Annotated in this window: 47 protein-coding genes and 10 pseudogenes (1 of these 57 cut by a window edge); 17 read left to right on the top strand and 40 right to left on the bottom strand. The window is 60.2% G+C overall.

Translation table 11 applies throughout. From position 1 onward, the window contains the following. Together nolL and CN311_RS15870 are read right to left on the bottom strand one after the other, a co-directional pair. Positions 1–4, bottom strand: partial view of a nodulation factor fucose acetyltransferase NolL gene (gene nolL / locus CN311_RS15875; protein ID WP_097574721.1) — the start only. The gene continues 1,118 nt to the left of window position 1, outside the view; 4 of the gene's 1,122 nt are visible here — the first part of the coding sequence; it begins with the start codon at positions 2–4; its stop codon lies off the left edge, out of view. 75 nt (positions 5–79) lie between these two features. Continuing rightward, positions 80–508 (bottom strand): annotated as a pseudogene (locus CN311_RS15870) (GNAT family protein); the annotation flags it as partial. A gap of 206 nt (positions 509–714) precedes the next feature. Between CN311_RS15870 and CN311_RS15865 the strand changes: the two are divergent. Then, positions 715–1,659 carry a LysR family transcriptional regulator gene (locus tag CN311_RS15865; RefSeq protein ID WP_097574720.1) on the top strand — a complete coding sequence of 315 codons (945 nt, stop codon included), beginning with the start codon at positions 715–717 and terminating at the stop codon, positions 1,657–1,659. Positions 1,660–1,673: 14 nt separating this feature from the next. Here the strand turns inward: CN311_RS15865 and CN311_RS15860 are convergent, their stop codons facing one another. From CN311_RS15860 to nodB, 4 genes are all read right to left on the bottom strand, one after another. Next, the gene (locus CN311_RS15860; RefSeq protein WP_097574719.1) at positions 1,674–2,519 is read right to left on the bottom strand and encodes a TIM barrel protein; all 846 of its coding nucleotides are present in this window, start codon (positions 2,517–2,519) and stop codon (positions 1,674–1,676) included. 262 nt (positions 2,520–2,781) lie between these two features. Continuing rightward, positions 2,782–3,432 carry a LysE family translocator gene (locus CN311_RS15855; protein ID WP_097574718.1) on the bottom strand — a complete coding sequence of 217 codons (651 nt, stop codon included), beginning with the start codon at positions 3,430–3,432 and terminating at the stop codon, positions 2,782–2,784. A gap of 21 nt (positions 3,433–3,453) precedes the next feature. Then, the gene (locus CN311_RS15850) at positions 3,454–4,077 is read right to left on the bottom strand and encodes an FMN-binding negative transcriptional regulator (protein ID WP_006328898.1); all 624 of its coding nucleotides are present in this window, start codon (positions 4,075–4,077) and stop codon (positions 3,454–3,456) included. Positions 4,078–4,573: 496 nt separating this feature from the next. After that, positions 4,574–5,233, bottom strand: a complete 660-nt coding sequence (gene nodB / locus CN311_RS15845; RefSeq protein WP_097574726.1) for a chitooligosaccharide deacetylase NodB — start codon at positions 5,231–5,233, stop codon at positions 4,574–4,576. Positions 5,234–5,585: 352 nt separating this feature from the next. Here nodB and CN311_RS31980 point away from each other — a divergent pair. Continuing rightward, positions 5,586–5,723: pseudogene (locus CN311_RS31980) on the top strand (LysR family transcriptional regulator); the annotation flags it as partial. A 22-nt stretch (positions 5,724–5,745) separates the two neighbouring features. Here the strand turns inward: CN311_RS31980 and pdxR are convergent. From pdxR to CN311_RS15795, 8 genes and pseudogenes are all read right to left on the bottom strand, one after another. Then, positions 5,746–7,215 carry a MocR-like pyridoxine biosynthesis transcription factor PdxR gene (gene pdxR, locus CN311_RS15835; RefSeq protein WP_097574716.1) on the bottom strand — a complete coding sequence of 490 codons (1,470 nt, stop codon included), beginning with the start codon at positions 7,213–7,215 and terminating at the stop codon, positions 5,746–5,748. A 637-nt stretch (positions 7,216–7,852) separates the two neighbouring features. After that, positions 7,853–7,963: a nodulation protein NodZ gene (locus CN311_RS15825; protein ID WP_115504252.1), complete on the bottom strand. Its 111-nt coding sequence runs from the start codon at positions 7,961–7,963 to the stop codon at positions 7,853–7,855. A gap of 167 nt (positions 7,964–8,130) precedes the next feature. After that, a complete protein-coding gene (locus CN311_RS15820; RefSeq protein WP_097574725.1) occupies positions 8,131–10,152 on the bottom strand; it encodes a carbamoyltransferase family protein in 2,022 nt (673 codons plus the stop codon). A gap of 304 nt (positions 10,153–10,456) precedes the next feature. After that, complete coding sequence (locus CN311_RS15815) at positions 10,457–11,245, bottom strand: ABC transporter permease (protein ID WP_097574715.1); 789 nt, start codon at positions 11,243–11,245, stop codon at positions 10,457–10,459. A 3-nt stretch (positions 11,246–11,248) separates the two neighbouring features. Beyond that, positions 11,249–12,271 carry a nodulation factor ABC transporter ATP-binding protein NodI gene (gene nodI, locus CN311_RS15810; protein ID WP_097574714.1) on the bottom strand — a complete coding sequence of 341 codons (1,023 nt, stop codon included), beginning with the start codon at positions 12,269–12,271 and terminating at the stop codon, positions 11,249–11,251. A 49-nt stretch (positions 12,272–12,320) separates the two neighbouring features. Continuing rightward, the gene (gene nodC, locus CN311_RS15805) at positions 12,321–13,595 is read right to left on the bottom strand and encodes a chitooligosaccharide synthase NodC (protein ID WP_097574713.1); all 1,275 of its coding nucleotides are present in this window, start codon (positions 13,593–13,595) and stop codon (positions 12,321–12,323) included. A 56-nt stretch (positions 13,596–13,651) separates the two neighbouring features. Then, a complete protein-coding gene (locus CN311_RS15800) occupies positions 13,652–14,248 on the bottom strand; it encodes a NodA family N-acyltransferase (RefSeq protein ID WP_097574712.1) in 597 nt (198 codons plus the stop codon). Positions 14,249–15,102: 854 nt separating this feature from the next. After that, positions 15,103–15,933: pseudogene (locus CN311_RS15795) on the bottom strand (reverse transcriptase domain-containing protein); the annotation flags it as partial. A 342-nt stretch (positions 15,934–16,275) separates the two neighbouring features. Between CN311_RS15795 and CN311_RS32585 the strand changes: the two are divergent. Then, on the top strand, positions 16,276–16,434 hold the full coding sequence (locus CN311_RS32585; protein WP_165779718.1) for a hypothetical protein: 159 nt from the start codon (positions 16,276–16,278) through the stop codon (positions 16,432–16,434). Continuing rightward, positions 16,427–18,652: a recombinase family protein gene (locus tag CN311_RS15785; RefSeq protein ID WP_097574709.1), complete on the top strand. Its 2,226-nt coding sequence runs from the start codon at positions 16,427–16,429 to the stop codon at positions 18,650–18,652. Before CN311_RS32585 ends, CN311_RS15785 begins: the two co-directional genes overlap by 8 nt. 61 nt (positions 18,653–18,713) lie before the next feature. Here the strand turns inward: CN311_RS15785 and CN311_RS15780 are convergent, their stop codons facing one another. Continuing rightward, positions 18,714–19,316: a reverse transcriptase family protein gene (locus CN311_RS15780; RefSeq protein ID WP_245440839.1), complete on the bottom strand. Its 603-nt coding sequence runs from the start codon at positions 19,314–19,316 to the stop codon at positions 18,714–18,716. A gap of 580 nt (positions 19,317–19,896) precedes the next feature. Between CN311_RS15780 and CN311_RS15770 the strand changes: the two genes are divergently transcribed. Next, positions 19,897–20,532: a Fic family protein gene (locus CN311_RS15770; protein WP_097574708.1), complete on the top strand. Its 636-nt coding sequence runs from the start codon at positions 19,897–19,899 to the stop codon at positions 20,530–20,532. On the opposite strand, the gene nodS is transcribed toward CN311_RS15770, so the two are convergent. The 6 genes from nodS to CN311_RS15740 form a co-directional block, all read right to left on the bottom strand. After that, positions 20,480–21,049 carry a nodulation methyltransferase NodS gene (nodS, locus tag CN311_RS15765; protein ID WP_081709737.1) on the bottom strand — a complete coding sequence of 190 codons (570 nt, stop codon included), beginning with the start codon at positions 21,047–21,049 and terminating at the stop codon, positions 20,480–20,482. The two genes, CN311_RS15770 and nodS, sit on opposite strands and share 53 nt — an antisense overlap. Before the next feature lie 386 nt (positions 21,050–21,435). Further along, positions 21,436–22,617 carry a 5-demethoxyubiquinol-8 5-hydroxylase UbiM gene (ubiM, locus tag CN311_RS15760; RefSeq protein ID WP_097574706.1) on the bottom strand — a complete coding sequence of 394 codons (1,182 nt, stop codon included), beginning with the start codon at positions 22,615–22,617 and terminating at the stop codon, positions 21,436–21,438. Between the two features lie 415 nt (positions 22,618–23,032). After that, positions 23,033–24,007 carry a hypothetical protein gene (locus CN311_RS15755; RefSeq protein WP_097574705.1) on the bottom strand — a complete coding sequence of 325 codons (975 nt, stop codon included), beginning with the start codon at positions 24,005–24,007 and terminating at the stop codon, positions 23,033–23,035. A gap of 242 nt (positions 24,008–24,249) precedes the next feature. Beyond that, on the bottom strand, positions 24,250–25,980 hold the full coding sequence (locus tag CN311_RS15750; RefSeq protein WP_097574704.1) for a ParB/RepB/Spo0J family partition protein: 1,731 nt from the start codon (positions 25,978–25,980) through the stop codon (positions 24,250–24,252). 79 nt (positions 25,981–26,059) lie between these two features. Further along, entirely contained in the window at positions 26,060–26,479 is a 420-nt protein-coding gene (locus CN311_RS15745; protein WP_097574703.1) for a DUF2958 domain-containing protein, read from the bottom strand. 211 nt (positions 26,480–26,690) lie between these two features. Continuing rightward, positions 26,691–27,653: an ArdC family protein gene (locus CN311_RS15740; RefSeq protein WP_097574702.1), complete on the bottom strand. Its 963-nt coding sequence runs from the start codon at positions 27,651–27,653 to the stop codon at positions 26,691–26,693. Between the two features lie 648 nt (positions 27,654–28,301). Between CN311_RS15740 and CN311_RS15735 the strand changes: the two are divergent. The 4 genes and pseudogenes from CN311_RS15735 to CN311_RS15720 all read left to right on the top strand — a co-directional run. Beyond that, positions 28,302–28,970 (top strand): annotated as a pseudogene (locus tag CN311_RS15735) (aldehyde dehydrogenase family protein); the annotation flags it as partial. A gap of 140 nt (positions 28,971–29,110) precedes the next feature. Continuing rightward, positions 29,111–29,545, top strand: coding sequence for a transposase (locus CN311_RS33420; protein ID WP_097574701.1), 435 nt, complete (start codon positions 29,111–29,113; stop codon positions 29,543–29,545). Between the two features lie 292 nt (positions 29,546–29,837). After that, on the top strand, positions 29,838–30,794 hold the full coding sequence (locus CN311_RS32250) for a glycosyltransferase family 10 domain-containing protein (RefSeq protein ID WP_133117186.1): 957 nt from the start codon (positions 29,838–29,840) through the stop codon (positions 30,792–30,794). A gap of 173 nt (positions 30,795–30,967) precedes the next feature. Beyond that, positions 30,968–31,911, top strand: a pseudogene (locus CN311_RS15720) (IS630 family transposase). Between the two features lie 74 nt (positions 31,912–31,985). Here CN311_RS15720 and CN311_RS15715 read toward each other — a convergent pair. From CN311_RS15715 to CN311_RS33925, 3 genes and pseudogenes are all read right to left on the bottom strand, one after another. Then, positions 31,986–32,357: a hypothetical protein gene (locus tag CN311_RS15715; RefSeq protein WP_097574699.1), complete on the bottom strand. Its 372-nt coding sequence runs from the start codon at positions 32,355–32,357 to the stop codon at positions 31,986–31,988. An 80-nt stretch (positions 32,358–32,437) separates the two neighbouring features. Next, positions 32,438–33,724 (bottom strand): acyltransferase family protein, encoded by a 1,287-nt coding sequence (locus CN311_RS15710; protein WP_165779717.1) that lies wholly within the window; start codon positions 33,722–33,724, stop codon positions 32,438–32,440. Between the two features lie 98 nt (positions 33,725–33,822). Continuing rightward, positions 33,823–34,047, bottom strand: a pseudogene (locus CN311_RS33925) (transposase); the annotation flags it as partial. A gap of 140 nt (positions 34,048–34,187) precedes the next feature. Here CN311_RS33925 and CN311_RS33855 point away from each other — a divergent pair. Further along, positions 34,188–34,804 (top strand): annotated as a pseudogene (locus CN311_RS33855) (aldehyde dehydrogenase family protein); the annotation flags it as partial. A gap of 203 nt (positions 34,805–35,007) precedes the next feature. On the opposite strand, the gene CN311_RS32245 reads toward CN311_RS33855, so the two are convergent. Then, entirely contained in the window at positions 35,008–35,271 is a 264-nt protein-coding gene (locus CN311_RS32245; protein ID WP_208866504.1) for a hypothetical protein, read from the bottom strand. 49 nt (positions 35,272–35,320) lie between these two features. Between CN311_RS32245 and CN311_RS15695 the strand changes: the two genes are divergently transcribed. The 3 genes and pseudogenes from CN311_RS15695 to CN311_RS15685 all read left to right on the top strand — a co-directional run bounded on the left by CN311_RS15695 (position 35,321) and on the right by CN311_RS15685 (position 38,316). Then, complete coding sequence (locus tag CN311_RS15695; RefSeq protein ID WP_097574695.1) at positions 35,321–36,424, top strand: IS5 family transposase; 1,104 nt, start codon at positions 35,321–35,323, stop codon at positions 36,422–36,424. A 1-nt stretch (position 36,425) separates the two neighbouring features. Next, positions 36,426–36,769: pseudogene (locus CN311_RS15690) on the top strand (hypothetical protein). 110 nt (positions 36,770–36,879) lie between these two features. After that, positions 36,880–38,316 (top strand): IS701 family transposase, encoded by a 1,437-nt coding sequence (locus CN311_RS15685; RefSeq protein WP_245440838.1) that lies wholly within the window; start codon positions 36,880–36,882, stop codon positions 38,314–38,316. Here the strand turns inward: CN311_RS15685 and CN311_RS15680 are convergent. The 6 genes and pseudogenes from CN311_RS15680 to CN311_RS15660 all read right to left on the bottom strand — a co-directional run bounded on the left by CN311_RS15680 (position 38,290) and on the right by CN311_RS15660 (position 44,508). Next, the gene (locus CN311_RS15680) at positions 38,290–39,081 is read right to left on the bottom strand and encodes a DNA methyltransferase family protein (RefSeq protein ID WP_097574694.1); all 792 of its coding nucleotides are present in this window, start codon (positions 39,079–39,081) and stop codon (positions 38,290–38,292) included. The two genes, CN311_RS15685 and CN311_RS15680, sit on opposite strands and share 27 nt — an antisense overlap. 83 nt (positions 39,082–39,164) lie before the next feature. Further along, positions 39,165–39,533 (bottom strand): annotated as a pseudogene (locus CN311_RS33850) (type IIL restriction-modification enzyme MmeI); the annotation flags it as partial. A 358-nt stretch (positions 39,534–39,891) separates the two neighbouring features. Then, the gene (locus CN311_RS15675) at positions 39,892–40,917 is read right to left on the bottom strand and encodes an OmpA family protein (RefSeq protein ID WP_027056392.1); all 1,026 of its coding nucleotides are present in this window, start codon (positions 40,915–40,917) and stop codon (positions 39,892–39,894) included. Further along, the gene (locus tag CN311_RS15670) at positions 40,905–42,167 is read right to left on the bottom strand and encodes a hypothetical protein (protein WP_097574693.1); all 1,263 of its coding nucleotides are present in this window, start codon (positions 42,165–42,167) and stop codon (positions 40,905–40,907) included. Before CN311_RS15670 ends, CN311_RS15675 begins: the two co-directional genes overlap by 13 nt. 3 nt (positions 42,168–42,170) lie before the next feature. Further along, the gene (locus CN311_RS15665) at positions 42,171–42,905 is read right to left on the bottom strand and encodes a hypothetical protein (RefSeq protein WP_097574692.1); all 735 of its coding nucleotides are present in this window, start codon (positions 42,903–42,905) and stop codon (positions 42,171–42,173) included. Between the two features lie 85 nt (positions 42,906–42,990). Further along, complete coding sequence (locus tag CN311_RS15660; RefSeq protein ID WP_245440837.1) at positions 42,991–44,508, bottom strand: hypothetical protein; 1,518 nt, start codon at positions 44,506–44,508, stop codon at positions 42,991–42,993. Between the two features lie 340 nt (positions 44,509–44,848). Between CN311_RS15660 and CN311_RS15655 the strand changes: the two genes are divergently transcribed. Together CN311_RS15655 and CN311_RS15650 are read left to right on the top strand one after the other, a co-directional pair. Next, positions 44,849–45,676, top strand: coding sequence for an excalibur calcium-binding domain-containing protein (locus CN311_RS15655; protein ID WP_208866503.1), 828 nt, complete (start codon positions 44,849–44,851; stop codon positions 45,674–45,676). 60 nt (positions 45,677–45,736) lie between these two features. After that, positions 45,737–46,045 (top strand): hypothetical protein, encoded by a 309-nt coding sequence (locus CN311_RS15650; protein ID WP_133117184.1) that lies wholly within the window; start codon positions 45,737–45,739, stop codon positions 46,043–46,045. Between the two features lie 20 nt (positions 46,046–46,065). On the opposite strand, the gene CN311_RS15645 is transcribed toward CN311_RS15650, so the two are convergent. Then, complete coding sequence (locus CN311_RS15645; protein WP_097574689.1) at positions 46,066–46,716, bottom strand: hypothetical protein; 651 nt, start codon at positions 46,714–46,716, stop codon at positions 46,066–46,068. Between the two features lie 50 nt (positions 46,717–46,766). Then, positions 46,767–48,434, bottom strand: a complete 1,668-nt coding sequence (locus CN311_RS15640; RefSeq protein ID WP_097574688.1) for a DUF4403 family protein — start codon at positions 48,432–48,434, stop codon at positions 46,767–46,769. 436 nt (positions 48,435–48,870) lie between these two features. Here CN311_RS15640 and CN311_RS15635 point away from each other — a divergent pair, with 436 nt between their 5' ends. Next, on the top strand, positions 48,871–50,955 hold the full coding sequence (locus tag CN311_RS15635; RefSeq protein ID WP_097574687.1) for a DNA/RNA non-specific endonuclease: 2,085 nt from the start codon (positions 48,871–48,873) through the stop codon (positions 50,953–50,955). A 71-nt stretch (positions 50,956–51,026) separates the two neighbouring features. Here CN311_RS15635 and CN311_RS33405 read toward each other — a convergent pair whose 3' ends face one another. Then, positions 51,027–51,206, bottom strand: coding sequence for a hypothetical protein (locus CN311_RS33405; RefSeq protein ID WP_245440842.1), 180 nt, complete (start codon positions 51,204–51,206; stop codon positions 51,027–51,029). Between CN311_RS33405 and CN311_RS32580 the strand changes: the two are divergent. Next, positions 51,127–51,716, top strand: a pseudogene (locus tag CN311_RS32580) (toll/interleukin-1 receptor domain-containing protein); the annotation flags it as partial. The gene CN311_RS33405 and the pseudogene CN311_RS32580 overlap by 80 nt on opposite strands. Here the strand turns inward: CN311_RS32580 and CN311_RS15620 are convergent. From CN311_RS15620 to CN311_RS15590, 6 genes are all read right to left on the bottom strand, one after another. Beyond that, entirely contained in the window at positions 51,713–52,468 is a 756-nt protein-coding gene (locus CN311_RS15620; protein ID WP_097574686.1) for a helix-turn-helix domain-containing protein, read from the bottom strand. The pseudogene CN311_RS32580 and the gene CN311_RS15620 overlap by 4 nt on opposite strands. A 120-nt stretch (positions 52,469–52,588) precedes the next feature. Beyond that, complete coding sequence (locus CN311_RS15615; protein ID WP_097574685.1) at positions 52,589–53,899, bottom strand: Shedu immune nuclease family protein; 1,311 nt, start codon at positions 53,897–53,899, stop codon at positions 52,589–52,591. Between the two features lie 35 nt (positions 53,900–53,934). Then, positions 53,935–54,606, bottom strand: coding sequence for a hypothetical protein (locus tag CN311_RS15610; protein WP_425351077.1), 672 nt, complete (start codon positions 54,604–54,606; stop codon positions 53,935–53,937). A gap of 23 nt (positions 54,607–54,629) precedes the next feature. Next, positions 54,630–55,199 (bottom strand): hypothetical protein, encoded by a 570-nt coding sequence (locus CN311_RS15605; protein WP_027056401.1) that lies wholly within the window; start codon positions 55,197–55,199, stop codon positions 54,630–54,632. A 452-nt stretch (positions 55,200–55,651) separates the two neighbouring features. After that, a complete protein-coding gene (locus CN311_RS15600; RefSeq protein WP_097574683.1) occupies positions 55,652–56,620 on the bottom strand; it encodes an omptin family outer membrane protease in 969 nt (322 codons plus the stop codon). A gap of 341 nt (positions 56,621–56,961) precedes the next feature. Further along, positions 56,962–57,282 carry a GNAT family N-acetyltransferase gene (locus CN311_RS15590; protein ID WP_245437257.1) on the bottom strand — a complete coding sequence of 107 codons (321 nt, stop codon included), beginning with the start codon at positions 57,280–57,282 and terminating at the stop codon, positions 56,962–56,964. Positions 57,283–57,505 lie beyond the last annotated feature (223 nt).

Raw genomic sequence — 57,505 nt, 5'->3', positions numbered from 1 at the left:
GCATCAGACTCCAGCCTATCTGTTGCAGTTGCTACTTGCCGTTTCTGGGCACGGCGAGCGCGGTGCAAAGGATCGAAAATCACGCGGATCGCGGCGTGGTATGGAGGGCCGATTGGCTGCAACCGAGCGGACAAAATCCCAGTGCCTGATCGCAAACCTCGAGCGCATTGGCGGTCGCATGTGTGGCGATGCGAACGCCCGGCACTATGGTCGTCTGGCCGTCTCTGCAGAACCTCTCAAGATGGTTTCGCAACGGGTGCCGAACCATGCCAAAAGCGAATGGAATGCCACGCTGCTGCAGCACCGGCCGCATGATGCGGATAGAATGACTCATTCCGAGTCTCTCAAGATCCGGATGCATCCTGTACGATCCGAGCTCGCCTACCAAGAAATCAACCTCGCCAACCGTGAAGAAATGGCGCAGCAGGTCCTAGTGAGCTGCTACGCCGTGCACATCAGAGCCGATTGCGCGAACCTTCGGCCCTGCACCGGCCCAGCTACAACCGCCTGAAAGCCCCTGTCGCCCATAGGCCTTTTGGAAGAAGGCGGAGAGTTCGACATGATCGGCTACTTACAAGTCATTTCCCGGCACACGCTGCAGAAGCAGTGGCGTGATCGGGCGCATGTCAAGTGCGGTCATCTATGCAGCGCCCTGGAAGTTTGGTAAAATCGATTGTTTAGATCGCGAGCATCCACGCTATGGATAAGTGAAAGATGCGCTTCAAGGGCCTTGATCTGAACCTTCTCGTCGTGCTCGACGCACTGCTGACCGAGCGGACCCTCACGGCGGCGGCAAGCAGCATCAACCTTAGTCAGCCGGCCATGAGCGCGGCCGTCGCCCGGCTGCGCGACTATTTCAACGATGAACTGTTTACGACGAGCGGCCGCGAACGTGTTCTAACCCCGCGTGCGGAAACACTCGCCCCCGCGGTTCGCAGCGCACTGCTGAACATCCAGTGCTCGATTATCTCTTGGGATCCGTTTAATCCGGCTCAATCCGATCGCCGTTTCAGGATCATTCTTTCCGATTTCGCCACACTCGTGTTTTTTGAAAAGGTCGTGGAGCGGGTTGCACGCGAAGCACCCGCCGTCAGCTTCGAATTGTTGCCTATCGACGACGACCCCGATGAGCTTCTCCGGCGCGGTGACGTCGATTTTCTGATTTTTCCAGAATTGTTCATGTCAAGCGCCCATCCAAGAGCGGCGCTGTTCGACGAGACGCTCGTGTGCGTGGGCTGCTCCACGAACAAGCAGCTGCCACGGCAGCTTACATTCGAGAGATACATGTCGATGAGGCACGTTGCGGTCAAGTTCGGGCGGACGCTGAAGCCCTCAATCGAGGAACGGTTTTTTCTTGAGCATGGTCTCAAGAGACGTGTCGAGATCGTTGTGCAGGCCTTTAGCATGATCCCGCCGATGGTCTCAGGCACAGCTCGTATAGCGACCATGCCCTTCCGGCTGGTTCAGCATTTCAAAAAAACCTTCCCCCTGCGGATCATCGACCTTCCGCTGCCACTACCCACGTTCACCGAGGCCCTTCAATGGCCCGCCCTTCACAACAGTGATCCGGCAAGCATCTGGCTGCGAGAGATATTGCTACAGGAGGCGTCTCGAATGACTTCTCCGGGGGACGCCAAAAGGCGCCCCAGGCAGCCCTAATTTACTCCCGCGTCTCACGCCGGCACTCGCGTCAATAGCCCGTGTCGGAAGAGAGCGATGCTCGCGGCAAGTGCGCCTGCGAGGTCGTCCGGCGGGTGGGCTGCGTCGACAAACGGTGCGAATGAGAAGGGCCCCCCATAGCCGCCATCAAGCAGCGCCCGGATCTGGCTGCCATTGTCGGAACCGACTAGGACGCGATCCGGGTAAATCCAGTGGATCGGATCGTTCACGCTTGAAATGTGGACGAGACCGGTCAGCTCGGAGGAGAAGAACGTCTCCCCGGCAAGCGTGTGGTGGAACGTGTCGTGCACGAGGCGGAAGACGGATTGGCCATCAATGGCGGCAATGGCCTTAGCCGCTTCGTTCTTCGATCGAAGCGAGCAGGTCCGGAAGCCCAGCGGCTCGATGAGACCGATCAGACCGCGCGACTGGAGGATCGGCTTGAGCGCCTTCAAGGCGACGCGGAGATCGCCGCGGCGCTCGACATTGGCGGGCCAGGAGCCGTCGTTGACCGGCACCAGCATGAGCGTCTTGGCTCCGCAGGCCGCTGCATAATCGGCGAGCTTGCTCGCCTCGGCCCTGCGGGCGGGGGTCCACTCATTGAAGCGCTGGAGGGCATTGACGGAAATAATCCCAACGCCTGTGTCGGCGGCCGCAGACCGGACGTCCGCCGCCGGCATGCCGCGTGCAATAGCATTGCTGCCCGGTTGGCTGCGGATCTGGACATCGGTTAGGCCCTGGTCGCGGGCAAAAGCGAAAAGTGCCCTGACGTCAAGTCCGGGCGTCGCCAAATAATCGAGTGCAAAGCGGGGCGATGCTTGGCGCATGGCTTGGCTTTCCTTCCATGAAACGGGCGTCATTCTCGGCTGACTGGCTTCTACCGTGCGTTGATTCGCGAGGGCCGAAATGATGGGCATGAGCGAGGCGAGGCAGTCGTACTCACGTTTCTCTCACGCTATGTTTTTCTCTCATTTATGAGCCGACGTTCACCCAAACGGCGGTGCCGCGCCTCCTGAGACATGGCTTGAATAGGTGCAATGACCGAACTGGCTCGTAGCCATCCAACTGCTTCCGCAAGGTACCCGCCAACCCTGAAAGATGCCCAACCGATCAGATTCAAACTCAAGCAGCAGGGTGTTTCGCCAGAGCGAGGCCGACGCCCAGCGCGATCATCGCGCCGCCTGACGCCTCCCTCAGGCGGCGGATCAACCCGGGACGCGCTGCCGCGCCGTCTTGAATGCCGCTGGTCACGACGGCAACCACGATGTCGGCGAGCGTGTTGAGCGCAATGGACACGGAGCCAAGCACCACGAATTGCAGAGCTATGAGCCCTGCGCTCGGATTCACGAACTGCGGAATGAAGGCGAGGAAGAAGATTGCCGTCTTCGGGTTGAGCGCCTCGACCAGTACCCCTTCACGAAACGCCCGCCGGGGTCCGACTGGACCCACTGCGGCGCCGTCATCGCCGCCAGTCGCTCCCTTGAGGCGGGCGGCTTGAAAGGTGCGAAAGCCGAGCCAGACGAGGTAGACCGCGCCGAACAGCTTTAATGCGGAGAACAGTTCCGAGCTCTCGAGCACGATCGCGGAAACACCTAAGCTTGCGGCGAGGACGTGGATCATGCCCCCCAACCCCGTGCCGAAGCTGGAAGCGATACCTTCCCGACGACCACCGGCGAGCGTGCGCGCGGCAACGTAGAAGATGCCCGGACCGGGGGTGATGGCGAGCACGGAGGCCGCGGCGAGGTACAGGGCGAATGGGGTCAGTTCTGGCATGATGGTCGATTCCGACGAAGATTATTTTGGGATGAGAGCGGCGACGTCGCGGTCAGATGCCCGCTCGCTCGCCGCAAGGCCCGCCGCCACGCCAGCGCGGTCGGCCGCGTTCCGGTTCTGGCTCATTTTGCGCTTGCCCTCCAGCCTCGTGATTGGCATGCGCAGGCCGACGATTCCCCGGAGTTGCGCCTGTACAAAATCCGGCGGCGCGTCCGACACGGCCCAAGGCGAGGCGCGCTCGCCCTCGTGGTGGTCGGTCAGCCGATTCACGACGTCCAGCAGTCTTCCCGCATCCTCGAAGAACTCGACCGGGCCATAGGCGTGGACGGCGACGTAATTCCAGGTCGGGACGACCTTCCCGGTTTCCCGCTTGGTCGCATACCATGCCGGCGTCACGTAAGCGTCCGGCCCCATGAAGATGGCCAAGCCGTCGCCCAGCGGCGGAACACGGCACTGGGGATTGGCCTTCGCCAGGTGCCCGTAGATCACGCCGTGCTCGCCCTCGCTTTCGTCAAGGAAGAGGGGCAGTGGCGTTGCGAGCGGCCCTTCCGCCGTGACGGTAACGAAGTTCGCCAGCAGCGCCGCGCGAATGGTCGCGCGCAGGCATTCCTTGTCGTCGTCGCGGAAAGCGGGAGGGATGTACATCGCGAAACTCCTTGCGTTACCAAGTCAGGTATCGGCAAGCTGGCCCGTTGGAAACAGCCAGTCAGAAGCTATTGAGGTAGTCCAGTTGGTGAAAGATGGCATCGCGCGCCGGATCAGAGCACCGGAATCCCCGGTGCCGGTCACGGTATGCGAATTGCTTGCCAAACCTTTTGGACGCAGCCAGCGATCCCGCAGGGTCGCGCTATGTGAGCCTGCGGCAAGCCCAATGAAATCGATCCAACGCGAAGTGGACCATACATTCAAACAATCGTCGAAGAGTGAACCTACCGGCGGTGCTGGGCCATGCCGAGAGCGTGCGCGGGTCCTCATCGTAGCAGGTGACAACAGACGTCTACGCTTAGCCAACTGTCGGAGCCGACCAGTTCGTCCGATGTCGACGAAGTGCTTGTTCGCAGGGCGCAAACGGCCTGTAAGCCTTCATAAGTGAGACCACACAGGTACTGGCTGGGAAAGCAGGTCCGTGGGATCTCGCATTTCAGTGATGTTCTGGAAGCGAGCGAATTTCATATCCCCAGGCATCTAATGCAGGAATCAGATTGGACAGCGCCATAACGGTCTGGTTGCGCAGACTGGCTTGAGTGCTCCGTGTCGACTCGTCGGGAGGGCATCCGTCGTGCAAGAGCACGATTGCGCCGGGGCGTACCGAGGTGAGCACTGCATCGACGATCGCGTCGGTGCCGGGGCGCGACCAGTCTCTTGGGTCGATCGACCAATGAAGGGCCGCCAGCCCCGCGATCTCTGAGGCAGTGAACACTTCTTCGCTCCAGGCGCCGTATGGCGCGCGAATGTAGCGGATCGAGGCCTGCGGGCATGCCAGCATGATGGCCTGGTTCGCCTCAAATACCTCACGTTGCACTTCGCCCAAGCCGCACTTGGACAGGTCCGGATGAGACATCGTGTGGTTGCCTACCTCATGCCCTTCTGCGATCATTCGCTGGATGAGATCCGGATGCTCTGCGGCGTAAGCACCAATGACGAAGAATGTCGCTGGCACCCGATTTTGCGCCAGCACATCGAGTATCTGTGGTGTGAAACATGGATTGGGACCGTCGTCAAACGTCAGATAAACGCTTCGACGCCCGGTGCCGTCAGCGCATTCACTCTGCACCTCCCATCTGTCATCGAGACGTCTCATAGCTGCGAACCCTTCCGGCCAATTGTTGTACCGGTCGGCCATTCGCAATCGGCATAACCCCGATCCTTGAGGTAGGGGCCTACGCTATCGGGGGGAGCTTGTCGCGAAGAGCCGACGCGATGCAGCTTGCGCCGATCACCGATGTACCTGGTCGAAAAGGGGATCGGCTCGCATAATGTTCGGCGCAGACCAGGAGGCACACACCAGAAAGTGCTCCTCGAAGCCAACGCATACATCGACAATCTCCATAGGGCTGCATCCTTGAATTCTTCCTATGGGACGTTCCGTCCAATCGGCAAAATCGATTGTTTCGATGACAAGCATCCACGCTGCGGATAGATGAGACAAAGGCTTGGATCGCGCGCACCTCACGGCCGCCGCAAGCAGCATCAACCTAAGTCAGCCGGCCATGAGCGCGGCCGTCGCCCGGCTGCGCAATTGTTTCAACGATGAACTGTTTACGATGAGCGGCCGCGAATGCGTTCTAACCCGCGTGCGGAACCGTCAGCGTCTCAGAGTCGAGCGACGACGTCCCGCAGCATCTCGACGCCTTTTTCGATCTGCCGGATGCTCAGGGCGGAATAGCCCATGACAAGCCCGACGCGGTCGGCTTCCCCTGCTCCCGACTGCCGATGATAAAGCGGCGAAATCGGGTGCAGACCCAGACCCGCGTATTGGGCGGCTTCGACCAGCGCCGTTTCACGCGATCGCGGCAGGTCGTTGAACCATATGACGACGTGCAGTCCAGCCTCTGCCCCCTGGACGGCGATCCGACCTGGAAAACTCCGCTTCAGGGCGGTCAGCAATGCCTCCCTGCGCTCGCCGTTGATGCGGCGCACGCGGCGCACATGGCTTTCATAGCCACCGCTCTCGATCAGAGAGGCCAATGACTCCTGCCCCGCCATCGGAGAATGCCGGTCGGCAAGCTGCTTGGCGGTTTCGAAAACCTGCAGGAATTCCGCCGGGACGACGAGATAACCGATCCGCAGCATCGGCGAGAGCGTCTTGGAGATGGTGCCGAGGTAGATGACGGCCCCATGATCCTCGAGGCTATGCAGCGGGGGAACGGGGCTGATATCGTAGCGATATTCGCTGTCGTAGTCGTCCTCGATGACATAGGCGCCCTGCTCCCGCGCCCATTCCAGAAGCTGATGCCGCCGCGGGATCGGCATGACGCCGCCGAGCGGAAACTGATGCGAGGGCGTCACATAGGCCAGCCGGGCCGCGACCCCCGCCAGTTGCTCCGTTTGCATGCCGTGATCGTCAACCTCGAGGGGAACGGGCGTGGCACCTGTACTGGCAAAGACCTGGCGCGCCATCCTGTAGCAGGGGTCCTCGATGACGAAGCTGTCCCCGGGGTCGAGCAGCAGGCGCGCGCAGAGATCGAGGCCCTGCTGCGAACCATTGACGATGACGATCTGCTCGGGGTCGCAGCGCACAGTACGGGCGCGCCAGAGATAGCCCTGAAGCGCTTGGCGGAGCCGGCTCGAACCGCACGGATCGTCATAGGCGAGCCGTGCCGGCCGTTGCGCCATCGCCGCGTTCATCGCGCGCTTCCAAACCGATGCGGGGAAATCTGAGGGCGCCAGGACGCCATATCGGAAATCAACCTTCAGCGTGTTCGGCAGGTAATCCGGCCAGCGCGGAGTACCACGCAGCCGTTCGCCATAGCTTGACAAGTGAACCGGGCCGAACCGTTTTGGGGGATTGGCGGTCAGCTCATGTCCCAGCAGTGAGGATGCGACACGAGGGCGCGCGCCTTGACGGATGTCGATGAAACCTTCCGCGGCCAGCTGCTCGTAGGCGACGGTGACGGTCGTTCGCGAGACTCCAAGTTCCTCGGCGAGACCACGGGAGGACGGCAGCTGGCTGCCGGTGCCGTAAACGCCTCTGAGGATCTGCTCGCGAAGCGCTTCGTAGATCTGGCGCGCGCCCATGCCATGCGAGCGGGTTGAAGCACCGGGGCCTGGAGACTGGACCATTTCTTTTCCTGCCAACTGGACATTCCATATCAACCAGTTTGCAGCCACTCAATCCGAAAGCCAAGGTCTGAAGCCGATGCCCGAGACCGCAATCCAGGACCGGTAAACTGGCACAGTCTGCGAACGATGCCAAATTCGGCTTCGCTACCCGCGCGATCCATCACGGCTACGATCCGGCTGGTTTCCCAATGCCGTTCAACCACGCGTCTTCCTGAGCTCGACCTACGATCGAAAGCGTTGCGGCGAATGAGGCCGCCGCCGGCGGCGCAATCCTCGGCGACGCGGAAGCCCCTCCACACGCTGTACGAAACGGGCTTGCGCTACATCACCGGCGCGGCGCTCTCGCCCATGTCAGCCTTCCTGGTTCTGCGCGGGCTGAAGAAACTCTCACGCTTCGCATCGAATCGCCAACGCTAACCGCGCGGGGGCCTTGACCAACAGATCTCGACTTCCTGAAGAAAACGCCGGCGAAATCCGCAATGGCGTGATGATTGGAGGCCGAAGGGTCAAGCGGCGCTAAGACATGATCGTCGCCCCACCGACGCATTTTGCCAAAAGTATCTCAACGACGAATATGCCGGGGCCGCCGCCTTATTCTGCGAGCGGCCCAGCCGGCTCGCACGTCCCGTCCCGTCCGCTATGCGTGACACCAGGCTGATGCCGGAGACCGTAGGCAGTCACCGAACCCGGTACGCCGTCGAGAAACGACAAATTGGTGCTGTCTTGAGCCACCAGCAAGCAAATCCATTACTGATCCTCGACTGCCATAAGCGTTAGATGGGTTGAGCATGCATGCTCGCAGCACATGCAATCGTCAGGACCCTTGCCTCAGCCGATGGATGGGGCACAGTCATATGAAGATGCTTGGACAGACCGGTGTTTCGGCAGCTGTTATCTGTCGTCCAGCGATTGGCATCAGTTTTGATGGACGCGAGCAGCTTGCGAGGGACGCATGCGAACGCGGCGCTGCTCCCACAATCGTCGCAGTTCTCCTGTGAGAGTCTCGCGCTGGGCCTGATCCAGCGTAATTGTATCGAGGAGATCCGCGAGCACGGCTTCGCCTTCGATCCGCGTCAGCATATCGAACAACTCATGTGAAATACGCGCATAGTCACGGCTGGAGTGATCCGTTCGGATTTCGCAGACGGTCTCCTGGCGATCCTGCGCCGTGTATGCGCGGACTTTATGCAGGGATACATAAGGCGGCAATGAAACCGCGAGCGCAGTCCAATCCTGCAGCGTTGCGGCCCGTTTTTTGACGAGGAACGGCCCGACCACAAGTCCATCCAACTCTGTCGTCAGGAACGTGGCAATCGAGTCTGCAACGGAATCCACGATCGGCTCGGCATTGTTGTTGAAGGACGTGTTGAGCAGAATTGGGATGCCAGTGCGCTGCTTGAAGGCGTTGATGACGTCCCAGTAGGCCGGACTGGCCTTGCGCGATACTGTTTGCAGCCGAGCCGTACCGTCGACGTGCGTGATGGCACCGAGCAAACCACGCTTGGAATCGCGCACACGAACCACGAAATTCATGAAGGGAAATTCGCACGCACTGCCTGGGAGGTCGAAAAATTCGCGCGCATCCTCCTCCAGCACTGATGGGGCGAACGGGCGATACCCTTCCCGCTTCTTGACCATAGCGTTGATCCGGTCCTTGTTTGTGGCGGGCCTGGGGTCGGCAAGAATGCTGCGATTTCCGAGAGCGCGCGGCCCGAACTCCGAACGACCTTGCACCCAGCCGATCACGGCGCCACCGGCCATCCACTCGGCTGCCCTATCGGCCACCGCCTCAGTGCGTTCAAACTCCAGGTGCCCCGCCCAAGCCTTTAGTTCCTCCTCGACAGCGTGATCGCTCGCGAGATCCGGCCCCCAATAAACCTCCTGCAATCGCGCACGCGGCGCGGGGCGGCCCAGTTCACCAGACACGATTAGTGCGGCGCCTAATGCGCAGCCAGCGTCATGCGATGCGGGCTGCACGAAAATGTCTTCGAAAAGTCCTGAATAGAGCAGCTTGCCGTTCACGGAGCAATTGTGCGCAACGCCGCCGGCCAGGCACAACCGCGTCATCCCGGTGGCCTCACGATGATGCCAAAGAATGTGAAACACGATGCGTTCAAGCGCTTCCTGTAACGACGCACTCACATCTTTATGCTGCTGGGTGAATGGCATTCCCTTTTGCCGGACCTGAATGGTGCGAAGCAAAGTCGGACCGATGCGGTCCAGGTGGACGCGATACTCGCCGTTTGCAGACAGTTCATAGAACTGCTCGAAAAGCTCGCGATAGGGAACGGGATCGCCGTAGGGGGCAAGCCCCATTACCTTATATTCATCGAACAAGCCGTAGCCGAGATACCGGATCACCTCGAGATAAAATAGCCCAAGGGAATTGCTCTCTGGGAAAGTCGCGAGTTGCGAAATTTCAGCACCAGATCCTACCGCCACAAGACCCGACTGGAAATCACCAGAGCCATCGATCGCGAAAATCAGACTTTGCTCGAAGCCCGACATTGCAAAAGCGCTCACGGCGTGCGCCTGATGATGACTTACGAATGAGATACGCGAAGGGTCGAGTTCGGTACCGAACTCCTGCGCCAACAGCTGCTGCACCAAAAGTTTGGCATCCAACGGAATGGAGGCGTCAGGCTCGGAAGCAAGCATGTTTTCGAGCATGGCGTTGCAATAGGCTTCGGTAGCGTAGTACGCCACATGATCGATTTCGCTGAGCTGAACCCCAGCGGCTGAAAGACAGTATTGAACCGAGCCAATCGGGAGCTTGTTGGAGTGTTTGATCCGATTGAGGCGTTCCTCTTCTACGGCCGCAATGACCTGTCCGTCTCGGACGAGTACCGCAGCGCCATCGTGCATGAATGAGTTCGGAACCTGGAATCTGTTTTCATAGACTTTGTCTAATCCGCCGCTCAATCCTAGACACAGCATCTCGCTCTCCATTGTCGTACAGGAAGACTGAATTGGCCTGTCTCAAGGCCGTTTGATCAAAAACACAGGCTGCGTTGTCGTTCGCCGGCGCGAACGCCAGTCAGACATCGCCAACCTCAAAGAAATTCTCTTCCGCCGGGGATCAACATGAGATCCTGTGATCGAGGTGCCGGGCGGCCCATAACGTTGATAGATTGAGTGGATGCCACCGAAGACCCTGGGTGGCATGCCGATTTCTGTTGGCGATGTCGTTTATTGGCAGCACGAAGTCCGTTGCGCATTGCTTATCTCCCTCTCTTTCGCGTCAGCGCATGAGTCGGCGGCGCAACAGCGCCATCGAGAGGAAGAATGGCAACAGCGCGTACAGGCCGAGCACACCGACATGCAGGGCAATGCCGCCAATCGGGCGATCAAGCATAACCGGACGAATGAGGTCGATCGCATGTGACAGCGGCATGCATCGCGCTATCTGCTGAAACGCGTGAGGCAGCTGATCCGATGGGAAAACGGCGCCCGACAGGAACATCATAGGTGTGAGGACAAGCGTCTGGTAAAACACGAAGTAATCGTAGCTGGGCGAAAGCGCGGTGACGACCATCGCGAGGCTCGCAAACACGCACCCAGTGAGAGCAATGATTGGCAGCGCATAGAGGATGGACGGCCAGGCTGCATAACCCAACGTTGCGGTGACAATGGTGATTGCCGTACCGGCCAAGAAGGCCTTGGTGGCTGCCCACGCCAGTTCACCCAGAACGATGTCGCCGAGGGTAACGTGCGTATACAGCATTGCTTCCCAAGTGCGCTGAGAGTGCATGCGAGCGAAAGCCGCGTACAATGTTTCCATGGTAGAGGCGGTCATCGCACTTACCGCGACCATGCCGGCCGCCAAAAAGGCAATATAGGACGCACCGTCGACGCGGCCGACCATTATGCCGAGGCCGGTGCCTAGGCCGAAAAGATAGATCATAGGATCGGCAAGGTTACCGAGAATCGTCACGAGTGAGACTTTCTTCCATGCCAGATAGTTGCGGCGCCACACCGCAACCCAGTTCCACGCATTGGCCGGCAACGCCGCCGCAAAATCTTCAATCATCGTTCACTCCTCCATCTCGCGCCCGGTCAGCCGCAAGAAAACATCCTCGAGATTGGCTGGACGCAAAAGAAGCCGTAGACCTGCTCGCCCGTGCAGTTGCGTGCGCACCTGCTCAGGGTCTGGCGCGTAGCAATAAAGGGTTTCGCCGCTGACCTCGATGCGCTGGGAATGTGGCTTGACCAGCGAAAGCAACTCGTGCGGATCGCCGCCGTAAATCTCCATGACCTGGCATCCGATATGCTCGTCGATCAGCGCCTGCGGGCGGCCTTCGGCGATATTGCGACCCCTTTCGAGCACGCACAGCCGATCGCATAATCGCTCAGCCTCTTCCATGAAATGCGTCGTCAGGATAATCGTCTTGCCACGTGCCAACAGGGCGCGCAGCCGCTCCCAGATCAGGTGGCGCGCGTGCGGATCGAGGCCGGTGGTCGGCTCGTCCATCACAATGAGCTGGGGGTCGTTGATCAACGCCCGCGCCATTGTCAGGCATCGCTTCATGCCGCCGGACAGTTCCGAGACGCGCGCATTCGCCTTGCGCTCGAGGCGAGCGAACTCGAGAAGCGACGGGATGACCGCTTCGCTCTGACGAGTGCTCATGCCGAAGTAGCGTCCGAACACCAGCAAGTTCTCGCGTACGGTCAATTCCTGGTCAAGATTGTCGAATTGCGGGACCACGCCAATGCCCCTGCGTGCCAGCCGAGCGCGCGCCGGCACCGGGACGCCGAGCACCGTGATCGCGCCCGCGTCAGGGCATGTCATGCCGAGGAGCATACGCGCAATCGTGCTTTTGCCCGCCCCGTTTGGTCCGAGGAGGCCGAAACACTCTCCCGACGCAACGGAGAACGACAGTTCGTCGACAACGATCTTGTTCCCATACGACTTGGTTACGCCGGCAAAATCGACTGCCACGGTCGACAGAGAGTCAGGCACGGAGCTTTTCGCGCTTGTTTGCCCGTGAGACTCCCGTTCGATCGCAGGAGTCTCGAATCGCCGCAAATCCTCTGGGCCCAACTTACGCTTCAACACTTGATGTTTCTGGTCCTGGCTCAAAACTCTTCCACCTAAGGTCACGTGACTATTGCTGTTCGCTGTAAGCTGCGTCAGATCCAACCAAGTCGGGCTTTGGAATGCTGCCGCCGGTGTCTGGCACGTTGGCCGCAGAGCTTCGCGACAACCAATCGCTATTGCTCAAAGTACACAGCGCGTATGCTTTCAAAGGGAGCAGGAGAAAGATGTTGATGAGTGTGTGGAGCGAGAACCCGAGAAATCGAAGTTGGCGCGCACGAAACGCTGCCACGCTGCAGCGAACCATCGTCATGACCGCAATCGTCAGGCATGCCGTCCAGGGCACGGTACCTGTCGTTACGAATTGCGCGAGCCCAGCCAGGAGCGACAAAGAGAGCAATAATGGGCCAATATTCTGCCCAATCACGTCCAATGTGAGATAAATATTAAGGCCGCGCAGCAGTTGGAACGCCAGCAACGTGTCACGGAACGTGCTTCGGGCCCAGCGGAGCTGTTGGCGCAGATAGGGACCCATCCTGTTGGGAACGACTGTTGCCGCGACGGCCTCCGGGACATACTCTGTTCGAAAGCCTGCTTTCAGCATTAGGATCGTAAGGTGGCGATCCTCACCGAAGTCGCTCGGCTTCCCTCGAAAGCGCTGCGTCTCGTACTGGTCCAGCAGCGAAACAAGCGCGGATCGCCGGTACATGGCACACGGACCGCAGCAACACATGACGGCACCGAACCGAGCCTGCGCTGCCCGCTCTTCGTTGCAGGCGAGCCAGTATTCCATGTCGATCAACCGCGTCAGCCAAGTTTCAGTGCGATTGCTAGCCGCCAACTGGCCCATGGCGGCGCCGACCGCTTGATCTTGCATCTTCAGCGCAAGCCTGGTGATGACGTCCGGCGCGAGGATCGTGTCCGAATCTACATTGAGCACCAAATCTCCGCACGAGCGGCGAATGGCGGCAATCTGCGCCTTGCGCTTTCCGACATTCTTTGGGAGCACAATGAAGTTGAACCTCGGGTCGCCCGCGTATTCCTCATGTACACCCACGAGGGCATCGCGGTTTGCAGAACCGTCATCAACAACATAGACCTGCAGTTTGCCGGCGTATTCCTGACTTGCAATGGAAGCCAGGCAGTCCGAGAGGGTGCGAGGCGCCTCGTTGTAGCACGGGATAATGACATCGACGCTCGGCCAAGGCTCACCGCCGGGCGGGTCGCCCGAGGTCGGCGCTACGTTTGTAGGCAGGGTATAAAACACCTGCGCGGTTTTGTAGACGGTCGACAGCAGCGCATAAGAGCAGATGGCAACAGTACTGGCTGTGGCAAACAGGGTCATGAGATGTCAGATTCTTCAGTGGATTTGAGGGAAGCGGGCGGATAACAGATCCGCGGTCATAGCTCTGGACCGTTCCGATCGATCAAAGTGCCGGCCGGCCACTCGCTCATCGAGCGTCCAATTGGGAGCACCATGAGGAGTACGTCGTCGTCGACTCGCGTCGTGTAAGGCAGATCGGGGTACACGTCCGGGAGGGTTGAACGCACGCGAACGCCCGTCAGAATGTTCGCCAAGCCTTTGCGGCGGAACCTCCCAACATGGTTCCGGAGCGCTTGCCGAACCGTGCCGAAAGCGAATGGAACGCCAAGCTGCTGCAGCACTGGATACATGACGCTAATCGAATGGCCGATTCCCAGCCCCTCAAGATCCGGACGCACCCCGTATAGACCGAGTTCAGCGACCAGCAGATCAACGTCGCCAACTTTGATGTATCGGCGCAGCACGCCCATGTGAGCCGCTACCCCGTGCACATCATAGCCGATTGCGCGGACCTCCGGCCTTGCACCGGCCCAACTTCGACCGCCTTCGAATTGCTTTCCATTGAAGGCTCCGGTCGGCTCATAGGTCTTCCGGAAGAACTCAGAGAGTTCGAGGTGATCGGAAAGCTGCAACTCATTTTCCCAGCATAACCTCCACTGCACGTCAGGGCGCATGCGAAGACTTCCTCTTTTTCGGGTTCTTTTGTGCACCTCACGCGGTAGAGCAATGGCGGTGCATGTCATGGGTCTATGAACGACCCTCCCGGATTGGTAAAATTGATTGTTTAGATCGAGAGCATCCACGCTATGGATGCTGAAACCATGCGTTTCAAAGGCCTTGATCTGAACCTTCTGGTGGTGCCCGATTGGCCCCGATAGCGGCGACGCACCGATGGCAGCTGGCGGTGACACAACCTGCCTCAAGAGCGGCCGCCAGCGGCGTGGCTGCGCCCGTGGCGAAGCAGCGATCAAGTGGAGGATGGCCCGACTGTTAGGCGTCAGCAAACGCGGCGACCGTTGACGCACGATCGCGCAGCTCTGGATCGCCGGCGGCAAACAGGTTCCGCGAAGCCTCTGGCTCGACAAGTTGCGGCAAGGCGGCATGCCAATGGCGCGATGGTCGCGCTCGCCAACAGCAATCGTCTGGTCAATGCTCTCGAGTGTCGCCTGTCAACCGGACTGTCGGCGAAAGCACCTGGAGCGGGAAGGAGGACGCGCCCGGATGGCGCTACTTCGAACGAATTGTTTGAGGTTTTGGCCGACTGAAGTGCGCGAAGGGGCTGGTCCCAAACTCTTAGATCCCGCGCCCCATCAAAGATCGCCGCACACAGAAAAGGCAGCCTAAGGAGCGTCAGCACTTGCGCCGGCCGAAGGGCCGGGACGCGGGACTGACTGCAACGACGAGATCGGTTAAAAGGGCAGCCGTAGGAGTGGCAGCATAGCGCCGCCGAAGGCGATCGCGGTAGGGACGCTCATTGCTGAGCGCCCCCCGCACAGATCCGTACGTGCAGAATTCCCGCATACGGCTCCTACCTTGGGTGTCTGACGGCGAAGCGGATTGCCGGCCAGGGATGCAGGATTCTTGGTTTCGGAAGCCATTGCGCTGCGAGCTTTTCCACTCGGGACGTCGACGTCGTGTCCATCTGGCCACGGTGTCTCAGAGCCAGCTTCCAGAGGAAGATGACATGCTCCCGAAATGCCTGAAGTGATCGCAGGTTGGCGGGCACCGCGTGATACTCATAGTATCCGCGGACGACCTGCCTGAGCCATTTCGCTTGTTCGCGAATTGGCTGGTTTCTCAACCATCGCAGCCGGTCCTTGATCTCCCGAAGCTTCGCCCTCATACGGTCGCGGCGGGACTTCCGCAGAAGCATGAAGTCTCCCCGCAGTGATTTGCCGCAGATATGGGTAAAGCCGAGAAAATCGAAGGTCTCCGGTTTCCCGAGACCACGTTCCCGACGACGACTGGCCGCGTAGCGGCCAAACGTTATCAGGCGCGTTTTCTCAGGGTGCAATGACAGAGAGAACTTCTCCAACCGTTCTCGTATCTCGATCTGGAAACGGTGTGCGTCAGCTTCTCGTTCGAAGCCCACCACGATATCGTCCGCGTAGCGCACGATGATCATGTTGCCCGTGGCAGACCGCTGTCGCCAGCGGTTAGCCCAAAGGTCGAAGACGTAGTGCAGGTAGAGGTTCGCGAGCAGTGGCGAAGCCACCGATCCCTGACCCGTTCCCTGTTCAGACGTCGTGACGATCCCTTCTTCCAGAACGCCCGCCTTCAGCCACTTCTGGATGAGACGGATGATACGCTGGTCGCCGATCCGATGGTTCAGGAACCTGACCAGCCATTCCTGACTGACCCGGTCGAAGGAAGCCTCGCCAGACTACCCATCGCCAGGACCTTCCCGCCTCGGCAACGATCACGCGGGAGGGACATGCCTTTGAAGGGCGGATTCTGGCCGTAATCAGCCGCCTCAAGCGTCGCGGCGAGCCAACGCTGCTTGTGGAATTGCCGGACGGCAGTCGGACCTACGTTCCCGTCGCGTGGACGGATCTCGGGGGAGCGGGTGGTGACCCCACAGCCTCCCCGGCAAATCACTCCAGCATTGGGCGGTTTCCAGACCTTCTGCATCTGCGCCTTCTGACCGACGCTCTTCTTGAGCGGCGCGGCGAGTCGCCGCCCGATGACAAGGAGGAGCGACATGCAACTGAAGCTGAGATTTGCCGAGGAAGACCGCGACCGGCCTCCCGACCCACCCGCCTGGGAGAAGCTGGACGCCGAGGCGCGGGCGGAGGCGTTGCGTCGGCTCGCCCTCGTGATCGCGCGCATGCTGACAGTGAGGGAGGCCGGTCATGACTGAACACAGCAAAATCACCGCCGGTCACCAGGTCCGGCTCGCTGTCGTCTACCTGCGCCAGTCGAGTGCCTCGCAGGTGGAGAACAACCGTGAATCGACGGAGCGACAATACGCGCTGGCCGGCCGCGCGCGCGAACTGGGTTGGCCGGACGAGCGTGTCCTGGTCATCGACGAGGATCTCGGCCTGTCCGGCTCCGGCAGGGTCATGCGCGCTGGCTTTGCCCGGCTGACCAGCGAGGTGGCGCTGGCCCGGGTCGGCATCGTGCTTGGCCTGGAGGTTTCGCGGCTGGCGCGCAACAATGCCGACTGGCACCGGCTGATCGAGCTGGCGGGGCTGACCGATACGCTGATTGGCGATGCCGACGGGATCTACCACCCAGCCCTGTTCAACGACAGACTTTTGCTCGGTCTGAAGGGCGCCATGAGCGAGGCCGAATTGCACGTCCTGCGCGCCCGCCTCAATGGTGGCATCCGCAACAAGGCAGCGCGCGGCGAATTGCGCCGCGGCCTACCGGTCGGCTTCGTCTGGGGCGAGGACGACGGCGAGATCCTGATCCATCCCGACGAGGCGGTCGTCCATGTCATCCGCACCATCTTCGCCCGTTTCGCCGAACTGGGCTCGGCGCGCCGCGTCTGGCTGTGGCTGCGCGCGCAAGGCATGAAGTTCCCGCTGTCGCTTGGGGGGCATCACGAGTTGCGCTGGAGCGAGGCCAGCTATCACGCCGTCCATGCCGTGCTTGCCAATCCGGTCTATGCCGGCGCCTATGTCTATGGCAAGAATCGCCGAGAGACGGTGCTCGACGAAACCGGCGCGCGGCGCAAGCGGGTGCGCAAGCTGCCGATGGAAGACTGGCAAGTGCTGATCAAGGGCCACCACCAGGGCTATATCGACTGGCCGACCTTCGAGGCCAACCGAGAGCGCGTGGCGGCCAACACCCAGCCCCGGACGCACGCCAAGGCGCAGGAACAGGCCGGTGGCGCCGCCAGAGAGGGTGGCGCCCTGCTGCAGGGCATTGCCCGCTGCGGCCATTGCGGGCGACGGCTGCACACCCATTATCGCGGTCGTACCGCGACGCCGGGCTACCATTGTGCCGGCAAGGTGATCGTCGAGGGCAGAGGCGTCTATTGCCTCAATGTCGGCGGCGTGCAGATCGATGAAGCCGTGGTGGCGGCCTTCCTGGAAGCGCTGGAGCCGGTGCGCCTGGCCGCCACGCTCGAAGCGGCCGAGCGGCTGGAGAACGATCGCGAGGCGGCACTCAAGCAATGGCGGCTCGACGTGGAGCGTGCCGCCTTCGCCGTCAACCGCGCGGAGCGCCGCTATCGCGCCGTCGATCCCGACAATCGCCTGGTCGCCCGCAGGCTCGAGCAGGAGTGGGAGGAGGCGCTGCGCGCACTGGAGGCGGCAAAGACGGAACTGGCGCAGCGCGAGGAGCAGCGTCGGCGCGTCCTGTCGGCCACGGAGCGGGAAAAGCTGCTTGCCCTCGGCGCCGATCTGGCGAGCGTTTGGCACGCGCCCACCACCACGCCGCGTGACCGCAAGGAGCTGCTGCGCACGCTCATCGAGGAGGTCACCCTCCATGTCGATCGCGACGAGGCAGCGGCGCATCTCGTCCTGCGCTGGAAGGGCGACGCGACGAGCCGCCTCACGGTCGCCTTGCCGCGCTCGCGACCGGCGACGGTTCGTACAGACGAGGATATGCTGGCGCTACTGCGGCGGCTGGCACCGCATTACCCCGACGCCATCATCGCCGGCGTCCTCAACCGCCAGGGCCGCCGAACGGCGTACGGCCACCGGTTCGACGCCAACCGCGTCGGAAACCTGCGCCGACACTGGAAGATCCCCGTCTGCAAGGCCAAGCCACCGGCCGCCGACGGCGACATCGTCACCATCCGTCAGGCCGCCGCAGCCCTCGGCGTGGCGCCGTCGACGCTCCACCGCCACATCAACGACGGCCTCATTCGGGGCGAACAGATCACACCCGGCGCGCCCTGGCGCATTCGCCTGACCCCGGAACTCAAGGCCCGCTTCCTCGCTACACCCGGCGACGGCTTTGAACCGATCCGCGACGCCATGGACACCCTCGGGCTTTCCCGCCAAAGTTTGTTGCAGCGAGTAAAACGCGGCGAACTGGACGCCGTCCATGTCGTTCGCGGACAGAGAAAAGGTTTATGGATCAAGACCATAGACAACAACCCCACCCTCTTCGAACACACTTCATGAACCAGGGGGCATTATGACAATGGATCCAAGAACTGCTGGATATCAGCGTCCAGTATGAAGTTCACCTTTCGCTTTTCGATCCGACCGCGAGTGCGTCCAGCGCATCGTGCTGGCCGCGTCCGGGCCGAAAACCGTACGAGAACCCGAGGAAGTCTTCCTCGTAGATCGCGTTCAGCACCGCGACCGTCGCTCTTTGGACAATTTTATCCTCAAGGGCGGCGATGGCGAGCGGGCGTTGGCGTCCGTCCGGCTTTGGTATGTACTGCCGCCGTGCGGGGCTTGCCCGGTATGCACCTCTTTGGAGCCTATCGCGCAGATTTTCGATCAGGTGATCAAGGTCCGCTTCGTAGGCTCGCCATGTCAGCCCGTCGACGCCGGGGGCTGCATCACGCCGTAGGGCGTAAAATGCCGTCCTCAACGTTTCGAGATTGAGATGGTGAAAGAGGCTGGTGAACCTCTCCTGCTTCCTAAGTCTTGCCACTTGCCGTATGCGGTCCAGCGCATGTGACACGCTTTCCCGGTCCTGTGCCCGGCGCGTGGTTTGCTGATCCGCATTTCCCTTGGTCGCTGCCCTTGGCTCCACCGACTCCGCAGCCGGATCCCCGGCCTTGTTCGTCAGCTTCATAGCTACTACGGCAACGTCTGACTTCTCACGATCGTTCATCATCGGCTCATGCTTTCGCTTTCCCGATACGGACCAAGGAAGGTGTTACCACCTTGGTCAATCGTGAGATCTCCCGGTTCCCGAACAAGGAATTTCCGCACATGCCAGGTTCTACGACCACGCCGAGTTGGTCGGGCACTCGCAATAACGCGCCCTACCATGTTGCCTTCCGGAGCATCCACGCCGTCGGCACTCGAGATTAGGTCCCTTACGCGGCTCAATGGCTGGCCTGTGCTTTCTCCTACCGACGCTTCACCGACGACCTCGCGGGCGTCGGCGCACGGCTCGGAGCCAATGTGGATTGCTACTCCTTCACTGAAATGGACTTTCACCATTCTATTCCTTGCCGGTTTTTCCGGCGCTCGGACACGGGACCGACGGCCCCCAACGAGGAGTGCCGCTTTCCCGGCTAGGGATCGTCAACCACCTGGGCCGAAACACCTTTGAGGTTCGGTGGCGGCAGCCGTAGAGCCCGTCCCGCATAGGGAGCCATGCAAAATAAGGACTTCGCTTCATTTCGGTATTTATGGGTCATTTATTGGGTAAACCCGTTTCTTGATTTTTTGGGTATTTTTTTTATATGACGCTGAAGACAGATTCCGTGCAAATTACCCCCCAAATCCTTACCCTCGTCTCGGAGATTGACGAATTCAAAGGGGCTTCGCGGGCTGTTGGCACGCTCGCGCCAGAGCGCCTATCGGCTTTGCGCCGTGTTGCGACCATCGAGAGCATTGGCTTTTCTATCCGTATCGAAGGAAGTAAGCTCACCGCCGTTGAAGTCGAGCGGCTGCAACAAGGATGGGCTCATCGCGGCGCCTACAAGACATTCGCAAACAATGTGAGTGCGTTCGATGCCGACGGGAACGAGATCGGCGTCATCTTCGAAACGGCGACGCCTTTCGATACGCCGAAGCGGATGAAGGAACTTATCGAGTGGACGCGTGGTACACTCAACGAGCAAAGCCTGCATCCCTTGCTCGTGGTGGCGATTTTCATCGTGGTTTTTTTGGAAATCCACCCATTCCAGGACGGCAATGGAAGGCTGTCGCGCGTTCTGACGCCGCTCCTGCTGATGCGCAGCGGCTATGCATATGTACCCTACTTTTCACTCGAAAGCGTGATTGAGAACAGCAAGGAGGGTTATTATCTGGCGCTTCGTTTCATCAGGAAGCGGAAATCGGCTTTTGGAAGCGGGCCAGCAGGCAGTCTTCATTGATCGACGCGCCCCGGCACTCGATGCACTCGATCTCGGTCAACGATTCGTTCAGCATGGCGATAGTGGTCTCTGCACCAGCAGCGTGCCCCCAGCGTTGGCAATTGGCGTCACGTGCCGACCCGAAGACCAGCTGCCCACCTGGCGCAAGCAGGCCTACCAGGTTGCGGACTGCCGCGCCGATCTGAACGAGGCCTCCGACGTAGTAAAGAACTTCCGCCACGACGATCAGGTCGAACAGTTCATCACTCGAAAATTGTTGAACATCGGAGATTATCCAGCTGATGTGCGGCGGCTCCTTCACGCGTAAACGTGCTCGCGTAATCGCTGGCTCGACGACATCGATCACAGTGAGCCGCTGGCAAATGGGGGCTAGCCGTTCCGTAAAAGCGCCAGCAGCGCACCCGACTTCGAGCGCATTTGCGACTCGACCTTGCGCAAGTGACAAAAGGAGAATTTGCGTGTGGCGCTCCCGCTCGAACGGGTTGCCATCGAGCCGCCATGGATCGTCTGCGGCCATTTCTCGATTCAGCAGTTCATGATCGATTTTATGGGTCAAATTCCCACCTCGCTAAGGCAGCAATCACCGGCGCTGCAAATGCCGTCAGATGTCGCTAGCGTCGGGACCCGGGCACACCAATTCTGAGAAGCGGGGCCGCTTCCTGCACCGGGCAGACCTGCGGGCCGAGGCACTTGATTTCGGTCACGCTCCTAATAGGGTCCGCAGGATTGGCAAATTGATTGTTTGGATGTAACCATCCACGCCGTAAACACATTGAGGGCCGAATTGGGCGTGGCTGGGTCCACGTCTGGGTGGCGCCGGCCGACACACTGCTCACATCGAACCAAATTCGCCAGTCTGTTACGACGCCAGCACGCTGACGATGATCCTATGATGACTGCGGTTCACCGTCTCAGCATGGCCGCAATGCCATGACGGACAAAGGGAAGATGTTGGCCGAGGCGCAGCCCCAGATGCCTTGCAAGCCGTGCCGCCGGATGCTCGCTTGAGTAGAGCCCGACGAGAATATTCGTAGCATGGTAGAGCGGCGCCGCCGACAGGCGCAGTCGGCTTTCATATCTGTGGAGCATGTCGGGATCGGCAATGTCGCGACGGTCGCGCCATGCTGTCTGGATACCACGGGCGAGCTGCTTCTGGCCGCCGAGGCCGATGTTGAAGCCATGCGCGGTCACCGGGTGCATGCCGATGGCAGCGTCGCCGATCAATGCGGCACTCGGCGCCCGGAACCTGTGCGCCCAGGTCGTGGCCAACGGATAGATATAGCGTTGGCTTGCCAGGCTCATGGTGCCGAGGCGCCCTCGACAGCGCTTTGTCAACTCCCTCAGGAACAACTCGTCGTCGAGGGCAAGCAGTCCGTCGGCCTGGTTTGAGGGCAAAGTCAAAAGCAGCGACGACACGCCTGGCGCGAGGGGCAACATCGCCACCGTCTGATGGTGATCGAACCATTCGATCGCGATCTGGTGGTGGGGGCGCTCGTGCCTCACCCGGCAAATCAGCATGGAGTTGCCAAGCCGATTGATATCGGCGCCGATGCCGAGCAGATTGCGGGTGGCGGAAAAACGCGAATCGGCTGCAACGAGAAGCCGAGCGCTCAGCTGCCTGCCATTGGAGAGCGTTATCACTGCTCCTTGACGGCTGTTTGTTGCACGCACGACCGAGTGGCCGCACAGCAGCCGGGCATGGCCCCGCAAGCGGATGATCTTGAACAGGGCATCGCGGATCTGGCAATTCGGGACCAGAACGCCCAGCGGTTCCGCGGATCCGCCGGGGGAATCGAAACACAACGCAAACTGGCTCGATCCGTTGAGGACGCGTGCGCCTTGAAGCGGTGACTTGTCCGAAGCGGAGATAACATCCCAGGCGCCGAGCTCGCGAAGGATTCCAATCGAGGCATGGGTGAGCGCGATCTCGCGGCCGTCGAAAGCCGGACTTGCCAGTCTTTCCAGGGACTGCCCTTCGACAACCGCCAGTTTGAGCTGGCTATGGGCAAGCGATGCGGCGAAGGAAAGTCCGACCGGCCCGGCGCCCACGACAATAATGTCGAAGCTGTCGTCACAGCCGGCCATCAGCGTGCCGCCAGCGCGTTCTTCGTGAGATGATGGGGGAGTCGAGCCGCATGTCGTGCATCGATTGCGCTGCGATCCAGTCCCCGCCGCATCGCCTCAAGCGCGTTTCTCACGTCGGTTCCTGGCTGGTGAAGCGTCATTTGCCTGCCGTATGATCTGGATTGTCAAGATGATGGGAGCGACGACCAGGCTGTCGGTCAGCCCATGCGTTTTTCCCGTGAAGGACTGGCGATCAAACCACGCCGACAAGGGCGTGGCCTTGATCTGGGTCAGTCGAGGCGGAACCGGCGTCGGATGACATCGATCCAATCCAGTCATGCGCCAGCTGATCCCATGACGACGCCATGGCACCAGCCAGCCCAAGGGAGAACCAGGCGTCTGATCTGGCGAAGGCTGTTTCAGGATTTTTGCGAGATCAGCGAATGACCGGCTCGCCATGGAAGCGCCGGCGCGAGGGCGGCGAGACGCCGAAGCCGACTTCCATCATCAGCCGTGGCGTGCGCGACGGTACGGTGCCCATATGGAAGCCGAACGGATCCTCGACAAAGCCGAGGCCGGCTTCGCCGGTCAGCGTGACGGGGCTGTCATCGCCATAGACCTTGAGAACCTCCTGCGCCGAATGGCCGACAAGCAGCGTCAGCTGATGCTTGAGGATGCGCCGCTTGTGGCTGCCCCGCACATAAACATGCGGGCCGGTGCCTTCGTCGACGGGCGTCAGATAGAAGAAGAATTTCAGCATCCTCCAGTCATCGAGATCGAAATGATACTTGCCAAGCGACGCACGGTTCTTGTCGGCGTCGGAAGCCTCGCTGGTCGGGAAGCTCCACCACACGCGTGTGGTGATCAGTTTCGCCTGAGCGCCCAGATAATGCGCGGCGATGTCGAGCAGCAGCGGGTCGTTCTGGATGGCGACCGCTGCCTTGCAGCCGAGGATGTGTTCGAAAAAGTGGCCGCTGAGCAAGGAGCGGCCGAAACGCTTCTCGGCCTCGGCATGGTCCTCAGCCATGAATTCGAGACGGCGATCGAAATTGCCGAAACAAGGCGTGTAGCGGGCGAAGGCGGCGATCTCCTCATGGATGGAAGTCGGCAGGACGAGCCCGCAAAACAGCCCGTCCGACCGCAGCGCCTCGAGAACGTCCTGGCGATCGACGCCGGCAAACATGGTGTCGTGGGCTTTTTGCGACACGCGAACCGGCTTTGCCCCACGCCAGTGCATCCGGCGCGCCGGCATGGTGCGGGCGAGCACAAACATCGGCAGCCATGCCGGGTTCTCGCGAATGTCCGACAGATAGGTCGGAATGCGCACGGCGATGCGGCGCAGCACGCCGCCGTTTCGCGCGATGGCCTCGAGACTGGCGGCGCCGGATTTGTCAGGGCTCGAAAGGGTCATGAAGGTCCTCAGCTATGAATGCAATATGGTATCGACGAAGCATCTCTTTTCACTGCCTCGCCGCTGGTCCAAGCCCGATTCCCGCAACGGAAGGAGGTGTAGGCGCGCGTCGGTTTTTGTGCAATGCACAATAGCCTTGCGCGTGGCAAATGCTGTTCGGATTGCCGTGCGCATCAGCCAATATCCAGCGGCAGGCAAACGAGGCGGCGGCACTTGAAAAGAGCCGCCGCCCGGCTTGGCACCTATTGGCGGACGAACAGCGGCTGGACGCTCGCCCATTGATCGGCGGTGCGGAAGCCGCCGCGTTTCGTGTAGCTTTCGACCGGGAATTTCATCCAGCGCGGCAGCCAGTTGTCGATTTTCTCGCGGCCGTTCTCGCCCGACAGGCAATCGCGGATGATCTTCTTTTGCGTCTTGACCTTCTCGGCGACATTGCCGTCGGCGACAGACTTGCCTGCGAGGTCGGCCAGCATCGAATTGGCGATCTCCCTGTCGCGCAGCAGGTCGAAGAAGGCGTCGTCCGCTTGCCACCACGCACCCATGTCGATGCCCAGATGGTTGCCGAGCGCCTCGACGACAGCGCTGCCGGCTTCGAGCGTCTCGGCCATGGCAAGGCTGAGAACGCGCATGACGTCGTCGTCGCAAAGTGCCAGCAAACGGGCGAAGACGGCGACAAGCGCAAAGCCGTCGCCATTGCCGCCGGCTATCGCACCCTCCTCGTCGGCCTGCCCAAGCAGCGCCAGCACCGCGCGCCGTTTTTCGGCGAATGCGGCTTCGGCCCTGGACGCGGCAATGCTTGCCGCCACCGCTTCATTGGCGGTGCGCTGCGGCTCGCGGCGAACCTGCCACAGGCCCGACCCGGTGATGGCATGCGCCACCATCAGGCGCAGCGCGACACAAGGATGGTCGAGCATGGCGGTACGCACGGCACCGTGGCGGTGCAGATCGACATAGTTCTGCATCGGCCCGGTGAGTTCCGGCCGCGACGGCTTGGCGGGGGTTTCTTCGGGCTCGCCGCCCTCGCCTAGCGCGCGGGCGCGGCGGGCCTCCTTGCGCGACAGCCAGCCCTCGTGGCATTCGACCGCGCCGCGATGCGAGACCGATATGAAGACCTTGCCGCCCTTCTTCCTCGGCGTCTTTTCGTGGTCCCATGACTGGAAATGCTGCCCCGGTTCGAGCACGGCGACCTCGGGCCAGCCGGCTTCCAGATAGGCATCGCGTTTGGCGGCGATCGCCTCGTTCTGCTTTTGCCAGAACAGGTCGGCATCGGCGAAATAGCTGTCCTCGCCGAACAGGTCGCAGACGATCAGGCCCGGATAATCCTCGACGGCGAACAGCGCCACCTTGGTGGAAATCGACTGGCCGCCGAACAGCCATTGCTTCAACTGGTGGCCGCGCGGGGCGTATTGCTCGGGATCGGCATAAAGCGCCAGCCAATCCTTCTGCTGCGCCTTGGAGGCCATGGTCAGATGGCGCGCCGTCTCGGCGTCGATGTCCTCGCGGCGATAGGCTTCGCGAATCTTGGGCAGAAGATCGCCGAGCGCCAGAATGCGTTTGACCAGAAGCTCGGTGATGCCGAAGGTTGCGGCGATATCTGGAATGGTGCGGCCTTCCCTGATCAGCCGCGAAAACGTCTCCCACTGCGAGACCTCGTCGGGATCGAGCCGGGCGAAGTTTTCGATCAGCGAGGCCTCAAGCGCGTCGGCGTCGTCGCCGTCTTCGATGATGGCGCAGGGCAAGGCATCGCCCTCGCCGCGCTCGTCGGCGAGCGACTTCGCGGCGAAATAGCGGCGCCGTCCGGCGACGATCTCGAAGCTTTCCGGCGTGCCGTTGGGCCGCACCAGAAGCGGCACCAGGACGCCGCGCGCGCGAACCGACGGCAGGATGTCCGACACGTCGGGCGCGCGTTTGGAATGGCGCATGTTGAGGGCGGAAATGTTGAGCTTATCAAGCGGAATGTGGGCAAGCTGCATGATTTGTCTCCTTCGGTTTGGTTGAGGTTCTCCCGCCGCAAAGGCCACAAGGCCGGCGCGGCGGGACGGTTTTCGCGCCTTACCGGCGCGTTTGTTCCGCCGTGTCGGGCGGAAGCTTGGAATGGGCGTTGCCAAGGGCCTCTGCCGCCTGTCGCAGCAGCCGCTCGGCTTCGGTGATGTGGCCGGCGCTGCACGCTGCCTGGGCGTAGACGGAGAGCGGAAAGCGCGCCTTGAAGCAGAGGTCGCGCTCGATGCCGAGGCCAAGCCGCCCCTTCACGCTTGCAAGCTCGGCAAGGCTGACGCTGCCGAGTTCGGGGAAGCCGAAGCCGAGGTCGCAAAGGCCGAACAGGGTGTCGCCGTCGGCGTCGAGTTCGGTGAGAAGCCAGGTCGCTGGCCCGGTCGGATCGAAAAGTTTGACCACCGGAAAATGGTCGGTTTCGGTGTCGGTTGCGCCATTGGCGAGCAGCCGGGCGCAAAGGTCGTCGGTGATCAGGATCATGGGAAAACTCCTCTCAAAACAAGTCGCGTTGATTTCTGGCGTTCGGCGGGAGAAAGATTCACTGGATCTTTCTCTGATCCGCCTCACCATCGAGCAGCCGATATCGAGCGGCTTTTGCGCCGCGGGCGGGCGCATCGGCGCGTCGGCCAAAAGGGCGAGGCGGTCGCGCTTGGTGACCGGCCGGACACCGGGGTGTCGGGATCGCGCACGCTCATGCCGCGATCTCGTCTTGTTGCGCGCCTTCGGCCTCGGCGTTGAAGCCGAGAAGAAAATCGGCGGCCTTGGAGGCAAGGCTGGCGGCGCGGAAGATGGCGCGATTGTCCTCGCGCAGCACCCTCAGCCATGTGCCGATATAGTCGGCATGGCGCACGGTCGGCTCGATGCCGAGTGTCGAGCAGACAAAGGCAGCAGTGATTTCGGCAACCAATTCCTCGCGCGCATAGGTCTTGGAACCGAAGGCGCCGGAGAGGTCGCGCGCCAGCCGCGCCGGGTGGCCGGTCCAGTGGCCAAGCTCGTGGAAGCAGGTGCGGTAATAGTCGATCTGCTGAAAGAATGCCGGCTGTGGCGGCACCTGAATGGAGTCGGTGTCCGGCATGTAGAAAGCGCGATCGCCGCCGATGCGGAAATCCGCGCCGCTTCCTCGAATAAGCGCCTCGGCTTGGGGGACGATCTCGCGTTCGGGCAGCGGATCGGCGTTGCGGTAAAGGTGCTCGGGCAGGCCGTCGCACTGCGCGACGTTGAAGACGGTGAAGCGCTTCAAATACGGCACCGCCTGCGGCTCGTCGCCGTCTGTCTTGGCGCGCTCCTTCTCGTTTTTGGGGACAAAGCGGTCGGCATGCACGATGGTGGTGCCGCGCTCGCCCTTCCTGACATTGCCGCCAAGGGCAAGCGCCTGCCGGAAGGTCAGCCAGTTCTGGCCGGGATAGCTGCGCTCGATGACGGCGCCCCACAGGATGAGGATGTTGATGCCGGAATAGCGGCGCCCGGTGGCCGCGTTGCTGGGCAGGCCGAGGTCGGCCTTTGCGCTGCCCCATGGCTTGACCCATGGCACGGTGCCGCGCTCCAGTTCGGCAATGATGCGGTCCGTGATTTCCTGATAAAGGCTGGCGCCCGGGCGCCCGCCCCTGCCCGCGCCAGCCTCTCGGCTGCCGGAACGCTGGTGTTTTGCACGCATCGTCTGGTCCTCCGCTCTTCAATCCCGCGCCTTTCCCCGGAAGCGGGGTGGGCGGCGAGACGCGACCGGAAAGGCCCGCCGTCGGAGGCGGACCGCATCCGACGGACCGGAACGAAGAGGAGGACCCGAAGCGAAGCGAAGGGTTGCGGGATGCCGCGGCGGGCCTAGAAGGGAGTGCCGCCCACCCCGCGCCGCCGGGAACGGCCAACGAACAAACCGCGCCGGCCAAAGGCCGGCGACCGTCAGCAGCCGACAGGCTGCCCGCGCCAGGGGGCGAAGCCGGATGGCCGAGACCGCCTGAGCCTGTCGAAGAAAAAGCGGGCTCGGTTCACGAGCACCCGGCACGCGCCGTCAGGCGCGCGGGCGCCGTCAAAGCTTAGGCCAAATTGCCGCTTCCCGCGGATGCGTGGATGCCATGCCTTGCGCTGCGGTTATCAGGTCGCAGGGCTCAACGCTCGGTGCCCCCGCCAGGCGTGCGGGCGAGAAAGGCGCTGAACAGGAATTCTCGTTCCAGGAACGGTCGTTCCTGTTCCATAACGCGGTCGGCAGGTCGCCAGGGCCCCGTCGCTCGAGGTCCTATGCGAAGTGCGGTTACACATCCTGACGCAGCCAATAGAAAACATCCGCCGTTTTGAAGAGAAAGCCGCGATGCCTCTGTGCCAGCCGCTGAAGCGAATCTGAAACTCCCCGACCTGTTCGGCGCTATCGACCGCATGCCGACGCCTGGCACGTTGTTGGGTGAGCGAAAGTTCGAGGGCTTTTGATCGATCCACTGGCGAAGTGTTGGCAGAGCTACCCGACATGGACGCTGAGACGCGGACGGCGATCGACAAGGCTTATACGGCGCAGGCTGGATGGGCGGCGTTGACCCCGGGAGCGCAGGGACATGCTCTGACGCTGGCATCAATTGATCATCGACCACGCCGACGACCTCGCTGCCATCCTCACAGCTGAGATGGGCAAGCCGCTTGCCGAAGCCAAGTCGGAGGTCTCGCATGCGGCGGCACATCTGCAATGGTATGCCAAAGAGGCCAACCGCATCCATGGCGAGACGATCCCCCCGCCCTCGACTGACCGGGGCATGCTGGTGATCAAGCAGCCAATCGGCGTTGTTGGCACGATCACGCTATGGAATTTCCCGGCTTCAATGGTGGCGCGCAATCTCACCGGCACTGGCGGCGGGCTGCACCGTGATATTGAAACCTGCCGAACAGACGCCGCTTGTTGCAGGCGCAATGCGCGCGGCCGGCTTTCCCAAGCGTCGTCAACCTGATCAATGCTTGCAAAGGCGATGCCGTCGGCCGCACGCTGATCAGCCGATGAACTTGATCCACAGGCGCTTGAACCATGCGACGATGGCCTGAGCCCCTTCGGCTGGGCGCCGCGCTTGAGAAGGCGGTCATAGGCACGGCCGGCTTCGATCTGCTCGCGAGACATGTTGTCGGCCCAATGGATCGATGATGACTGCCTGCAGGAACTGCGCTGGATTTTCCAAAGTGCGGCGCGACCTCGCCCAATGGCTGGCCAAGTGGGAGACGCGCTGCCCCAAGCTGTGCCAGTGGGTGGAGGACAACATCGAGGAGACGCTCACCTTCAACCGGCTGCCACGCCAGCATCACAAGCGCCTGAAGAGCACCAACATCCTGGAGCGGCTCATCAGGAGATCAAGCGGCGCATCCATGTGGTGCGCATCTTTCCCAGCGCCGAGAGCTGCCTGCGGCTCGTCCGCGTGCTCGCCGTCGAAACACACGAAACCTGGCTGGAGGCCATGCGAATCTCAACATGGAGCGCCTGGCCGAGCACAAGAAGGAGATGCTGCGCAAGCTGGAGCAGCCCAAGGCCGCGGTTACTTGAAGACGCCGCGCCTGACACGCCAACACCGGCGACCGTGATCGCAAATTTGCAGAAGACTCTGGACAGAACTCCCAAACTGCATCAAAAAATAGTCAGAGCTAAATTATGGAAGCCGATTGAGATGGAGGAGGAGGGCTTACAAGCCTTTGTACAGCTCTCCCAAACTTTTCGATATCGATGGGTTTACCTGCGGACCGTTTGGCCATCGATTCCGATCGTTTTAGCTTCATCTCACGACGGGAATAGGCGCAGAGAGGTCTGGCCCTCGTGCAGAAATTACTGCCGGTACCACCGAAGTGAAGGAGTCGAACTGCTTTGTGTAGCGCCAAATTGCTGACGGAACGTCCGGCGCCCATTGTTGCTGCATGCCTCGATTCTTGGGGCGGTCTGGAAGACGCCATCCACCATCTCACTCCAAAGGGCAGTGGAATCTGGAACAATGTCGCTTTTGTACGCAAGACGTCCTTCACGCCGGATTGGCATATAATCTTTAACTCTCCTTCTGTTTTTGGACTTCCTGTTGATATCGAGGCGAGCCCGAACAGGACCATTTTTGCAATCGGCGAACCGCCGACGAAAGCTCATCGCGCCCTCCATCTTGGGCAGGGGGAAAATACCATCGTTCTGACGTCTGACGCAGAGCTGGTAGCTCGGCAGAATGCAGGGCGTCGATTCGTCTTGTCTCCACCTATCACTCGGTCTTGGTCTGTAAGAAAGACGTATGACCAACTTCTGGTCAACGAAGTCGTTGACAAGCCGCGTCGGCTCTCATGGATTACCAGCAACATCGCCATGCTTAAAGGACATCGATATCGGCTAGCGTTTTTGGAACGGCTGAGAGGGGAGCTCGAGTTCGACCTGTTCGGCCGAGGTTTTCAACTGATAGGAGATAAATGGGACGCACTTGCACCTTACCGCTACAGTATAGCTTTCGAGAATACGTGCGCTGATTACTATTTTACAGAGAAGCTTATGGACTGCTTCGTTGCTGAAACAATGCCGATCTATTACGGCAGCCCGGCAATCACGCGGTTCTTTCCGCCGGACTCAATGGTTCTGATTGATCCCGAGGACAAGAACGTAATTCAAAAGATCCGAGAAATCATCGACTCGGACCTCTGGAAGGAACGTCGCGATGCAATACGAGAGGCGAAGCGGTTGGTACTTGAGAAGTACAACACATTTGCTTATCTCGCGGGCTTCATCGAAAGCGTTCAGGATAAGCCTTTGCCGCCTAAAGTTATGCACATCGGTACGCCTGCAGTCGATTTTGGGGTAGACGAATGAACTCCAAAGTTCATTCGCTTTGCGCGCCCGGCGGTTGGTGGTCTGGCAGGGTCTGTACGGAACAGGCGGCGGAGAATACCTCGAGCATCTTTTGATGAACACAGAGTCGGTTTGGGAATCACGCGATAGATCCTGTCTGATTCACTGTCCCGGTGATTTGCGAGGAGGTGATGATGACGAGGAGCCTAAGGGCGGATCTTCGTGGGCGCGTGATTGCGGCCACTTAAGTCGGGGTTTCGACGCGGGAGGCGACGCGTCGCTTCCGGATCGGTATTTCGACGGCCGGGAGTTGGTATCGCCGCTATCACGAGACCGGCCAGATGGAAGCGCGCCAGCAGGGCCAGCCGTCGCGTTCGAAGCTCGATGCGCATGAGGCCTTCATTCTTGGTCTCATTGAGGACGCGCCGGACATCACGCTTGCTGAGATCGGGGAGCGCCTTGCCGCCGAGCGCGGCGTGCGGGCAGCGTCGTCCACGGTCCGGCTGTACCTCGACCGGCGCGGCATCACGTTTCAAAAGAAGACGGCGCACGCCGCCGAACAGCAGCGCCCCAATGTCCTGCGCCGCCGCAGAACCTGGTTCGATGGCCAGATCGATCTCGACCCCGACAGGCTGATTTTCATCGATGAGACCGCAGCATCCACAAAGATGGCGCGGTTGCGTGGCCGCAGCCTGCGCGGCGAACGATGCCGGGCGGCCGTTCCTCACGGCCATTGGAAGACCACCACATTCACGGCCGGCCTGCGGCTGGGCGGCTTGGCGGCGCCAATACTGCTCGATGGCCCTATCCATGGTTGCCTTCCTCGCCTAGGCGCAACAGGTCCGCGCACCCGAGCTTCGCCCCGGCGACATCGTGTTCATGGACAACCTGCCCGCCCACAAGATCAGCGGCGGGCGCGAGGTGATCGAGCAGGTTGGCGCGGCTCCTGTTCCTGCCGCCATACTCGCCCGACTTCAACCCGATCGAGATTGCTTTCTCGAAGCTCCAGGCTCTCCTGAGAAAGGCTGCAACCCGAACCATCGACGAATCCTGGTCGGTCGTGGCCAACTGCCTCGCAGCTTTCACAGCCGAGGAATGCACGCACATGTCGAGGCAGACGGCCTACGACCCGGAATAAGTCGAATCTGCTCTGGCTGCGCAAGAGGGCCGAGACGGGCGCACGACATCGGTACGCCACCCAGCTGCTGCTGATCAGGCGAACTGGGGAAGGCCGGGAATGGAATTGAGGACCTCGTCCACGAGTTCGTCGCCGGCATGTTCCTTGGCGAAGGCGATCGTCTCGTTAGCAAGGCCGGCGATATTTCCCAGGCTGAGACCCTCGTTCATCAATTGCTGGCCGAAACCCACCACGCCGCCTCCGGCGAGGACGCTGCCGCCGTCTGCGTCCTCACCATCATGCTTCGCCACTAATTCCGAAGCTCCGGGAATGGCCTCGATCATGCGCGTAGCGGGACCGTCGGCTGCCTCGCGTTGCAGGAAACCCAGCATCATGCCAACGGCCTTGTCTGCGAGAGCCGGGTCGACGCCGACATTGGTGGCGATGCGTGATACGAATTCTTCCAAGGAAGGGCACCTTTCGTTTTATTGAGGTCAGAATGATTAGCTATGTTTGTCCCGCTCAAATGGTTGAGCGCAGCGCCAGTCTACGCCTCCGCAGTCTTACGCAAAAAACCTCTCAGGTATTGGTCCACCCTCTTGGCTATTTCCATGGACTTCACGTCTACAAGGCGCTGAAAAGGCACCGCAGCAATGATGGTGGTTACAAGTACAATGAGGACAGTGCTACTGGCCGCAATGGCATGCCCCCATTGGATAGTCCAGAGATAGACAAAGCACCCGAGGGAGCAAAGGATAGGGAAATGAAGAAGGTAGACCGAGAACGACAATCGACCCAGGAGTGGGAAAAAGTATGACGAGAAGGCTCGCTGAAGCGATGGAAGCGCGAGAACGCTAGCGACAAGGAAGGTTGCACCGACGCAGTGCATTGCGTCCTTCAGGGGATTAAAGTCGATTGGGGAGAGTTTGATGATCGGCTCATACAAGATGTCGTTTGAGAAGCCGCCAAGATAGATGGCAGCAAGTAAGATTGCGATCTTGGCTTTGTGAGGCCATTTCGCTGGAGAAACGCGAGTCAGGAGGACGCCGACCCCGAACGACAAGGCGAAGGGCAGGTAAGCTATATGGATCGCAAAAGAGAGAGCCGCGGCAAAAACTGTGACGAGGGCGAAGGTGAACCACCTCGCAGCGAAGGCGAACATGAAGGCCAAGTATGAACCGACGAGCTCAATGGACATCGTCCAGAGTGGTGAATTGAGTTTGTTCTTACCGAGAAATAAGGACTCATATAGGGCCTCCTTGGCGATGGTCGCGGCCGTAATTGAGCTAGGGTAATACCAGGTCAGCCAGATCGAGCCCGTGAGTGGAGCAACTTCAAGATTTCTCATCAGCCCCATGGCAAAAATGGTACCGGCAAAAACGATTGAAGCCGCGATTGGAATGCCGAGGCGGGGTATCCGTCGGATTGCCCTGGATACAAGCACCGATGCATTTCCAGTGTCAGCAAAAGACTTGGTAAGGACGAAGCCGCTTAGAACGAAGAATACACAAACAGCAAAGCTTCCGTTGATAAGCATGCTGAATGGGGGGAGAGTTAGAAGCTGAGCAGGCCATCCGATTTCTGGCCACGCTGCTTGCGCCAACGGGTACATGGTTTTGAATATCCCTGGCTCGACAGCGAAGAGGGCGTGAGACAAGAGGACGCCAACTGCAGCCAGCCCCCTCAATCCCTCTAAAGCAATAAAACGCCCAGATCCGGCCTGCCCCGCCGCCATTGCGTTCATGGATACTCTGCCCCTTATGATGCGCCGGTTTCGACTTGGTCTTCCTACAAAGGCCACGCTCGTGAACGTGAGCTGGAAAGCACGGGACATTGGCTTTCCTGCGCTATGCAGCATCATGACGGATGGGTAAACTTGATTGTTTGGATATAATGCATCCATGGGATGGATATGCGGGCCATGCCCACCGGCGACAGCCGGTCCTGGATCTGAAACTCGGCCTGATCGTGCGAGAGACAGTAGAGCGCCTGAAGCACCATGATCTTCAACATCATCACCGTATCAAAGGGCGCCGTCCGCCCTTGGCGCTTCGGAGGCGGCCAAGCCGGTTGGCGAGGCCGCCTGAGCCTTGCGAAGAAAAAGCGGGCTCGGTTCACGAGCACCCGGCACGCGCCGTCAGGGCGCGCGGGCGTCATCAAGTGCCGGCAGACTGCCGCTTGCCGGATGCCTGGACGCCATGCCTTGCGCTGCGGTTTTATCAGCTCGCAGGACTTAACGCCGGTGTCCCCGCGAGGCGTGCCTCTGTGCCAACCGCTTGCACCTGAAATCTGCTTAGCTGTTCGGCGCCTTCGACCGCATGCCGCCACTCGGCACGCCGCCTGGCGAGCGAATTTTCGAGGTCTTGATTCCACTGGCGACGTTTTGGCGGAAATTCCCAACATGGGGTCACGGAGACGCGGGCAGCAAGGCCTGTATCGCAAGAGACTGGATGGGCAGCCATGACCTCCCGAGAGCGCAGCGACATGGCTTGGCACTGGCATCAGCTGATCATCGACCATGCGGACGACCTTGCTGCCATTCTCACCGCTGAGATGGGCAAGCCGCTTGCCGAAGCCGGACCGGAAGTCCCTCACGCTGCTTGCGATCTGCAATGGGACGCCCGAAGAGGCCAAAGCCGTCTATAGCGAGACGATCTCCCTGCCCTCGACGGGCCAGCGCATGCTGGCGGTCAAGCAGCCGATCGGCGTTGTTGGCACCATCACGCCGTGGAATTTTCTCGGCCTCGAGGGTTGCGCAAGAGCTCGCCGGCGCTGGCGGCCCGCTGCGCGGTCATCCTCAAACCTGCCGAACAGACGCCGCTTGTTGCAGGCGCAATGGTTGCACTCGGCGCGGAGGCCGGCTTTCGGCAACCTGATCTGTGCCTGCAAAGGCGATGCCGTCGGCCGCACGCTGATTAGCCGATGAACTTGATCCACAGGCGCTTGAACCATGCGACGATGGCCTTGAGCCCCTTCGGCCGGGTGCCGCGCTTGAGAAGGCGGTCATAGGCGCGGCCGGCTTCGATCTGCTTTTGATGAGGTGTAACGGAAATGACTGGAATGGGTCTATCATCGGTCTTGGAGCAAGGGCGTCTCGCACAATTTGGCTGACCTGGGTCAGCTTGTTCGGCGTTTGGTGTTTCGCGGACGCTCTGCTGACGTCGGCTGGTTTTCGCGATCCTCGGTGGTCAATTGCTGCGGACCGACAACGGACTTGCGGCCACCTGCAATGGGCAACTTCATCTGCGGGGCACGTCGAACCTCTTCCGGCGTTGGACGACGACGTGGCTTTCTTGTCTTCAGACCGGATTTGGCGTGCTCGTTGAATGCCTCACGCGCCAGATTGAGTTCTAGCAGGCTGTTGAAAAAGGCGCTCGCCATCGGACCGCAGCGGTGATTCATTGGTTCCGAAGGGATTCGGAGGTGACGAGTGCGCGGCGGCGACGATCGAACTGGCGAACTGTTCAGCTATGTTGACCTTGAGGCACGAGTGCGGCGCAATCATCCGTTGCGGGCGATCCGGTTAATCGTGAGCGAGGCGCTGTCGGCACTGGAGCGGGAGTTCGCGGCGCTGTATTCGCCGATCGGACGGCCATCGATCCCGCCGGAGAAGCTGCTCAGGGCGATGCTGCTTCAAGCCTTCTATTCGATCCGCTCGGAGCGGCTTTTGATGGAGCGGCTGGAATACGACCTCCTGTTCCGCTGGTTTGTGGGCATCGGCGTGGACGACGCAGCCTGGGATCATTCGGTGTTCTCCAAGAACCGTGACCGGCTGCTGGAGGGCGACATCGCTGCAAAGTTCCTGAGCGCGGTGCTGGCGCAGCCCAAGGTGAAGAGGCTTCTGTCGACGGATCACTTCTCGGTCGACGGCACGCTGATCGAGGCCTGGGCGTCGATGAAGAGCGTCAAGCCAAAGGACGGCCCAAGCGGTGGTCATGGCGAGCCGCCGGCAGACGGCGGCGGGCGCAACGCGGAAGCGGACTTCCACGGCGAGAGGCGATCGAACGAGACGCACGCCTCGACCACCGATCCCGACGCCAGGCTCTACCGCAAAGAGCGAGGCAAGGAGGCGAAGCTGTGCTTCATGGGGCATGGGCTGATGGAGAACCGCCATGGCCTTCTGGTCGACGCCTGCCTGACCTTGGCCGACGGGCATGCCGAGCGGGTGGCGGCACTCCATATGATCGAGCCTCGTGCGGATCGGCCGGAGGCGATCACGCTCGGTGCCGACAAGGCTTATGACGCAGAAGACTTCGTCAACGAACTGCGCGCAATGAAGGTGACACCGCATGTGGCGCAGAACACCAGCGGCCGTAGTTCGGCGATCGACGGGCGCACGACGCGGCACAGCGGCTATGCGATCAGCCAGCGCATCCGCAAGCGCATCGAGGAGGCATTCGGTTGGATCAAGACCGTCGCCGGGCAGGAGAAGACCAAATTGCGCGGCCGCGACCGCGTCGGATGGGCCTTCACTTTCGCGGCCGCCGCCTACAATCTGGTGCGGCTGCCGAAGCTCATCGCTGGGACCAACTGACATGGCCAAGGTTCCAGCCATCGCCAAGGCCTTTGCCGGTCGCTGGCGTATCGTCGAAATGGATGTCTGGGACAACGATTTCCTCGATCTCGTCGAAGAGGCGCATCTGACGTTCAAAGGCGCGGCGGACGGCGAGATTGGCTTCGGTGCCCTCAAGGGCTTCCTTGATGTCCGCTACCGCGCGCGAGACGGCTCGGTCTGCGCGGAATTCTCGTGGAGGGTCACGACGAAAGCGATCCCGCTTGCGGTCGCGGATGGGCGATGATCGGCACCGCGGGTCGCCTCGTCGGCCACTTCTATATCCACAATGCCGACGATTCAGGCTTCGTCTGCGAGCGCGCCTGACTTCTTCAACAGCCTGCTAGTCTTACTGAGTCAGAAAGTCGCGGGTGCGGGGGGATTCGCGCTGGTTTCGGATTTGTTAGCGTGCTGATTCGTGATCAGGGAAGCGCGCCATGACCAACTGGACTGCGGAGAGTGAAGCGGCGTTCGACGCCTATGTCGATGCTTTGATCGGGGTGATTGGCCACGCCGACCGAGCTGAGCCTCTGAAGGATTACTGCCTCGGACTTCTGATGCCGCTGGAGCGCAAGAGCGTGGAACCGTTGGCGGCCGTCACGGCGCCGTCGCGGGTGTCGGCCAAGCATCAGTCTCTGCTGCATTTCGTGGGACAGGCGCCGTGGTCGGACGCGGCCTTGCTGGCGCGGGTTCGCGACTGGGTCCTTCCACGGATCGAGCAGCATGGACCGATCCGGGCGTGGATCGTCGACGACACGGGCTTTCCCAAGAAGGGCAAGCACTCGGTGGGCGTAGCGCGCCAGTATTGCGGCCAGTTGGGCAAGCAGGACAACTGTCAGATTGCGGTCAGCCTGTCGATCGCGAATGACGCAGCCTCGCTTCCGATCGCCTACGAACTGTATCTCCCGCACAGCTGGGCGGAGAATCCGGAACAACGCAAGAAGGCCAAGATTCCCGCAGGGATCACGTTCCAGACCAAGCCGCAGATCGCGCTCGAGCAGATCAGGACGGCCAAGGCCGAGGGCGTCGCGCCCGGCGTGGTTCTGGCCGACGCCGGATATGGTGCCGACGGTAGTTTCCGCGCCGGCCTGTCCGAGCTCGATCTGACCTATGTGGTGGGCGTTCAGCCGACCCTCAGCGTCTGGCGTCCAGGCGAGAGTCCGCTGCCGCCCAAGCCTTGGAGCGGAAGAGGCCGGCCGCCGTCTCGGGTCGGCCGAACCGACAATCACAAGCCGATCTCGGCCAAGGCCCTGGCCGAGGAGTTCAACGCCGAGACCTGGCGCACGATCGCCTGGCGCGAAGGAACCAACACCGAGCTCAATTCCCGCTTCGCCGCCGTGCGCTTGCGGCCGGCCTCCAGGGACTACAATCGGCCCGAGGCTCACGCCGAAGAGTGGCTCCTGATCGAGTGGCCTGAAGGCGAGGTCGAGCCGAGCAAGTATTGGCTCTCCACCTTGCCGGCCGACGCTACGATCACCCAGCTGGTCGACGCCGCCAAGCTGCGTTGGCGGATCGAGCGAGACTATCAGGAGCTCAAGCAGGAGCTGGGACTGGGCCACTACGAAGGCCGAGGGTGGCGGGGCTTCCACCACCACGCCAGTCTCTGCATCGCCGCCTATGGCTTCCTGATCGCTCTGAGGGAGACGATTCCCCCCTCAACTCCAACTCGCGCCCAGGGCCGCCAAACACCTGGTCTTCCCAGCGGTTATCGACCCCGCGGATCCTCCGATCCGACCAGAGCGGCACGTCCCGACCTCGATCCCGACCATCAGGCGACGCCTGACTGTGGCCCTGGCCAACCGTCTGCAACGATGTCCGTGTTGCACAAGAGCCATGGACAGTCCGCGTTAGGTCAGAAATTTATGACGCAGTAAGACTAGGAGATTCGCCAGAGCTTGATCTTCAGAAATATCTGTAGGCCACCCGTAGGCTCCGGCAACGGCGGCATCCAGGTCCGAGTGAGCGTCGACCAACCACTGCGGACGCCGGTTGTAGAGGTTGGTCAGGGCACGCTCGCGGAGGATCGCGTGCGACACGATGTCCTTCGGAAGGATTTGATCCGGATAGCCGGGCACGACCTCGGGCTTGATCTGGACAAGGTCGCTCGGGTTGAGCCACGCGTTTCGTAAGTCATCAAGCCTCTTGGCCACCTGTGATATGGCGATGGCTCGTGAATCCTTTTCATATCGGACTGCTGGGATATCCGGCGTGAGGCCCTCGGGGAACGGGAAGGTCTCGAATACCCCCGCACTATTGTAGGTTGGATCATTGCCGACGCCGTGCCACGAGCAAGTTCCGAAGCTCCAAGCCTCATGAAATCGGGAGTGAAGAATCCCGAAAAAGACATCGTCTGACCGAGAAAACGCGAAGATGCGGGAGTCGGGCACTATCGCTTGATCAAGCCACACGAATGTCCGATGCTTTGCGACGCGAGGTGTTGCCATGTAACGCGAGTGGCCCTGCAAGGAAGCGTGAAAAGCCGGTCTCGGCTCCACGTGTCGCCACCAACGCTCGCGGTAGGCATCACGCCTGTTCTTTGAGCGCTCCGGAAACACATGCTCTCTAATGTGCTGGAACGGCGCCTCGTAGAGGGCAGCCTCCTGCTCGGACATCTCCCAGCCGAAATCCACAATCCACATGTCGCGGCCGCGGCGAGTGAAGGTTCCGCCAGGTCATCTAGGGTGATCACGTATGTGGACGGAACGGTGTTCGTCCAAGCGGTATGGATGCGAAGGCGTTCGATGTCGCAAACGATGAGTAGCGGCGGGCTCAAAAGCGCCGGCGCGTATCGCATCAACTGGAGGAGGGCCTCGTCGATGTTTCCCTTCTTACGCTTGTACTCCCATGCGAAGTGACCCTTCTTCCAGACGTCAGCAAAACCTTTACCCCCTCCGAGCTTGTTCGCACCTTTCTCGAACGCGAAGAACGCGCCGGTCGGGTCCTCATCGCTCGGAGACGGATGGCCGACCAGCGAGCAGATATCGAGGAAGTGTTCTTGAGCTGCCTGCCGCTCGCCAAGTTCCGACTTCCTCCACTTCTTGATGAAAGCAGCAGGCGTTATGGGCGTGAGCCCTGCGGCACCCAGACTCATTACACATCCCCTCCGACACAGTCATCGGACCCGGCAGAAGAGGTTGCCAATAAAACTCTGATTATTGGTTAATATTAGTCACCGATGCATCAATAATTGCCTCGCCCTGACCTATTATTGTGTAGCATCAGAAATAGGGGACACCATGCATTGTGGCAGCGGTGATCACACGACTGGAATGCATTTCGTGGTTTCCTGAAGCGCTTTCCATTCGACTTCCGGCGCGGAAAAAACGCGTCAGCGAGCGCCCGACTAATTAAAGCGCGGCGCGCTGGCACTGGACCGCGGTAGTTTGCGGGCTTTCTACTCGTGTTCCGGTGGATGGCAACCCACGCTTTGGCTCAACATGGTTTGCCTATTAATTGCCTTCGTGATGCCCCTCGGCGGCCAGCTTCTGCTTGCTCTTGCGTACTCGGATCTCGATACGACGCCTTTCTGGAGCGTCGCCTGACTGAGCTCCATCCGTGAGGCGATCATCCGGCAGGATCAGTTGGCCGCCTGACATGGGTAGGATGTTCAAATGATCAAACGCCGGTATCTTTTTCAGAACGGACGCGACGGATATCGCTCGCGCGAGGCCTAGCCCGGCATTATCACCCGGCTCCATTTCGCTGACGCTCTCATCCCCAGAGAGTACGCGCCCCAGAACGAAGTCCATGTTCGACTGCCTCGACAATCGCTGCTCGTCAGTGTGGCCAATGACCTCGACGACATCGACATCGTATTTTGCGACGATATCGGCAATCTGCTCGGCAATAGCGCCCTCAAGCTTGGCCTTAAAGGCCGGTTTGAGTTCGGCACTGCTGACTTCGAAGGAATAGCCCTTGGCTTCGCTCAGATTGATGATCGGTGGCAGATCCTTAGGCTGCCGTGTCGTTTCAGCGAGTTCCTTTTCGGCTTCAGCCAGCTTCCGTTCGGCTTCGGTCGCACGCTGATCTGCTGAGACTAGCTTGCGTACGTCGTCGGCTGAGAGATTGTTGTCTCGGACCGCGACTGTGGCTTCCGCCAGCTGAACTGCTTCGTCGGCCGACAGTCCCTTTTGCTCGATCTGCTCGATCGCTTTTTTGGCGAGGACGAGCTTTCGCCATTCCTCATCAGGCACTTTGTGCCCAGTGAAGCGCTCCATGAGCTCGGCAACCTGGGCCAGCAGGTTCTTGTTCTCCTGCTTGAGTTGCTGAATCACTGCTTCGCTGCGGGATACCCTTTCAAGGGCAGTTTCCAATTCGGCCTTCTTCTTTGCGACGATGGCGCCTGCAACCAACAGCAGGCAGAAGACGAGCAGGAGCATCGTTTCGGCCATGGTGAGCCCGAGGATCAAGCCGCGGGCATAGCCTTTCTTTTCGTAGCCGACCGAAGCTCCGCCGGGTTCGTTCAGCGCCACCATCTCGGCCTCGGCTGGACTTTCTCCACGATCGGCTGGGAGGCCTGCTGCCCGGCATCAGCGCCGTTGGCTGTTGCCGTTGCGCCTGGCTTCTCACCCTGCGCAGTTGCCGCCGAAATGGGGATGAAGATGGGAGGTTCAACAGACGGTTCATTGGCGTGCACAGGTGCAACCGGAGGAATTTCGTGCGGGACGGACACACGATCGCGATCGAGGATGCGGGATAGCAGGTTCGTCGTACTGGCGTTTTGCTCAGCCTGCTTCTCAAGCCTCTCCAGGAGGAGCTTCTGATGCGCCGCCATCCTCAAGACGGTATCCGAAAGCTTGTCGGTCCTTTCCCCCTGCTCTTTGGAAAGCGCCTCAGCCCGCTCGGTGAACCTTCCGACAGACGCTGCAAGCACCTTGAGAACTGTGACGACATCCGTCTTGAGGACCTCGTCCGGAATAACCACGTTGGCGAGCTTCCCGGCAACTATGTCGGCCTGCGCCTCGAACTTCGAGATCGTGCCAGCCATGGAGGCATTCGCCGTGTCGAGCGACGCTGCGACTGTGTCGACCTTTTCAGCGACACCTGAAAACCTGCTTTCGATACGGCCGAACGTGTCATCGAGGCTTTTGGCTATCTTCTCCGAAGTCTCCTGGACGGGCTTTATCGCTTTGGCGGCCATACCCTCGAAGGCCTGTCGGACCTGATCGCCGTTCTTCTCCGCCTGTCGGGCTATTTCGTCGAAGCCTTCTTCCAACATCTGATTGCAAACCCGGCGGAAGTCGGCGAACTCACGCGCTACGCTTTCCATCTCGGTGCGCACGCGACGTGTCATGTCCGCGAGCTCGTGACGGGCAGCCCGTTCCACGTCGGCGGGGTCGCGTCGGACCTGATTGTGGAAGATGCGCAGCGCGATGCCTGTGATGGTCGACGTCACGGCAATGCCGAAATTCCTGACGATTTCGTCGGTCGATGCGTCTGTGCCGAACTGGTAAAGCGAGGTGCCCAGGCTGGAGAGCGTGAACAGGAAGCCCATGTAATAGAGGTTGTCTCCTGTCTGCTCGTCGTGAACGCGCAACTTCCCGACGTACCAGGAAAACGCGAAGTAGCCGATCATGATGCCGATCGGCACCGTTGACGAGATAACGGGACTTATGCCGGCGGTCTTTGTGACGGCGATGAAAACGCACCCGCCTACCGTCAGCGCGATATAGAAAGCCTGCGGGAAGATCCACGTATCGAGGAAGGATTGTCTACGCGCGGCCATGGGTTACATCCCTTCCAGCTTTGTAAAGTCGCTGAGATTGCCCCCGTTCTCCGAAAACCACTGCGTCCAAAAATTGGCGTGGTCGACGGACGGGAACTTCCTTTCCGGCCTGTTGAAATAGAGAATGGTTACGTCGGCGCCGAGAAGATCGGTCCTGAAGCGCGAATTCGCTGGGCTTTTCTTGAAGGCGTTGTAGTCGGCGCCCGCTTTGTATTGGGAATAGGCGGGCGTGTTCTCCATCATGTCCGACACGAGGACCAACCGTTTTGGAACATTGTCGAACATGCCGTTGTCGAACAGGCTGAGCTTCAGTTTCTGGATGCCAGCCATGATCGGCGACTGATCAGCCTGGCTATCCGCCGGCAAGTGCTCCGGCAGTTCCTTGAGGGGCTTGTCGAAGGCCTCTTCCCAGATTCTCTGATGCTTTCCGGGATTGCTGGTCCAGACGTCAACCGTTGAGCCGTCTCCCGGATTGCAACGCGCGTACAGCTCTTTCAGGTCGCCAGGTACCGCTGTCAAGGTGCCAACCCAGAGGTAGCCGCCTTGCTTGATTGAGCCGGCAATCTGCCTGAATTTGTTGGCAAGATCCTCCATGGTCGCCTGCGGGACGGGATCAGAGGTGTCAAAAAGAACAGCGGTGACGCTGTTCGGTCCCGCCTTTGTCGGGCAGCCCGTCTTTGCGTTTGTTTCCACCACGTCCCGGGCCTTTACGTTGAGCCAGACGTAGCCGGAAAACATTGCGAGCGAGGCAAGTCCAAGCAGGATTGTTCCGACAATCGCTCCAACGCCTTTCCCGCGCGAGCTCCCTGCCCTGCGACGGCTTCTAGGCCTGGCCATCGAGCGTCTCCGGATACAGCTTGTCGAGGTCGCGATACTTTTCGATCCCGGACTCGCATTCCTTGCCCACCTGCAGCATCTGCTCGTTCAGCGCCTGCTGGGCCGCGGCAATTGATGAAGCAAGATCGCTATCCTTGATCTCACCATCGTTTTGGACAATGGGCTTGGTCTTTTGGAGTTTAAAGGGCTGGGAGAAGTGTTTTGGAGCGGGAGTTTTGCGCGCCCGAATGTTTGCTTCGCGGTATTTTGAAAGCAGCTGGTTGCAACTCCTCTCGAGCTGCTCTTGATGTTCATTGAACAGAGCCAAAAGCCGCGCACGGCTGGATAGGATTGCAGCGTGTTCTCTCCTACGGCTGCTTAGCCCCTTCAAGATGTCTTCGACCTTGGTATTGTGGTCGTCGCGCAATTCGATGAGGCGGTCTATGAGGTCGGCTTTGGTATCGGTGTAATCCTGCCGCCTCTCCCGGCGCCTTTTTTCCACGCCGGCATAACCTGGATATGGATCGAGAACGAACCAGCCGTCGATGAAGGCGATGATAGAAAAGAGCAGACCGACCAGGAAGAGCATCCACGATCTCACCTCCTCAAGCCCGAGCGGGTTATGGAGCATTCTCTGGACCGCAATGTTGCCAGCTCCGTCGGCGAGCGTTCCGCTGACCTCACGATAGTGCGCAAGCAGCAAGTTGATCCCGAGTGCAATAGCGGCATAGAGCAGGATGAAAACGGTTCCGACAAGCTTCCCTCCCCAAGACCGATGGGTCACCCAGCGCACGCAGAAGATGGCGAAAATCAACGCGGACACGATATTCACGAAGGAAAAGGCGAATGCTTCCGTGGCACCACCGAGGAAGCCTTGGTCGTTGCCCTTGGCCAGAAAGGATCCGTTGAGATACGTCTCGACCAGCAGGAGGAAAATAAGGAGCGCCACCCTGAAAAGATGGGCTGTTCCTTGCTGCAGCCTGGCAACGCGTTCCAAGCGGTGGTTCTTGCGGAAGCTGGAAAGCTCCGTGGTTGCCTCGTGAAGGTCGGTTCGCTTGGCGTGAAGGGTATCCAAACCGATCGCTATTTCTCCCTTGAAGTCGGACAGGCTTGAAGTATTGGCTTGCTGAAGGAGGCCGAACTGCTCCTCAAGGCCCAGGTTCGCAACGCGGCCGGAGAAGAGGTGAAGCTGATCCTCAAGGATCTGGTGGGCCGCCTTTTTCTCGTCCTGCACCCTTTCGACGATGGAGTGTTCGACCTCGTCGAGGGCCTTGGACGAGGACGATGGCTGGTCTTTTTCGCCATGCGCCGTTCCCTGATCGTCGAGGTCCATGTCCCGGGCAATCTTGTCGACGTTGAGACTCGGGAAAATGTCTGCCCCCACCCTATAGTCGTGGTTCGCTTCCATTATCCGATTGCGCAGCTTCTCGAGCGCTTCAAACCTCGCAACCAACGTCTTTACCCCTACGATCGAACCCTGGAAAACACATGCTTGCGGCACGCCGCGCGCTTCATCGCGCAGCAATCCCGCAATCGGCGTCGGTCATATCCGGCTTGCCCCACCCAGCAGAATGCAAAAAACCCATTCTGAATGTGCTCGATAGTACATCGACGCGCTGCGTGCAAACTAAAGAAGTGGTTCGGCCTCCGGAGCGATTCCTTGCAACCAGCGCGGCCGGCCATGGTCTTTCTCATCGCGTACTTTGAGGCCGCTACCTTTTGCTCCAGTTCGCAAGAGTTATTGACACACTGTGTTGACGCGATCGATCAGCTCCCGGCCATACAGAAAGATTCTCAACCCTTGTCACCCGCCAAACCTAGACCAGCGCCAAATTTGATAGCATTCTAGTGATGGGGAGAATAGCTTGGACAAATCTCGCTACAAAAATCGCTCGGGTCAGGGGCGCAAGGGCAATGGCGTGGGTCGATCACGCGCCTGGCGCCGCGCAAGCGTGCCGTTGGGCCTGGTCTTTCTGACAGTGGCTGCCGCTGCCGCCTTAGCCACGCAATCAGCCATGCAGCACACCGACCGAATACCAGACATTGGCGTTTCGAACTGGTTCGGATCGAGGCCGGAGCCGATCGCCGGCGTCGCGTCCGTTATCGACGGGGACACGATCGAAGTCCATGGCCAGCGGATCCGCTTTAACGGCATCGACGCGCCGGAGAGCAAGCAGTACTGCAGCGACGCCAAGGGATTCGACTATCCCTGCGGGCGCCGCTCAGCCGACGCACTGGACGCATTTCTAGCGGCCTCCAGGCCGGTGCACTGCACCTTCGTAACTTGGGACCGATATCACCGGTTTGTCGGTGATTGCCAGCGCGCGGATGGCGTCAGCGTCGCCTCCTGGATGGTCGAGCACGGCCAGGCTCTGGATTGGCCCCGCTTCAGCCACGGGGCCTATTCAGCGCAGCAGGCGAAGGCGGAGGCCGCGAAACTCGGTCTTTGGGTCGGAACGTTTCAGGCACCCTGGGAATGGCGGGCTTTGCACGCCGGCGATGCGAGGCCGTCGAGCCAGCCGCTTGGCATCATCAGCCGCTCACAGGTAGCGCAAAGCTTTTCATGCCAACCGCGGCGGACATGCTCGCAAATCAGCTCTTGCAACGAAGCCCAATGGTATCTCAACAACTGTCCATGGGGTGGCAAGCTGGATCGCGATGGCGACGGAATTGCTTGCGAGACACTCTGTTGATGGCGCTGGATAAGAAGCGGCCACAGATGCAAACGCCGTAAAGGCGGAGGGATGAGAGAGATGGTGTTCTTTGCAACAATCGGACTTCTTATCATCGCTGTGAGCATCCCCATTGCCGCCATGTACGCCTGCGGACAGTTTGTCGGACAGAAACCGCCACACGCGCTGTTTAAGATGGCCGTGATGTTGGCGGTGGGGTTAGGCCTGTTCTCAGCCGTGGTAGGCGCAATGCTCTACGCGCGCGTCGGCGGCATGACTGTTTCCGAGTGGGTGATGCTGGCGTGGGTTGCCGGATCTGCCGTTACCGGCCAGGTCGCCTTGCAGGAATTGCTTGGCCGCAAGCCTCTTTCGTCGCCCGCAACTGACTGACAGTTTCAATCCGCTGACTCCTACTTGCCGTGGGTCGTGATCGGTGAGGCCTGATGCCGTTGACCCATCGCCACAGCACGCCAGTGCATCGCGAGCGCAATAAAGCCCGCGAGGGTTAGCGCGCCAAAGATTGTTGGCTCAAGGCCCGGCAGCACCGTCGCGCTGCCGATACACGGCTTGTCGAGCCCCTTGTCAAATTCAGTGCAGATACGAGCGGGATCGTTCAGCGTCCGGAGTTCCGACCAATCCCAAAGGCTCGCGCCTGGGTCCTTCTTGCCGTCGTTCAGCATTACCGTCGCGGAGAGAAACGTACACCAGAAATAGACCAGCGCGATCGCGGGCAGCACAGAGAAGACCACAATCATCGCGCCTTGATAGACGCGGCCTTCTCGCGAGCCCGTCTCGATCGCGTCGAAGCCGACAACCGGTATCCGCGCATGCCAGTGCGAGCCGCTGCGTAGGGCATAGACCCGTCCAATGAGTGAGGTTAGGGCGAGCAAAATCGAACATATCGGGATTGCGATCATTACTGCAGGCACCCTCGCCTTCATGACCAGCTTTGGACCGAAAATCTCTTCCCCGCCTTGCGCGACCACCCAAGAATTCAGGGCGTAATAGAGAAGGAGCGCACTGACCACAAACCAAACCTTGCTAAGCTGGGATTGGGTCATTGGTACCCTCTTGTTCGTTATGAATGGCCGCGGCTCGTTTGGCAGATGGGCTACTGACCTACCAAATCAGCTGATAGCGCCATATCGAAATTCATTTTAAGGCGGGCACTGGCAATCAGATTTTCCGGCCCGACAGTGATATCCAGAAGTTCAATCGACGGAGTGTCAGCGGAAATCTTCAACCCCGGAACGTTGGTATTGTGAACGGCCTTCAAGATCTCATCGGACGCGTCGTTGATCTGCTTGTTGAGATCGACTTTCGAATGAGCCTCTAAATCTGCCAGGATCTGGGTTTCGAACAGGGATTGTGCAGCCTTCCAGAAGGCGTTGTCCAGGACGGTCGCGAAATGCAATTTATTGATCGAGATCGCTGTGCCAGTTTTCTCGACGCGGGGTACCCCTGAGAGGTAAACCCAGCCGGTCGTATTCAGGAACTCGCCCGGCAGCTTTGCCTGTACCTTCAAGCCAACCACGACAGAGCCAGCGCTCGGATATAGGTCAATATCCTCGACCTTCACATCGACGGCGCCTGCCGGCGTCTGCTGCTGGAAGTCGTGACCCTTAAGGTTCTTTGACAGCTCGTCCAACAGCAATCCATAGGGAGCAGCTGCTTGCACGGTGATGTCGGCCTGACTTCGATCAGCTGATGTTTTGCCCAATGGCGGCAGAGACAGAGACTGTGTGGCAACTGGCTCTGCGGCAAGACTGGTCTTTGCCGCGACACGCACGGTCATCTTCATGCTTTGCGCTTCACCGACCAGGCCCGAAAAGCTCGCCGCTGTGGGGACGATGTTGAGATAGACGGGCGTGTTGTCCGGGCGGTCGATCTTGATCGCAATGGCGTGCCATTGGGCCTCAACTTTTGACCGAAGCGCATCACAAGGCAGAGCTTTAGCGATGGCATCCTGTATCTTGGCGCGGTGGTCATTGATCTGGCCGTTCAACACGTCAGCCAGTCCCAGATTGATTGGCCCTGCGCAGACTTGGGGGTGCCCCAGGTTTCCAAAATCAAAGCCGAGACAGTTTTTGCCCACGACTTCCACCGAAGCACTGCTCACCCATCTGCCGGTCGGGGTTCCTGAGAGCACGGGGCACCACTTATCGTTCATGTCGAACTGCAGATCGACGCCGGGGACCAGCCGAGCTTCGAAGTTCTTTCCGGAAAGCGAAAGCAGTTTGGCAAGGTCGCCACCTACGCCGGCCTGACCGCTGACAAACAGCGGCTGTTCGACGTGAACGCCATTGCCCGCCTGGGCCACAACAAGAGGGCCATCTCTTGCGATGTCAGCATGCCAATGAAAGTCGGCGCATTGGTTCGTAGTGCCAAGGCTCGGAGCGGTAATATCCGGCACCTCAGCGCAAACACGGACACCGATCCAACGGCACTCAGTATGATGTCCCACGTGTCCGGGATTAATATGAGGAATACCGACACATCCGATTTGACCATCTCCTTGCACTGGAACGGATTGCGGTATCTTCGATTGGGCTGCTTGCACTAGCGTCTCATACGGGATTTGCGCCACCAGCGTGAGAACGCTGTCCGACACGGGTGCCGGCGGCACATCGGCAGTGCCACCATGGATTGGCGCCTGGAAGAGATTTTTTTCGCAGCCCGAAACGCCAACCAAAATGAGAAGGACCGGAACGAACCGACGAGCGGCGGCAGCAAAGTGAGCGACACGCAACTTCGTGTCCGGTCTGGTACGCGCTGTCATGGACGTCTCCCCCAAGAATGCTCTGCACCCGTTGAAGCGGCGGCACTGAAAATCACCGCTTTGTGATCTCTACGTGATCGAATGACCTTCAGGTGCCCCTATGCGCAGGCAGGCGCCGAAGCTCCTGCCGCTAAAGACAACCGAACAAGCGATCCCGCCCTAGGAACTTCGTTGAGAACTCTATTCTTCACATTGACCGCACATTACTCTTTGTTGCATAGTGACGTAAGAGGCTGTTTGGATTCTTTTTAGAAATTGATAGAGGAATAGCGGGTCAGAATGGACTGCGTTTGCAAATATGTTAGCCGCTTAAATATGACGCATTTGAACTATTAACTCGCCTGGAGATTAAATCGTTTAATGTCAAATCTTTCAATCCCTATCGTCAAATAGAATCTCATAGACTGTCTCTATTCCTTGGAGGGAGGAATCTACCATGGTTGCGACTAATTTGTTCGACGAGCGCCGCCGCGCGGTAATGATTGCGGCTGCAAAACGATGGAAAGCGCAGCCGCCAACGCCTGCGACGACGCAAGTGACGCCATCGGAACAGGCGCGCTACGACGCTCGCCGTTCGAGCTTTGATCAGGCGAGCGAACTGAAGGCACAAGGCCGTCTTCCGGTGTTCGTCGAGCGGAAGATGGGGCCTACCCTTGACTGGTACACCTTGCCGCCAGACGATGCTGCCCGAGCCGCTGGCCGGCCGGTCGCCCGCATCGTGGCCAACGTCGATCCGAAGGTCGACCCGGTCGGGTTTGCGACCGGGTTCATGGTTTCACCTAACGTTCTTCTGACAAACTGGCATGTGTTTCCGGATCCCGGCTCGGTACGAGGAACCGGCGCAAATTTTCTTCATGATGAGACGGCATCAGGTGTCGCCCGCGGCATCATTTTCGAGTTTGATCCGGACGCCCTTTTCTTCTCGGCGGAGGATCTCGATTTCGCGCTCGTCGCGGTGAAGCCGAAGGCAATCACCGGCGAGCTTCTCTCCTCTGTCAACTTCCTGGCGATCAATGGATCGCGGTCAAAGATCCTGCCCGGAATGCCTATCCGGATGATCGAATATCCTGATGGCGGGCCAAAACGCTATGCGATGGAGAATTGCCGGCTGCTCGAGCTGCGGGAGGACGGTTTCCTCCGGTACGAGACCGACACCGAGGAAGGATCGTCGGGCTCGGCCTGCTATTCGGAAATGTGGGAGGTCGTCGGTTTGCACCACGCCTCCATTCCAAAAATGCGTGGCAATACTATTCTCAATAAGGACGGTTCGGCATGGTCACCTGGCCAGCCGGATGACGGGATAGACTGGATCGCGAATGAGGGTGTGCGCATAAGTGCGTTGGTAAAGGCCTTCGGCGGGCTTGTACCGACCACGCCCGCCTCCAAGCATCTTTTGGACGAATTGCTGGCCAACACGACCGATCCTACCGATGAGGTCGAGAAGCTAGCGACGCCTCGCGCGCCAGAAGCCCTTAGTCCTGTGTTACCTGATCCCTCCAAAATTTTCGCAAACACGAAAGGAAACGTGATGGGCGGCGTTACCATGAATTTTTCCGGACCAGTGACGATTTTCGTTGGTAGCGGTGTGCCGGCATCACAGCTTCCACAGGCGACGGCCGCGGTCGCGGCAGACGAGGCGCTCGAGAAAGCACTGCGCTTCGACCCCAATTACGACGATCGAGAAGGCTACAACCCTGACTTTCTCGAAAACGATATCACCGTGCCGCTGCCTCGCATTTCGCAGGAGCGGGACCAGGAGACGTATAAGGAGAATGGCCAGATCGTCGTGCTCAAGTACCATCACTTCAGCCTGGCGATGAACGCTTCCCGGCGCATGCAGATGTGGTCGGCGGTGAATGTCGATTACGATGCATCGAAAAGGACCTCCAGCGGCCGCGCCTTCTTCGGTCAAGATCGTTGGGTGGTTGACCCGCGAATTCCCCAGAAATACCAGTTGGGCGATCCCGACATCTACGCGCCCGCCAAACAGATCGACCGGGGTCATATCGTGCGTAGGGAAGACAATGCCTGGGGTGATACGCCGACGGAAATCGAGTTTGCCAATTCCGACACGTTTCACTTCTCAAATTGCACGCCGCAGCACGCGGCCTTCAACCGCTCCCAACCGGGAAAGCAATGGCCGGGAGTTCAAGGCTTGTGGGGCGGTTTCGAAAACCACATTCAACGCGACTTGCAATCAGGTGACACGCGCGCCTGCATCATAGCGGGTCCGATCTTGAACCCGAACGATCCATCCGAAGATTTCGGGACCGGCCCGGTGCAGTATCCTCTTGTCTTTTGGAAAGTGGTTGCGGTCTCGACGCGCGATACCAATGGGCGCCGGTCGCTACGCACCTACGGCTTCAGGCTTTCCCAAAAGGATGTCGTCGACCGGTTCGGAGTGGAATTCGCGCCCGGCGAGTATGCACGCTATCAAGTCGCCCTGTCAGCCATAAGCGATGAGGCCGGCGTTATTTTTGACGATGTTCTCTTGCGCGCCGATACCCACGCCGACGCGTAACGTGACACTCGGCGTGGCAACGATGGCCAGCCGTCGCATGCTGTAGACGCTTCGGTCCAGAAGGCCGCCGCTCACGCGGCGGCTGCTTCGGAGGCGCTGAAGCGCAACAGATAGTCTACGGCGCGTTGCGCGTGCGCGGCGGCGGCGAAGATCGCTCGTTTATCGTCCTTCAGCGCGGCCGACTTCGACGCCCTCGCCTTCGAGCTCGACATCGGCAAATGGGAGATGAATCGCACGCACTGGGCGATCAAGGACGTCAACCTGCCGAAAGAACTGCACGCTGCGCGGGGCATTGCCTTGCCCCCGTGACGCGGCAGGCCAGCCGCGCCGTCGACATCACCCAGCACCATTTCGATGTTGGTCTCTCGTTTCCCGGCGAAGCCCGCGGGCTGGTCGAGCAGGTGGCCCGCGAGCTCGAGGCGAGTCTCGGCCCCAACGCCTATTTCTACGACAACAACTACGTCTCCCAGCTTGCCCGGCCATCGCTCGACACCCTGCTGCAGGACATCTATCGCAACCGCTCCAAGCTCATCGTAGTCTTCATCGGCGCCGACTATCAGCGCAAGGACTGGTGCGGCGTCGAGTTCCGCGCGATCCGCGAAATCATCATGGCTCGGGACGAGCAGCGCGTCATGTACGTGCGCGTCGACGACGGCGCCGTCGATGGCGTATTCCGCACCGACGGCTACGTCGACGCGCGACGCTTCAATCCCGCTGAGATCGCCCAGTTCATCACCGAGCGCCTCGCCCTCATCCCCTAATCGTCGGTGAGCCAGCCCGGCGTCACGGCGACCGTCCGGCGGTCGACCAGGACGCGACGACGCCTCGGCGCGCCGGGATCGGTGAGGCGCGGCGTCACCGAGACAATGGCGACCTTCCAGTCAGGCATGCCCGGCTGGGGCGCGGCCATGACACCGGACAGGACCGTCAGCCCGCGGCGCTCCAGCTCGGACACCCTGGCAAGAATGTCATTGTAGAGCTGGCGCCGCCCTCGCCCCGACGACAATGGCTCCTCGACGATGTCGGAGAGGATGAACGAGGCGAGATCGAGCCATTCGCCGAGATTAGCGATGTGGTCGTCATGGGTGTCGGGCACGCCGGGACGGTGGATGAGATAGGCGTCGCACTTCGCGGCATCGCGGATGGCCTTGTGCGTCTTCATCGGCGACACCGCCACCGGTTCGAGATGGCCAAACGCCTCGACGAGGTGTTGTTCGGCCGCCTTGTCCGGACCGATCGGCAGGCTCGGCGTGGTGAACGCGCCCGGCGCGTGGCCGAGCGCTTGGGCGATGCGGTCGAGCGCCTCGTCGCTCACCTTCTTCGCGCGTTCGACGCGCTCGACCGTCGACAGCGAGACACGCGCGAAGTCGGCGAGCGTGGTGGCTTTCCACTGCTTGAGATGGCGACCCCAGCGCACCACCATGGCGACGAGCTCGATCGCCGGCGGCGTGGGCACATCGACCGGCTTGTTGGGCAGTTCCTTAATCTTGTCGAGAAGTTCCTGGGCATTCATGGACGAGGTCTCCTTTCGTGCCCGCGAACATGCCTCAACTCCGCCGAGCAAAAGAGGTCGAAACGCCCTTCAGCACGCATCAGCTCCCGACGCATCCCCGCCGCCCGCGCACCTGTCGGTTCAATCCCGCCGTTCTGTGCCACGCTTGTCAGCGCGTTGCCCCAATCCGGCCGAGCCCGCGCGCTCCGTCAGCGAGACGATGATTCTGTCGAGGCGGCGGAGCAGATCGTCGTAGGTGACGATGTCCATCATATTCACATATTTCCGCTTGATCACCTCCAGGTCGAACGATTGGTTCTCGGTGAGCCCGCCAGTGCCGTCCGTTCGGCGATGGCGGCCGAGCAGAAGCAGCGCCTTGGGATTGGTCACCCGGATCTGGAGGCCGGCGGGAAGTGCTGACCCGTATCGCTTCGACAGTTCGCGCTCCCCCTCAACGCCCCATTTGGAGAGGTGGAACAGGTATTTCTCGGCCTGCATGATGGTGCCTGACAGCTCCTTGGTCGGAACGCTGTTGCCACGATAAATTGCTCTGCTCAGCAGAATGTCGTCAAAAGGCTTCTTGATCTCGATGACGTCGATGTTGCCGTTGGCGTCGACCACGCAAAGGTCGACGTATCGGTTCTTTCGCTTGTCCGGCCTCGAATAGAAGTCGGCGATCCGAACATTCTCCAACACCGCCACATATTTCGGGAACAGCAGTAGGATGACGCCGACGACCATCTTCTGCCACTCCTTCTCGGAGTAGCTTGCCGCCCTGGCGAGCCAGGAGGAGAGGGTCTCGCGCAGATAGACGAACTTGTCGATCTCGGCACGAAGCAGCTCATCCCGTCGCAAGGCCCGGCCGCGCGCACCGGCGTTCCGGCGATTCAGGTAGCTTTCGTAGTGATCGCGCGCGCTGGTCGCGCCGTCGAAGAATTCGCCGAGGATGGTCTCCACGCGCGCCGCGGCATAGCGGTCGACCTCGATGCTGTTCGGGAACCTCTCGAGCAGCTCGCCGAAGGCCTCGACGGCGATGCTGTCGACCCGGTCGCCGCCAACGACGATTTCGCTGCCGGGCTTCAGCTTTGCAATGCGCCGAAAGATGCTGATATTGCGCTCGGCGACAAAGACCTTCCGGTCCAGCGCGATCCCCTCCGCGACGATCAGCACATCGTTGTCGATCCCCAGGATCCGCCCGGGAATGCGGTGATATCCGTTTTTTGTGGTCGCGAACCGAAACCGATAGAGCGGTCGATCGTCCTCGTCCGCCTCGTCGTCGTGCGCGGCACCGTGCGCCGTCTCCGCCACGAGGTCGGAAGTGCGGAAGAAGAAGACCCGGCTCAGCGTCACCTTGCCCGCCGCCTTGAGTTCCCGCGTCACCCAGGCATTGCCACCGAAGTGCGGTTCGTATTCGAGCGTCACGCCCTTGCTGCCGACCTCAAACGAAATCATCACACGTGCTCCTGCACTGGCTGCCACCATCCTCTTCACCCGGCGCCACGACTAATGGCGACAAACCGGTCTCGCACTATGTCGGTCCGCCCTGCCGGGCCGCGGACATTTCCCTCAAGGAAATATTCGAAGTCGCCGTTCTGAAGCAGGACTGTGAACTGTTCGGCGATGAACCGGTGGACTTCGGCCTCTGCAGCAAGAATCTCGTCCACGATCTCCGGCCGCCCGTCGACGATGAGGAGGATATCTTCCATGTCACGGCTCATGAACAGATCACCTGCGCCGCGCCCGAGATAAGCTTCCAGCTTTGTCGCGACAAATAGCTCCGGGGAAAGCTTTTTGATCCTGAGCGTATCGGTCAATTCATGGGTTACTGCCGTTTCGATCCCAGCTGCGTACCAGTGGTTAGTGAAGCCGAGTATGCCGGCATCGTCCGGCATAAAGTCGACCTTGAGGTCCCGCAGCCGCATCCGGCAGATGACGTTGTCCTCGGGGGACTCAGCGAAACCTCGCTGCCTCAATTCTTCCCGCAACTGCGCCCACTCTCCATAACCGGCAAGATCGACGATGAGGTCGACGTCGTCAGTCGCCCTCACATCCTCAAGGGTCACTTCGTCTGTTATAAAAAGAGCGGTTGTGCACCCGCCGACAAAGACCAGCCGTTCGCGGAAGTCTTCCCCCAAAGCTTCCGCCACCGTCTGCAGCATCAGGAGCAATTGGCCTCGGACCGTCATTTTTTCAGGAACCTCTCCGAAAGCCGCTGTCCCGCCAGGCCCGCTTCGCGCTGATTGCCGAGCCGGATGGCATCAACGAGAGCAAGATATTCGTAGAGCCGTTCATCTTTCTGGACTGCTTCAGGCACACTCTTGAACAAAGGTTCAACCGACTGCCCCATGTCCCGCCCTTGGGCATAGGGCCATATGTGTATGTACTCGCCTCCGCTGACCAATAGCCCCTTCAGCATCGGCGCGGCGAACGCCGTCGGAATACCGCGCGTCATCGCGCCTGCCTTCGCGGGAAACACGAACTTCAGGCCGTGGACGATAAATTCATAGAGATTGCGGCGGTGAGGATTGGCCCGTCCCGTATCCCGGTCTTTAATGGCCAACCCCGATGAGAGACTGCGCTTTAAGGAGGCGTTGATCTCCGTCTTGCTGATACCTGTTAGGGATTCCAGCCCGCGAACAGAGAAGGGGTCCTCGCCCGCAAAGCCCCTACGCTGTTCCCCATGGCCCGCGAACTCTCCTTGCTCCTGCAAGCTCACGAGCTTCAGAAGCACCACGATATCCTGACTTTTCATTCCAATCATTGCAGCTTGTCCTCTGTCCTAGGACCAAGGACATTCCATCATTCGATGTCTCTCCTGTCAATGAGAACGCCAGGAGGGCGCCGCGGAAAGTCCAAAATACGTCGTTTTGAGCCGCCGGTAGGTGGTTCGCCGGCAGCATGATGATTGGCTCAGGGCGCTCACCCTAGCTAAAGAGCATTCAAACCTCATCGTACGACTGGCGAGCGCCGCCGGCAGCATTGAAGCGGTCAATATCGTCGGCAGAAGAGCGTCCGAAAAGGGCTGTCGGTTGCTTCATGGTGGGAACGAAAAAGCGAGAGAAGCAGAACTTTCGTGTGCGATCTTTGCACCAGGCCCGTAACTGGCTGATTTTCCTTAAGTATCTGTCCAATCCAGTCGCGCGGGCGCGTCAGATTTCTGCGCGGTGCGGACATCGGTTTGGCGTTCCGGTCAAACTCGTTCAATCAGAACGAGGTCTTGATGCCGACCATCACCGTCGCCGCGGCAAAATCGCCGCCGATCCAGTCGTCTTCGCCGCCAGTCTCTGCGCCGGTCGCAATGTCATAGGTGTTGTAGTCGCCGCGAGCGGTGAACACCTTTTCGTAGGAACCGGAGACGAAGAAGCTGGTCCGCTCGTTGTACTGGTAGCCGACGCTGCCGCCGACCATCAGAACCGGCGCCAATTCGAAATCATCCTCGAAGCGCAGGTCACGCATCCAGTGATGATCGGTATCGCCGGCCGAGAAGGTCGTGCCGCCCTTCAGCGCAAAGCCGAAGTTCCAGCGATCCTGGACATAGGTCGCATGGATGCCGGCGAAGGCGACCGGCAATTTCTGCTGGTAGCTGATGGCCTTTGCGTCTCCTGGGAAGTCGCCAACCGAATCCCGGAAGCCGGCAACGCTGTAGACATAGGAGCCGCCATAGGCAGTCCACTTGACCGAGGTGTACTTGAAACCACCGTTGACGTTGATCAGCAGCTGGTCGCTGAACTGGAAATCGTGGCCGAGCGCGACGGTTGCCGAATAGAAGTAATCAAGATCGGTGTCGGAATGGCGCGAACGGTTGCTCCAGTCGTTCCAGCCATCATTGGTCGAGAATGACGGGTTCCAGTCATAGTCTTCCATGTAGCTGTCGCCGCTGAAGGCGATCTGGCCGGAAAGCTTGGCGGTCCAGCCGGCCTCGCTGCGCGCCGTCATCTCGGCTGAAATGACCGCAGAGGTGTTTTCCCAGATAAGGTGGCTCAGCTTCGAGCCGCTGCCGGGAGCCTGATAGACCAGCTCGTTGGCCTGGATGTCGATGACGCCGACGCCGCCAACGAAAGAGAAATTGGGATTGTAGGGCGCCGGTTCGCTCGCCACAGCGTCGCTGGCCATCGCCGGCCAGGCAGCGAGCAACGCTGCCGCTCCACCAAAGACTTTCGCGTGCAATTTCATAGGACTACCCCCATAGGAATCATCCGCCATTCGGCTATACGCAGCGTAACCGGGTGCAAGTCAGGTGCGGTCGTCTATGCAGCGCCCCGGTAGGTTGGCAAAATTGCCGCCCTCGGCTCTGTTCCTCAACACTCAAGGAAACGCCGCTAGGGTGACCCGATTGACGGCGGTTTGCCGATGCGTTCCGGGCGGCCGGCGTGACGGGAACCGTGCATTATCTGAGGCACACATTTGCGATGACGATGCTGGTACGATTGCAGCGTCAGGCAGCGACCACGCCGGACCTCAACCCGCTGAGGTCGTGCAGGTTGCTTTGAGCAGCCCATAGCAAACTCTCTAGTCTAGATAATCCGACAGAGCCGAGGGCCGAGTTCCTCGAACCCGTTGCGCAGATAGAAATCGAGCGTGCGCTTCCATTTTGGTTGCCTGGGCGCTGCAAGCTCAAGTCGCTTCCAACCACGCGCACGGCCTTCCCGCGAGGCGACCTCAAGCAGATGAGGGGCAATCCCTTTGGAGCGCTTTTCGGGTCGAACATACAGCTCCGAAATATAGCCGAACTTGCCTCCTGCATAGATCGCCGTGCATTCATTCAGCACCATGATGCCGACCGGCTCGTCATCTGCACTTGCGATCACCGCGACCACGCCAGCGTCGGCAAGCATTATCTCCGCGCTTTGTCTGACGTCGTCGGGCGCGGGCGCTTTCCCGCCAGTGAGTTCATCGAGTAGCGCGTGAATAAAACGGACGACCGTCCCTGCGTCCGTTGCGTTGGCGCGGCGCGTAGATATGGAAGGCATATTTTCTCCTGCTAGTGCTCAAATCCCGATTCATGCTGCTATCCGCGCAGATCCGACTCACTCTTTTAAGTAACTCGGACGAGTGAAC

Origin of the sequence: Mesorhizobium sanjuanii, assembly GCF_002529485.1 — a bacterium.
In the GTDB taxonomy this organism is placed as follows: Bacteria; Pseudomonadota; Alphaproteobacteria; order Rhizobiales; family Rhizobiaceae; genus Mesorhizobium; species Mesorhizobium sanjuanii.
Note: the sequence above shows the minus strand (reverse complement) of the source record. Positions and strands in the feature narration are given on the sequence as shown.

Excerpts from the sequence above, each read along its gene's own strand:
- CN311_RS15620 (WP_097574686.1), bottom strand. The coding sequence starts at position 52,468 with ATGAATGCCCAGGAACTTCTCGACAAGATTAAGGAACTGCCCAACAAG.
- CN311_RS15675 (WP_027056392.1), bottom strand. The coding sequence starts at position 40,917 with ATGGTGGCGCTGAACGAACCCGGCGGAGCTTCGGTCGGCTACGAAAAG.
- CN311_RS15800 (WP_097574712.1), bottom strand. The coding sequence starts at position 14,248 with ATGCGCCCTGACGTGCAGTGGAGGTTATGCTGGGAAAATGAGTTGCAG.
- CN311_RS15770 (WP_097574708.1), top strand. The coding sequence starts at position 19,897 with ATGACGCTGAAGACAGATTCCGTGCAAATTACCCCCCAAATCCTTACC.
- CN311_RS15860 (WP_097574719.1), bottom strand. The coding sequence starts at position 2,519 with ATGACGCCCGTTTCATGGAAGGAAAGCCAAGCCATGCGCCAAGCATCG.
- CN311_RS15825 (WP_115504252.1), bottom strand. The coding sequence starts at position 7,963 with ATGGATTTGCTTGCTGGTGGCTCAAGACAGCACCAATTTGTCGTTTCT.
- CN311_RS15750 (WP_097574704.1), bottom strand. The coding sequence starts at position 25,980 with ATGCAGCTTGCCCACATTCCGCTTGATAAGCTCAACATTTCCGCCCTC.
- pdxR (WP_097574716.1), bottom strand. The coding sequence starts at position 7,215 with ATGGTCCAGTCTCCAGGCCCCGGTGCTTCAACCCGCTCGCATGGCATG.
- CN311_RS15645 (WP_097574689.1), bottom strand. The coding sequence starts at position 46,716 with ATGACCCAATCCCAGCTTAGCAAGGTTTGGTTTGTGGTCAGTGCGCTC.
- nodC (WP_097574713.1), bottom strand. The coding sequence starts at position 13,595 with ATGACCCTGTTTGCCACAGCCAGTACTGTTGCCATCTGCTCTTATGCG.
- ubiM (WP_097574706.1), bottom strand. The coding sequence starts at position 22,617 with ATGGCCGGCTGTGACGACAGCTTCGACATTATTGTCGTGGGCGCCGGG.
- CN311_RS32585 (WP_165779718.1), top strand. The coding sequence starts at position 16,276 with ATGCAACTGAAGCTGAGATTTGCCGAGGAAGACCGCGACCGGCCTCCC.
- CN311_RS15615 (WP_097574685.1), bottom strand. The coding sequence starts at position 53,899 with ATGATTTCGTTTGAGGTCGGCAGCAAGGGCGTGACGCTCGAATACGAA.
- CN311_RS33420 (WP_097574701.1), top strand. The coding sequence starts at position 29,111 with ATGATGACTGCCTGCAGGAACTGCGCTGGATTTTCCAAAGTGCGGCGC.
- CN311_RS15855 (WP_097574718.1), bottom strand. The coding sequence starts at position 3,432 with ATGCCAGAACTGACCCCATTCGCCCTGTACCTCGCCGCGGCCTCCGTG.
- CN311_RS15710 (WP_165779717.1), bottom strand. The coding sequence starts at position 33,724 with ATGTCCCGTGCTTTCCAGCTCACGTTCACGAGCGTGGCCTTTGTAGGA.
- CN311_RS15680 (WP_097574694.1), bottom strand. The coding sequence starts at position 39,081 with ATGTGGATTGTGGATTTCGGCTGGGAGATGTCCGAGCAGGAGGCTGCC.
- CN311_RS15610 (WP_425351077.1), bottom strand. The coding sequence starts at position 54,606 with ATGCTGCAGACGGTGGCGGAAGCTTTGGGGGAAGACTTCCGCGAACGG.
- CN311_RS15665 (WP_097574692.1), bottom strand. The coding sequence starts at position 42,905 with ATGTTTTCCGGCTACGTCTGGCTCAACGTAAAGGCCCGGGACGTGGTG.
- CN311_RS15605 (WP_027056401.1), bottom strand. The coding sequence starts at position 55,199 with ATGAAAAGTCAGGATATCGTGGTGCTTCTGAAGCTCGTGAGCTTGCAG.
- CN311_RS15745 (WP_097574703.1), bottom strand. The coding sequence starts at position 26,479 with ATGATCCTGATCACCGACGACCTTTGCGCCCGGCTGCTCGCCAATGGC.
- CN311_RS15815 (WP_097574715.1), bottom strand. The coding sequence starts at position 11,245 with ATGATTGAAGATTTTGCGGCGGCGTTGCCGGCCAATGCGTGGAACTGG.
- CN311_RS15780 (WP_245440839.1), bottom strand. The coding sequence starts at position 19,316 with ATGAACGATCGTGAGAAGTCAGACGTTGCCGTAGTAGCTATGAAGCTG.
- CN311_RS15685 (WP_245440838.1), top strand. The coding sequence starts at position 36,880 with ATGACCAACTGGACTGCGGAGAGTGAAGCGGCGTTCGACGCCTATGTC.
- CN311_RS15635 (WP_097574687.1), top strand. The coding sequence starts at position 48,871 with ATGGTTGCGACTAATTTGTTCGACGAGCGCCGCCGCGCGGTAATGATT.
- CN311_RS32245 (WP_208866504.1), bottom strand. The coding sequence starts at position 35,271 with ATGGCGAGCGCCTTTTTCAACAGCCTGCTAGAACTCAATCTGGCGCGT.
- CN311_RS15850 (WP_006328898.1), bottom strand. The coding sequence starts at position 4,077 with ATGTACATCCCTCCCGCTTTCCGCGACGACGACAAGGAATGCCTGCGC.
- CN311_RS15865 (WP_097574720.1), top strand. The coding sequence starts at position 715 with ATGCGCTTCAAGGGCCTTGATCTGAACCTTCTCGTCGTGCTCGACGCA.
- CN311_RS15640 (WP_097574688.1), bottom strand. The coding sequence starts at position 48,434 with ATGACAGCGCGTACCAGACCGGACACGAAGTTGCGTGTCGCTCACTTT.
- CN311_RS15590 (WP_245437257.1), bottom strand. The coding sequence starts at position 57,282 with ATGCTTGCCGACGCTGGCGTGGTCGCGGTGATCGCAAGTGCAGATGAC.
- CN311_RS15670 (WP_097574693.1), bottom strand. The coding sequence starts at position 42,167 with ATGGCCGCGCGTAGACAATCCTTCCTCGATACGTGGATCTTCCCGCAG.
- CN311_RS15755 (WP_097574705.1), bottom strand. The coding sequence starts at position 24,007 with ATGACCCTTTCGAGCCCTGACAAATCCGGCGCCGCCAGTCTCGAGGCC.
- CN311_RS15740 (WP_097574702.1), bottom strand. The coding sequence starts at position 27,653 with ATGCGTGCAAAACACCAGCGTTCCGGCAGCCGAGAGGCTGGCGCGGGC.
- nodS (WP_081709737.1), bottom strand. The coding sequence starts at position 21,049 with ATGGCCGCAGACGATCCATGGCGGCTCGATGGCAACCCGTTCGAGCGG.
- CN311_RS15785 (WP_097574709.1), top strand. The coding sequence starts at position 16,427 with ATGACTGAACACAGCAAAATCACCGCCGGTCACCAGGTCCGGCTCGCT.
- CN311_RS15650 (WP_133117184.1), top strand. The coding sequence starts at position 45,737 with ATGGTGTTCTTTGCAACAATCGGACTTCTTATCATCGCTGTGAGCATC.
- nodB (WP_097574726.1), bottom strand. The coding sequence starts at position 5,233 with ATGAGACGTCTCGATGACAGATGGGAGGTGCAGAGTGAATGCGCTGAC.
- CN311_RS15600 (WP_097574683.1), bottom strand. The coding sequence starts at position 56,620 with ATGAAATTGCACGCGAAAGTCTTTGGTGGAGCGGCAGCGTTGCTCGCT.
- CN311_RS15820 (WP_097574725.1), bottom strand. The coding sequence starts at position 10,152 with ATGCTGTGTCTAGGATTGAGCGGCGGATTAGACAAAGTCTATGAAAAC.